This is a genomic window from Flavobacterium seoulense (assembly GCF_000695795.1).
Lineage (GTDB): Bacteria > Bacteroidota > Bacteroidia > Flavobacteriales > Flavobacteriaceae > Flavobacterium > Flavobacterium seoulense.
On the sequence record NZ_JNCA01000011.1, the window covers coordinates 57672 to 115342 of the forward strand.

The 57671-nt window shown below is 33.3% G+C and carries 35 protein-coding genes and 1 pseudogene (2 of these 36 cut by a window edge); 21 read left to right on the forward strand and 15 right to left on the reverse strand.

Annotated elements, in window-relative coordinates:
* The 5 genes from FEM21_RS05970 to FEM21_RS05990 form a co-directional block, all read right to left on the reverse strand.
* Positions 1–224, reverse strand: partial view of a DUF2490 domain-containing protein gene (locus FEM21_RS05970; RefSeq protein WP_035658867.1) — the 5' end (the start) only. Its footprint begins 550 nt before the window's first position; the window shows 224 of its 774 coding nt (coding positions 1–224); it begins with the start codon at positions 222–224; the stop codon falls past the left edge of the window.
* A gap of 12 nt (positions 225–236) precedes the next feature.
* Positions 237–680 carry a PepSY-like domain-containing protein gene (locus tag FEM21_RS05975; protein WP_035658869.1) on the reverse strand — a complete coding sequence of 148 codons (444 nt, stop codon included), beginning with the start codon at positions 678–680 and terminating at the stop codon, positions 237–239.
* A 71-nt stretch (positions 681–751) separates the two neighbouring features.
* Positions 752–2044 (reverse strand): sensor histidine kinase, encoded by a 1293-nt coding sequence (locus FEM21_RS05980; RefSeq protein WP_035658870.1) that lies wholly within the window; start codon positions 2042–2044, stop codon positions 752–754.
* Positions 2041–2718: a response regulator transcription factor gene (locus tag FEM21_RS05985; RefSeq protein WP_035658871.1), complete on the reverse strand. Its 678-nt coding sequence runs from the start codon at positions 2716–2718 to the stop codon at positions 2041–2043. Before FEM21_RS05985 ends, FEM21_RS05980 begins: the two co-directional genes overlap by 4 nt.
* 50 nt (positions 2719–2768) lie before the next feature.
* Positions 2769–3461, reverse strand: a complete 693-nt coding sequence (locus FEM21_RS05990; protein WP_035658872.1) for an SMUG2 DNA glycosylase family protein — start codon at positions 3459–3461, stop codon at positions 2769–2771.
* Positions 3462–3659: 198 nt separating this feature from the next.
* Here FEM21_RS05990 and hmpA point away from each other — a divergent pair, with 198 nt between their 5' ends.
* Both hmpA and FEM21_RS06000 read left to right on the forward strand, forming a co-directional pair.
* Positions 3660–4859, forward strand: a complete 1200-nt coding sequence (gene hmpA, locus FEM21_RS05995) for an NO-inducible flavohemoprotein (RefSeq protein ID WP_035658873.1) — start codon at positions 3660–3662, stop codon at positions 4857–4859.
* 140 nt (positions 4860–4999) lie between these two features.
* On the forward strand, positions 5000–7306 hold the full coding sequence (locus FEM21_RS06000; RefSeq protein ID WP_035658874.1) for a DNA topoisomerase 3: 2307 nt from the start codon (positions 5000–5002) through the stop codon (positions 7304–7306).
* 128 nt (positions 7307–7434) lie between these two features.
* Here FEM21_RS06000 and FEM21_RS06005 read toward each other — a convergent pair.
* A pseudogene (locus FEM21_RS06005) lies at positions 7435–8178 on the reverse strand (SDR family oxidoreductase).
* A 97-nt stretch (positions 8179–8275) separates the two neighbouring features.
* Between FEM21_RS06005 and FEM21_RS06010 the strand changes: the two are divergent.
* On the forward strand, positions 8276–8617 hold the full coding sequence (locus tag FEM21_RS06010; protein WP_035658987.1) for a winged helix-turn-helix transcriptional regulator: 342 nt from the start codon (positions 8276–8278) through the stop codon (positions 8615–8617).
* Between the two features lie 367 nt (positions 8618–8984).
* Here the strand turns inward: FEM21_RS06010 and FEM21_RS06015 are convergent, their stop codons facing one another.
* Positions 8985–10046, reverse strand: coding sequence for a phosphatidylinositol-specific phospholipase C1-like protein (locus FEM21_RS06015; protein ID WP_035658875.1), 1062 nt, complete (start codon positions 10044–10046; stop codon positions 8985–8987).
* Between the two features lie 265 nt (positions 10047–10311).
* Between FEM21_RS06015 and FEM21_RS06020 the strand changes: the two genes are divergently transcribed.
* The 12 genes from FEM21_RS06020 (at position 10312) to FEM21_RS06075 (ending at position 32945) form a co-directional block, all read left to right on the forward strand.
* On the forward strand, positions 10312–10851 hold the full coding sequence (locus FEM21_RS06020) for an RNA polymerase sigma-70 factor (protein WP_035658876.1): 540 nt from the start codon (positions 10312–10314) through the stop codon (positions 10849–10851).
* 68 nt (positions 10852–10919) lie between these two features.
* On the forward strand, positions 10920–11843 hold the full coding sequence (locus tag FEM21_RS06025) for a FecR family protein (RefSeq protein ID WP_035658878.1): 924 nt from the start codon (positions 10920–10922) through the stop codon (positions 11841–11843).
* Between the two features lie 73 nt (positions 11844–11916).
* The gene (locus FEM21_RS06030) at positions 11917–15198 is read left to right on the forward strand and encodes a SusC/RagA family TonB-linked outer membrane protein (RefSeq protein WP_035658879.1); all 3282 of its coding nucleotides are present in this window, start codon (positions 11917–11919) and stop codon (positions 15196–15198) included.
* 5 nt (positions 15199–15203) lie between these two features.
* Positions 15204–16973: a RagB/SusD family nutrient uptake outer membrane protein gene (locus FEM21_RS06035; RefSeq protein WP_035658881.1), complete on the forward strand. Its 1770-nt coding sequence runs from the start codon at positions 15204–15206 to the stop codon at positions 16971–16973.
* 228 nt (positions 16974–17201) lie between these two features.
* Entirely contained in the window at positions 17202–19865 is a 2664-nt protein-coding gene (locus FEM21_RS06040) for a PAS domain-containing sensor histidine kinase (RefSeq protein WP_035658882.1), read from the forward strand.
* A gap of 140 nt (positions 19866–20005) precedes the next feature.
* Positions 20006–20569: a hypothetical protein gene (locus FEM21_RS06045; RefSeq protein WP_035658884.1), complete on the forward strand. Its 564-nt coding sequence runs from the start codon at positions 20006–20008 to the stop codon at positions 20567–20569.
* A 3-nt stretch (positions 20570–20572) separates the two neighbouring features.
* Positions 20573–22693 carry a cation:proton antiporter gene (locus FEM21_RS06050; RefSeq protein ID WP_035658885.1) on the forward strand — a complete coding sequence of 707 codons (2121 nt, stop codon included), beginning with the start codon at positions 20573–20575 and terminating at the stop codon, positions 22691–22693.
* A gap of 262 nt (positions 22694–22955) precedes the next feature.
* Positions 22956–23279 carry a DUF6660 family protein gene (locus FEM21_RS16160; protein WP_051627501.1) on the forward strand — a complete coding sequence of 108 codons (324 nt, stop codon included), beginning with the start codon at positions 22956–22958 and terminating at the stop codon, positions 23277–23279.
* A 171-nt stretch (positions 23280–23450) separates the two neighbouring features.
* Entirely contained in the window at positions 23451–27767 is a 4317-nt protein-coding gene (locus tag FEM21_RS06060) for a CusA/CzcA family heavy metal efflux RND transporter (RefSeq protein ID WP_035658887.1), read from the forward strand.
* A gap of 55 nt (positions 27768–27822) precedes the next feature.
* Positions 27823–29064 carry an efflux RND transporter periplasmic adaptor subunit gene (locus FEM21_RS06065; RefSeq protein ID WP_035658889.1) on the forward strand — a complete coding sequence of 414 codons (1242 nt, stop codon included), beginning with the start codon at positions 27823–27825 and terminating at the stop codon, positions 29062–29064.
* A 188-nt stretch (positions 29065–29252) separates the two neighbouring features.
* Complete coding sequence (locus FEM21_RS06070) at positions 29253–31430, forward strand: HAD-IIB family hydrolase (protein WP_035658890.1); 2178 nt, start codon at positions 29253–29255, stop codon at positions 31428–31430.
* A 3-nt stretch (positions 31431–31433) separates the two neighbouring features.
* Positions 31434–32945 carry a glycoside hydrolase family protein gene (locus FEM21_RS06075; RefSeq protein WP_035658891.1) on the forward strand — a complete coding sequence of 504 codons (1512 nt, stop codon included), beginning with the start codon at positions 31434–31436 and terminating at the stop codon, positions 32943–32945.
* A gap of 24 nt (positions 32946–32969) precedes the next feature.
* Here the strand turns inward: FEM21_RS06075 and FEM21_RS06080 are convergent, their stop codons facing one another.
* Positions 32970–33410 (reverse strand): hypothetical protein, encoded by a 441-nt coding sequence (locus tag FEM21_RS06080; RefSeq protein WP_035658892.1) that lies wholly within the window; start codon positions 33408–33410, stop codon positions 32970–32972.
* A 521-nt stretch (positions 33411–33931) separates the two neighbouring features.
* On the opposite strand from FEM21_RS06080, the gene FEM21_RS06085 reads away from it, so the two are divergent.
* From FEM21_RS06085 to FEM21_RS06110, 6 genes are all read left to right on the forward strand, one after another.
* Positions 33932–37681 carry a hybrid sensor histidine kinase/response regulator transcription factor gene (locus FEM21_RS06085; RefSeq protein ID WP_081824649.1) on the forward strand — a complete coding sequence of 1250 codons (3750 nt, stop codon included), beginning with the start codon at positions 33932–33934 and terminating at the stop codon, positions 37679–37681.
* A 368-nt stretch (positions 37682–38049) separates the two neighbouring features.
* Positions 38050–40998: a glycoside hydrolase family 2 protein gene (locus FEM21_RS06090; protein ID WP_236353543.1), complete on the forward strand. Its 2949-nt coding sequence runs from the start codon at positions 38050–38052 to the stop codon at positions 40996–40998.
* Positions 40999–41157: 159 nt separating this feature from the next.
* Positions 41158–44157, forward strand: coding sequence for a SusC/RagA family TonB-linked outer membrane protein (locus tag FEM21_RS06095; RefSeq protein WP_035658894.1), 3000 nt, complete (start codon positions 41158–41160; stop codon positions 44155–44157).
* A gap of 12 nt (positions 44158–44169) precedes the next feature.
* Positions 44170–45840, forward strand: a complete 1671-nt coding sequence (locus tag FEM21_RS06100; protein WP_035658896.1) for a RagB/SusD family nutrient uptake outer membrane protein — start codon at positions 44170–44172, stop codon at positions 45838–45840.
* Between the two features lie 219 nt (positions 45841–46059).
* On the forward strand, positions 46060–46494 hold the full coding sequence (locus FEM21_RS06105; RefSeq protein ID WP_035658898.1) for a DUF6526 family protein: 435 nt from the start codon (positions 46060–46062) through the stop codon (positions 46492–46494).
* Positions 46495–46705: 211 nt separating this feature from the next.
* Positions 46706–47689 carry an aldo/keto reductase gene (locus FEM21_RS06110; RefSeq protein ID WP_051627503.1) on the forward strand — a complete coding sequence of 328 codons (984 nt, stop codon included), beginning with the start codon at positions 46706–46708 and terminating at the stop codon, positions 47687–47689.
* A 100-nt stretch (positions 47690–47789) separates the two neighbouring features.
* Here the strand turns inward: FEM21_RS06110 and FEM21_RS06115 are convergent, their stop codons facing one another.
* From FEM21_RS06115 to kdpA, 7 genes are all read right to left on the reverse strand, one after another.
* A complete protein-coding gene (locus tag FEM21_RS06115; RefSeq protein ID WP_035658900.1) occupies positions 47790–48776 on the reverse strand; it encodes an SDR family NAD(P)-dependent oxidoreductase in 987 nt (328 codons plus the stop codon).
* A gap of 571 nt (positions 48777–49347) precedes the next feature.
* On the reverse strand, positions 49348–51066 hold the full coding sequence (locus FEM21_RS06120) for an ATP-binding protein (protein WP_035658901.1): 1719 nt from the start codon (positions 51064–51066) through the stop codon (positions 49348–49350).
* A gap of 2 nt (positions 51067–51068) precedes the next feature.
* Complete coding sequence (locus FEM21_RS06125) at positions 51069–52190, reverse strand: histidine kinase (protein WP_035658902.1); 1122 nt, start codon at positions 52188–52190, stop codon at positions 51069–51071.
* 146 nt (positions 52191–52336) lie between these two features.
* On the reverse strand, positions 52337–53413 hold the full coding sequence (locus FEM21_RS06130; RefSeq protein ID WP_035658993.1) for a porin: 1077 nt from the start codon (positions 53411–53413) through the stop codon (positions 52337–52339).
* A gap of 77 nt (positions 53414–53490) precedes the next feature.
* A complete protein-coding gene (locus tag FEM21_RS06135; RefSeq protein ID WP_035658903.1) occupies positions 53491–54045 on the reverse strand; it encodes a K(+)-transporting ATPase subunit C in 555 nt (184 codons plus the stop codon).
* Positions 54046–54056: 11 nt separating this feature from the next.
* Entirely contained in the window at positions 54057–56090 is a 2034-nt protein-coding gene (kdpB, locus tag FEM21_RS06140; protein ID WP_035658905.1) for a potassium-transporting ATPase subunit KdpB, read from the reverse strand.
* 9 nt (positions 56091–56099) lie between these two features.
* Positions 56100–57671, reverse strand: the 3' portion of a protein-coding gene (gene kdpA / locus FEM21_RS06145; protein ID WP_035658906.1) for a potassium-transporting ATPase subunit KdpA. 150 nt of this gene lie beyond the right edge of the window; the window shows 1572 of its 1722 coding nt (coding positions 151–1722); its start codon lies beyond the right edge, outside the window; the stop codon is at positions 56100–56102.

Consider the following 57671-nt stretch of genomic DNA (forward strand, 5'->3'; position numbering starts at 1 on the left):
ATAGATGGTTTTTGAAATAAATTAGCATTGTCTGGATTACTGATTGTGCCTAATCCGGCAAAGCTTGTAGATTGTAGAGTTTCTTTTTTATTGAGTTTTTGTTTGATACCAAAAGCAAACCAGCCAGCAGTATTGGTCTCGCCCAGTCCCGGAGGTGCTATCTGGGCAAAACCATTACAATAAAATAAAATTCCCAAAAAAAGAAATAATGAAGTTCTTAGCATTTTTTCGAAATTTTAGTCGGCAATTTTACTTAAAATAGTTCCATTAGCGTCTATTATTACATCCCAATCCTGATTTAATAATGAATTAAGTTCCATTTTATAAACTACTTTTCCATTATCAGTAATACGTTTTAAATCGTCGATGGTATAGCCTTTAAAATTAGTTTTGATTTTATTGTGTACGGCTTTAGGTAATTCTTTTAGGCTAATGTCTTCTTTGTGTTTTGTCATTTTTCCTTCAGCATTGTACCAAACTTCGTGATCTACATTCCATCCTGTTTCAAAATCTACATTGTATAGATTACCTTTTATTTCCCATTCTACATCAGTAGCTTTTGGGAAATTTTTGTTGAATTGATTTAAAATTACTGATGGAACCTGGCTTGAAGGAATATCCTGAGCCATAGAAATACTAAACATACTTATTGCTGCTAAGGTTAAAATTTGCTTTTTCATGTGTATAAAATTTAAGTTTATACAGCAAAGCAACTACCTAAATTGGGAAAGAATAGGGAATTTTTAGAAGTTTAAAACTTTTTTGAAGAGAAATGGATTTCAAAACTATGTTTTCCATTGTTAAAATGATAATAAATAGGAAAATTGTACAAATCAGTAATGGCTTTTACAATAGCTAATCCAAGGCCTGTACCATTTGTTTTCGAATCAGATTTTTGAAAGCGATTGAATATTTTTTCTGACTGAAGCATTTCATCTTTTCCGGTATTGAAAATTTTGAATGTATTCTTAGTAATTTCTATTTCGATACTTCCATTTTTTATATTATGAAAAATTGCGTTTTTAAGTAAATTGGAAATAATAATATTGGCAAGAGTTGCGTCAATATTTACATTCAAAGTTTCTTTTTCAATAATGCTAATTTTAATTTCTTTAAAAGAACTAATGTCTTCCAGTTCATTAACCATTTGTAGAACTATCGGATTGATTTGCACGTTTTGGTTGTCAAAAAACTGTTTATTATCTATTTTAGAAAGTAACAATAACGATTTGTTAAGAAGCACTAAACGTTCTATAATTTGAAAAACTTCGGCAATTTTTTCTAGTTGTTCCTGTTCTAAATTGCTTTTTTCTAATAACAATTCGAGTTTACTAATAGCAATAGCGAGCGGAGTTTGTAATTCGTGCGAAGCATTGCCTATAAATTCTTTTTGCTGTTCGAATGCAAGATTGCTATGTTGTAATAAGGTATTTACTGCTTTTTGTAAATCCTGAAATTCTTTGGTGTCCGACTTTACTTCGGGTAGTTTTTGAGTAGCGCCCAAATGATAGCTTTTTAACTGATTTAGAAAATCATAAAAAGGTTTCCATAATTTTTTAAGAACCATATTATTAACTAAAATAATGCTTGCAATAAGAATGGCGTAGAGCCATACTACATCCCAAAATAATTCATCAATAAGGTCATCTTCTTCAACAATAGAATTAGCCACTTTCAATTGGTAATAATTTCCATTAATTTCAAAAGTGGTAGTTAGCATTCTTACCGGTTCGGGTTCAGGTTGCTTATCATCAGCATCCTGCATAAAAATTACGGTATCAGTATATTGATCTTTTGCCGAAAGGGCAATTTGCTTGTTTATTTTTCGAATGGTAAAAAAACTGGCATCAAAATTACTTTTGGTTAAAATAGAAGGATCTGTTTGTGCATTTCGAATAATTAAACGCTTGTAGTTTTCCAGATCTTCATCAGTGCTGCTCTTTATTTCATTAAACATATTTACATAAAATAAGGCTGCCCACACCGTAACAATAATCAATATGTAAATAGAAAGATGTTTTAAAGATTGATTGAGTAGCTTCATTTTTCAATAAGTTTATAGCCAATTCCATAGATGGATTCTATTTCAATTTCTGCCTGAGATTCCTGCAGTTTTTTACGCAAATTTTTGATTTGATAATATACAAAATCTAAATTGTCAGCTTGATCAGAATGGTCTCCCCATACGTGTTCTGCTAAACCTGTTTTAGTAATTAATCGGTTTTTATTGAATAGAAAATAATTAAGCATATCAAATTCTTTACGATTAAGCGGAATGTTTTTTTGATTAACAAAAAATTGCCTTTCGTTTAAATCTAAAATGATATTAGCACATTCAATAAGGTTTTTTCCGTTTAAATTCTTTCGGCGAAGTACGGCTTTAATACGTGCATTGAGTTCTGCCAGATGAAATGGTTTAGTAAGATAATCATCGGCGCCTAATTCCAGTCCTTTTAGTTTATCGTCTAATGAATCTTTAGCCGAAATAATGATAATATTTTCGCTTTTTCCTTCTTTTTTTAATTCCTTTAATATATCTAAACCACTTCCGTTAGGCAGCATGATATCTAATAAAATGCAGTCGTAATCATAGTCAAAAACCTTTTCTATGGCCGACTGATAATTAGATGCAGTTGTTACCAGAAAGTTTTCTTTTTCTAATGATTCTTTAATGCTGCTTTGTAGCAGTTTTTCGTCTTCAATTACTAATATTTTCACGCTGTAAAATTATTCTAAGATTCTGGAAAGAAATGGGAATTTATTCTTTTTTATTGTGAATTTAAGGCTAAGATATATTTGTCAATGTATAATTGTTTCTCTTTGGATTTGTATTGTTGAATATAACGCGGATGTTCAAGAACTGTTATCTTATCGAATAATTTTTCCTCTTTATTGAGTTTTTGGATAAAAGTTGCATTTTTCTTCCCAAGCACAAAAACTTCCGAAGTATCTAATCCTAAACTAATATGATTTTTTAAAGAAAGAATCATGAATTTTTTCACTGTTTCAAAAAGAGCAGAATCATCATAATAATTAGCATTCAGCCATTTTCCTTCTTTATTTTGTCGAATAATAGCCAGCGGGAACGGAGAATTAATATAAAAATCTTTGTAAAAATGTTGAGTTCCTCCATATTCAGCAATCATATCATACATAAAAACAGAAGAAATTTCATGAGTATGCGCCGATTCCATTTTGATACCGCAAACGCTTTCTAATCTTTTAGTATCTGTAAATGGAATACCAGTTACTCCGGCTCCGTGGCGACTGGGATTAATACCAATAATAAACTTTCTTGTCTGCGAATCATGATAATATTTATGGTAAAATTGCTCCATTACCAGCATGGTTTCAGGATTGTCTAAATAAGGATTTAGAACTTGAAAACCTTTAGGAAGTTGATATGAATACTGTAATTTTCGATTGAAATCAATCACTTTATCAGCAAAAGTACTTGACATATTATTCTATATTTTTATTAGAATCTATATAAAATTCAGAGTCTGTTGAATGTAAATATAGTTATTAAAACTACTTTTTTGTGCAATATCATAGCGTTCAAAATAATTTTATCAAGTTTTCTATGGTTTTATGATTCAAATCATAAAGTAGGATTGGCTCACATTTTAGCTTTGTGAGAAATTAAAAACTAAAATATTATGACTGATAATCAGAAAAAATTAATCAAAGCTACAATACCTATTTTGCAATCTTCAGGCGAAATCTTAACGGATTATTTTTATAAAAGAATGTTTCAGCACCATCCCGAATTAAAATCGGTTTTTAATATGGGAAATCAGGCAAATGGTAAACAAAAACATGCATTGGCCGGAGCAGTTTTGGCTTATGCAGAGCATATTGATAATCCGTCAGTGTTAATTAATGTGCTAAAGGGAATTGGAAATAAACACGTAAGTTTAAATATTCAGGCTCAGGATTATGATATAGTTGGAAGACATTTAATTGCGTCAATTCAGGAAGTTTTAGGCGATGTTGCTACCGCTGAATTAGTTGAAGCCTGGACAGCTGCTTACAATGAATTGGCAGAAATAATGATTAACATCGAAGCTGAATTCTACCTTAAAAATACAGAAAAAACAGGAGCCTGGAACGGTTGGAGAAATTTTACAATTAAAGAAATAGTAACCGAATCAGAAGAAATAAAATCATTTTATTTGTATCCAACAGACGGAAAAGAAATTGCTAATTACACTGCCGGACAATATTTAAGCATTCAGGTTTTTGTTGAACAGTTAGGATTATTACAGCCAAGACAGTACAGTCTTTCTAGTGCTTTTCATCCAAATTATTATCGAATATCGGTTAAAAAAGAAACGGCTTTAGCAACTCAGCCAGACGGATTGGTTTCGAATACTTTACACCAAATGAAAGAAGGAGATACCGTAAACGTATCAGCTCCTGCAGGGAATTTTTCATTACAGGATAATGATGCTCCAATAGTGTTGATAAGTGGCGGAGTGGGAGTGACTCCGTTGTTGAGTATGTTAGAAACTAATCAAAAAACAAATAAAAATAAGACTATTTGGATTCATGGTTTCCGTAATGCATCAGTTCATGCTTTTAAAGAAGTTGTAGCAACTATCGAAGAAGAATCAGACTGGCTGGAAAGCTATGTTTTCAATGAAGATTTAGAGGAAAATTCGAGTAATGGAATAATAAAAGGAAGAGTTGATTTAGAAAAATGTAAAGAAGCTATTTTGCTGGAAAATGCCCATTATTATTTATGTGGTCCAGCACCTTTTATCAAAGCTCATTATGAATCATTAGTTGGTTTTAATATCGATAAATCCAATATTTTCTATGAAGAATTTGGTCCTCAATCAGTTTCTTTGAATTAGAATATAATAAGTGAAGATTAGCAAAGCCGTTTCAATACTCCTTTTGAAACGGCTTTGTTTTTAGTTCATAACTCCTGATGATTTCTCTTTATTTCCAATTTTGAAATTCCTAATTTGCGGTCTTAAATAAAGAGGATAAAATGAAGGTTTGTATTGCCGAAAAGCCAAGTGTAGCACGTGAGATAGCAGCCGTTTTAGGTGCTAATACTAAGCATGATGGCTATTATGAAGGCAATGGTTATGCGGTAACTTATACCTTTGGACACTTATGTACTTTAAAAGAACCTAATGATTACCGCCCGTATTGGAAAAGCTGGGATTTGAATAATTTGCCCATGCTTCCTGAAAAATTCGAAACTAAAGTTGTCGAAAATTCAGGAATCCAAAAGCAGTTTAAAATTGTAAAAAGTTTGTTTGACAAAGCTGAATTGGTCATCAATTGCGGGGATGCCGGGCAGGAGGGAGAACTTATTCAGCGCTGGGTAATGAATGAGGCTAATTATAAAGGAGAAGTACAACGACTGTGGATTTCTTCTTTGACTACCGAAGCTATTAAAGAAGGTTTTGAAAACTTAAAACCAGCTACTAATTACGATAATTTATTTTATGCCGGTTTTTCAAGAGCCATTGGCGACTGGCTTTTGGGTATGAATGCTACTCGTTTGTACACCGTAAAACACGGTGGTTATAAACAGGTTTTGTCTATTGGACGTGTGCAAACGCCAACATTAGCCATGGTTGTGGATCGTTTTAAAGAAATTGAAAATTTCAAACCACAGCCATATTGGGAGTTGCAAACGATGTATAGAGAAACTCTTTTTAGTTATGAAGAAGGTCGTTTTCTGAAAAAAGAAGATGGAGAACTTGTAGCGAATAAAGTCAAAGAAAGTGATTTTGAAATTATTGCTGTCGAAAAAAAGAATGGAAATGAATACGCTCCAAAGCTTTTCGATTTAACAGGTTTACAGGTGTATTGCAATACCAAATTTGGATTCTCGGCAGATGAAACGCTTAAAATAGTTCAAACATTATACGAACAAAAAGTAGTAACCTATCCCAGAGTTGATACTACTTTTTTACCAAGCGATATTTATCCTAAAGTACCCGGAATTCTTCAAAAACTGACTAATTATAGTACGTTGACCGAACCGCTTTTAGGAAAGAAGATTAAAAAGTCGCCTAAGGTTTTTAATGATAAAAAAGTAACCGATCACCATGCAATAATTCCAACTGGAATTCAGAATAATCTGCCATACAATCAGCAACAGGTGTATGATATTATTGTAAAGCGTTTTATTGCTGTTTTTTATGATGATTGCTTGGTTGCTAATACAACAGTAATTGGTAAAGCTGCCGATGTGACTTTTAAAGCTACCGGAAAAGAAATTCTGAAGAAAGGTTTTCGGGTTGTTTTTGAAGATCCAAATGCAAAAGAAAAGGAACCTGATTTATTACCGAGTTTTACAGTAGGCGAAAAAGGACCACACGAACCTTCATTTTTAGAAAAAGAAACTAAAGCGCCTAATCAATTTACCGAAGCTTCTTTGCTGCGGGCGATGGAAACCGCAGGAAAACAAGTTGATGATGAGGATTTACGCGAATTGATGAAAGAAAACGGTATTGGACGACCATCTACACGGGCAAATATTATAGAAACGCTTTTTAAACGTCAATATATTGTTCGAAATAAAAAACAGGTTTTGCCTACGCCAACAGGAATTCAGTTGATTGATATTATTCAGAATGATTTATTAAAATCGGCGGAATTGACTGGTTCCTGGGAAAAACAATTGAAAGATATTGAGAAAGGAACTTTTACCGCTGCAGCATTTATCAATAATATGAAACGAATGGTTGATTCGCTGGTATATGAAGTTCGAAGTGAAACCACTCGTGCTAATATTTCGCATGTCGGAAGTGTTCAAAAAGAAGAAATGGCTGTTGAGAAAAAGAAATCAGCCGGAATTGCTGCTGAAACTTGTCCGAAATGTAAAAACGGCACATTGATAAAAGGAAAATCGGCTTATGGCTGTAGTGGATATAAATCAGGTTGTGATTTTGTTTTGCCTTTTACTTTTGCAGAGAAAAAAATATCCGAAAATCAATATTTGCGATTGCTTCAAAAAGGTTCTACGGTTAATTTAAAAGACTTTAAAGTTAATGATGAAACAGTGGAAGGTTTGCTTCGTTTTGATGAAAATTTCAAATTGGTATTGGAACCTAAAAAAACTACTCCGAAAGTAACAACAGCGCCAACATCAGATGAATTAGCTTGTCCAAAATGCCAACAAGGAACTATTATTAAGGGCAATACCGCTTATGGCTGTAGCCAATACAAATCAGGTTGTGATTTTAAAGTTACTTTTGAAATAGTTCGGGAAAAACTACAAAACCAAAAAGCGACGAAGGAATTGGTTTATGGAATTTTGAAAGATGCCGTTCTTTAAGATTTAAAATTTAACCACAAATTGCGCAAAGCTTTTTAGCAATTTTGTAAAAAACGCAAAAATTACGAAGCTTACTAACTTTGTGAACTTTGTAATCATTGCGTTTTTGTGATTGATTTTTGAAATATTTATGCTAAAACCATTCCACCATCCATAATAAAATCGGCACCTGTAATAAATCCAGCAGCATCACTACTTAAATACGAAACCATTTTGGCAACATCTTCTGCTTTCCCTATTTGTTTTAGCGGAACTTTATCGACGACTACATTCATGATACTTTTTACAGTGTCCTCGTCCAGACCAACTTTTTTCATTACTTCGGTTTCTGTTGGTCCCGGACTCACTGAATTGACTCTGATTTTTCTAGGTGCTAATTCTACCGCAGCCGATTTCATAACAGAATTTAAAGCTGTTTTACTCGAAGAATACACAGAAGACCCCGGACCTGGCATACTGGCTGTATTAGAGGAAAGAAATACCACCGAAGCACCGTCTTTTAAAATAGGAATAAATTTGCTTAAAGTGAAGTAAGCACCTTTAAAATTGACATTCATTATACTGTCGAATAATTATTCTGTAGTTTGTTCTATTGTTCCTAATCCGGCAATTCCGGCATTGATAAAAAGAATATCTACTGTACCGAAATCGGCTTTTACTTTAGTAACCAGCTTCTCAATATCAGTAACACTCGACTGATCTGCTATAATTGCTGTGACACCTAATTCCAATGCAGCTTTTTCAATAGCTTCTTTTCTTCTTCCGGTAATAATAACCCGAGCACCCTGTTCTTTTAATTGTTTGGCAGTAGCATAACCAATGCCGCTGTTTCCTCCTGTAATTACTGCAATCTTATTTTTTAAATTGTCCATTTTTTATATGTTTTTAAATTATGAGACAAATTTAAAACCAAAATGGTATAACTTTGTAACCAGTATAATAGAGTATACCAAACTAATTTTTAGCAAGATGGAAAGAAATCAGAAAGAAGAAGTGCAGGCTTTGCAGGACACCTTACATGTTTTGGGAGGTAAATGGCGATTACCCATTATTAATTCTATCTGCAATGGAAATCATCGTTTCAGAGAAATAGAACGTAGTATTCCGGGGATAACAACACGCATGCTTTCCAGAGAGCTTAAAGATATGGAAATGAATATGCTTATTAGAAGAACTGAAAATAGGGATGCCGAAATACCGGTAAAATATGAATCTACACCTTATTGTAAATCTTTTGGTCCTGTTATCGAAGAAATGATTAAGTGGGGAAAATTGCATCGAAAAGAAATTATCAGAAAATCTAAGCAATAGGGTTAGCCAGGTGTGTTTTTAGTTATAAAGAAACTTATTAAACAAAAATAGCAACTCATTATGAATGGGTATTTTTTATTGTTTTTCACTGCATTATATTCTTCGTCAGTTACAATTTCACTGGATTTGTAAGAGTGAATGTTTTATATTAGTAAAAAAATATTGCTTATGGCTGTAACCAATATAAATCAGGTTGTGATTTTAAAGTAAGTGTTTAAACAGTTCGGGGAAAACTGCAAAACCAAAAAGCGACTAAGAAATTGGTTTATGGAATTTTTGAAGTCCGAAGCTTAAAATACATTAATAAAAAAAGCTTCCCATTCTCAATAAGAATAGGAAGATTTTTTAGAATGAAACCAGTAGAATTCTATTTTTTAGCATTCACAGGATTTGGTCTTACATAAGTTCCGTCATCATATTTAACCTGATAGCTCGATTTAAATAATGTACTTGGTAAATAATAATCAGTAGTAATCACTTGTGCTCCCGATTTTTTTGCCGCTTCGAAATGTGAATAATCATTATTTCGGGCTTCTTTAGTATCAGCATCAGCTCTGGTTCTTATTATATAGCCTTTTTTTACTAAGTCAGTAATTGTGTTGTCTTCAGGATTATTTCTGAATAAAGTTGCAGCTTCGGGTTTTCCTGGCTCGGCATTAATGAAAGCTGCACGTCCTTTTAACGATGGATGATTTAAAGCATATAAATCTCTTTTAGCTCCATTATTATCCAAAATAAATAAGAATTTACCTTTCGCTTTTTCAACCGTAGGCCAATTGTTATTGAGAACTGCTTCTTCCAGTGTTTTGTATTTCCCACGAACCATATCGGGTGTGATTAGTTTATCGCCTAAACCTTTGCGAAGTTCATTGTCTAAAGCATCAAATAATTCGGCTGTGAATTTTTCTGATTTTGTTCCAAGGAAACTATCATCATCTTTTGGTTCTAAAGTAATAAAAACAGGTGTGTGATCGGGATTGGCATCAGACCAATTTTTTAATTCAGCCAGACAATTTTGAAGTGTGTAGCATGAAGTTCTAAAATCGATATCAATCATGTGAAAAACCTTAAAACCTGGTTTCTTCATTTCGCCGTTAGGATCATAAGTTGCTTTCGATTTTACAATATCTAATCCTTTTGGATGAGCAAATTTACCACCTTTAGCATCAGCCTGTACATCAATTTCAAGATTACGTAAACCTTTATTCAATTGTTCAGTGATACTAATGTGTGTGTATTGCAAACCTTTTAAAGAGCGCGAAGTGTCTTTTGCCTGAATAGCATTATACAAATCAGCTTCCATAGCCTGGCGGTAACTGTTGTGGGAACCAATAACTTGTAATTGATTTATTTTTAATTGCTCATTTTGTGCATTCGAAGTACAAATAAAAGCAGACGAAATTAGAAATGTAAACAGAATTTGTTTCATAATTTGAAAATATAGGAATTAATAAAGATAGGGAATAAGATAAATGATTTTTTATCTTTTTTTGAGTTTACTAAATTAAAGTTGGTATCAGATTTTTGTGTTAACTAAAGAAAAATAAATTACTAAAGGATTGTAATTTTTCCTTTTAAAAAGTAGTACAAATACAGCAAATACATTGATTTATTAATTTAAAGATAATCTTCAGGAAAAAATAAAAGCAGTGTGATTTAGTACTTTGCATCAGTAAATACCACTACATTAAACGATGAATAATCCTGAAATTTTCGAAAAAACGTATACCCAATATTGGAAAAAGTTAACTGCTTTTTCATATACGATGACTCAGGATAACGACTTGGCACAGAACATTGTTCAGGATGTTTTTGTTGATTTATGGGAACGAAAAAGCGATGTGAAAATCCTTTCGATAGAAGCCTATTTATTTAGAGCAGTAAAAAATCAGGTTTTTAAACATTATCAAAATAACAGGTTTGATAAAACCATTTTAGAAGATAAGTTTGAAGATTATGTAATGGATCATTTTACGACTATTGAACCTGAATTATTAGATTCGCTTTATTCCTTATTAGATAAACTTCCTGAAAAACGCAAAGAAGTTTTATTGATGTACAAAATGCAGGACATGAGCATTGACCAAATTGCCGATGAACTCGAAGTATCTAAACAAACGGTAAAAAACCAAATTTCTACCGGATTAAAACAATTGCGCGAAGGCTTAAAAGACTTGGCGTGGCTAGCTCTTTTATTGTTTTGCATCGAAATTTTTAAGATAACTTTTGCTTAACGGTTTCCTAACATTTTTGGATAGTACGATTTCTTGATTCCGGTACTTATAGGTAATTAAGAAGTAATATGATAAAAAGAATTAAACATAGTTTAGAACGTCTTATTGACAAAAGTGTTCAGAATAAAGCATCAGACGCTGAAGAGAAATTATTAGAAAATTTTTCGTTAAACGAATATCAAAAATCTAGTTGGAATACTGAATTGATGGGAAATGCTGACGAAGTTTCTAATACTATTTATAAAAATATTCAATTTAGGATAGGTTCAAAAAAGCAATCATTTCCTTATTTAAAATATATGGCCGCTGCCAGTATTCTTTTTCTTGTTGGTTTAGGATTTTTCTATAAACTGGCGATTGTTTCAGAAAAGCAATTAACATTTCAAACATTGGATGTTCCCAAATCTATCCAATTAAGTGATGGTTCGAAAATTTATCTGGCAGCCAACTCATTATTTCAATATCCGGAAAAATTTTTAGCCGAAGAACGAAAAGTAACCCTTTTAAAAGGAAATGCTTTTTTTGAAGTAGCTAAAGACAAAAAGCATCCATTTATTATCAAATCTGGAGAAATTAAAACGAAGGTTTTAGGAACTTCATTTCATATTCAGTTATCAAAATCAAAATGCGAGGTAATTGTGATAACCGGAAAAGTAAATGTCACTACAAAAGATCAAAGTGTTGATTTGGTTCCTAATCAGCAAGCTTTGTTTTCTGGCGGAAAATTAAGCCGTATGTCTGTTGATAAATCCTTATTAGTGAATTGGTACACTACTGATATTGCTTTAAACGAAGCCGCTTTACAACAAGTAATTACTGTTTTAGAATACAAATATGGTGTGCAATTTCAATTCGAAAATAAATCAGTTTTAAAAAATCCGGTGACGGTATTTATTGAGAAAAATGCTTCGCTTGAAAGTGTTTTAAAGCAAATTAATTATATCACAAACTTAAATTTTAATGAATATGACAAAATAGTAAAAGTGAACTAAAATCCAAAAAAAAGCAGTTGCTGAGAACAACTGCGATTAATAATTAAGTATCGAAAAACCAATAACTTAAATCATGTATTTAAAACGTAGTAATGTAAATTTTTTAAAGGGACTTTTCTTTTCAGCCCTGAGCTTACTATCTGTCCAAAACGGATATAGTACAGTTAATTACAAAGTGTCAAATGTAAATAATAAAATAGAAAAAGCAACACTTGTTTCTATTTTTTCAAAATTAAGTCAGCAAACAAATTATAAATTCAGTTATGGTCAGGCTATTATTGCTGATAATAATTCGTACACGGTAAATTATTCGAATGCATCAGTTACTGCAATTTTAAATAGCCTTTCTAAAGAAGCTCATTTTAATTATAATATTGATGGCAAATTAATTTTAATTCAAAAAACAGCTGTTCAAAAAAGCTCGCAATCAGCTGATAAAATTAAAGTAAAAGGAAAAATTGTTGATGAAAACAATTTACCAATTCCGGGAGCGACTGTTATGGAGCCAACAACTAAGAACACAGCCATAACTACTTTTGATGGTGAATTCGAATTGGCTGTAATGGAAGGAAAAACAATCGAAATTTCTTTTTTAGGATATAAAACAAAAACGGTTGGAGTTCAAAAAAGTTTTATGACTATCCAGTTAGAACCTAATACATCAGAATTAAATGAGGTGTTAGTAGTAGGTTATGGAAAACAATCTAAAAGAGACGTAACAGGAGCGGTAACCCAATTATCTGAAGCTAATTTTAAACAAGGAGTAAATATATCAGTAGATAATTTAATTCAGGGAAAAGTTGCTGGTGTTCGTGTGGTAAATTCAAGTGGAGAACCAGGTGCAGGGGTGAATGTAACTATTAGAGGAGTTGGCTCAATCAGAAGCGGAAGTACGCCATTATTTGTAGTGGATGGTTTACCATTGTCAAATGATGATGTGAGTCCTACGGGAACAAATGTTGGTTTCGGAGCTTCTGCAGCTAAAAATCCATTGAACTTTTTAAATACAAGCGATATCGAATCGATTACTGTTTTAAAAGATGCTTCGGCAGCGGCGATTTACGGAGCAAGAGGTTCTAATGGTGTGGTTTTGGTTACCACTAAAAAAGGAGCAAAAGGTGAGGGAACATTAACTTTTGATTCGTATTTAGGAGTAGCAAAAGTGGCTAAAAAACTAGATGTTTTAAGTGCTGATGAATATAGAAATGCTATTACAGATCAGGCTTTTGATCACGGTGGAAATACTGATTGGCAGGATGTGATTTACAGAACAGCAATTACAAAAAATAATGCACTTTCTTTTGGTAAACAAACAGAAACAGGAAATTATTATGCTTCTATTGCTCACATGGATCAGGAAGGGATTATTCAAAACAGTAATTTCAAGCGTTTATCAGGAAGAATTAACGCAGCTGAATCATTTTTAGATAACAAACGTTTAAAATTAAAAATGAATCTTACAGCTAGTGAAACTAAAGATAATGGCGTTCCTGTAAGTGATGATGGTGGTTCAAACGGTCAGTTAATTGTACATACCTTGATGGCAAACCCAACAAGATCTGTTTTTGATGCTAATGGGAACTACACTAATTTTAATATGAATGCACATTATAATCCGGCCTATTTATTGAGTATTTATGAGGATGAAACACGTACAACAAGAGTATTAGGAAACTTAGAAACTTCATTTAGAATTATTGATGGATTAGAGTATAAATTAAACATAGGTTTGGATCGCTCTACATCAGAAAGAAATACGACTATTTATCCAAATATTACTGATTTGAATCCGACAGGAAGATATGTTCAGAGCAATCTTGATTCTAAAAACTCATTGTTAGAGCATTATTTAACTTATAATTTGTTGTTAGACAAACACAAATTTGAAGTTTTAGGAGGTTTCTCTTATCAGAAATTTGAAAGATCAGGAACTAATTTTACTATCGAAAATATTACTGACAGAGGAGTAGGTGTAAAACCATCAATTAACCCAGGTTTTGAAGGCGAAAAACCAGTAGTAACAGGTTACGCTCAGGAAAATGAATTACAATCTTATTTTGGTAGAGTAAATTATACCTTTAATGAAAAATACCTTCTAACAGCTTCAATGAGAGCCGATGGTTCTACTCGTTTTGGAGAAAATAATAAATACGGCTACTTTCCTTCTTTTGCATTAGGATGGAATATTTTTAAAGAAAATTTCCTCGAAAATGCTACTGCTTTTGACAACTTAAAATTGAGAACCAGCTGGGGACAAACCGGAAATCAGGAAGTAGAAAATAAACTAACAAAGGCTAGTTATTCTTTATCTGGAGCAGATGGTTATTATTTGTATGATGATTTGAATTTGGTAAACGGGGTTTCGGTAGTAAGAACAGCCAATCCTAATTTAAAATGGGAAGTAGTTACTCAGTTCAACGTAGGAGTTGATTTTAATCTATGGAAAGATAAATTGTATGGTACAGTTGATTATTTTAATAAAACAACTACTGATGCCATTTTAAATGTTCCTGCACCGGTATTGAGTCCTACAACAACAATCTGGACGAATATTGAAGATGGAAAAATCATCAACACAGGACTTGAGTTCATGTTAGGTTCAAAAATAATTGATACTAAAGATTTTTCATGGAATGTAGATGTAAACGGAGCAACATTAAAAAATAAAATCCAGGATTTACCGGTTTCAGAAATTTTAACCGGAGGTGTTTCAGGACCTGGACAATCTGGGGTAAATGCTAATATTTATAAAAATGGTTACGCAGCCGGATCATTTTACATGAGAAAGCACATTGGGTTTGACGAAAATGGAGCTGATATTTTCGAAGATCAAAATGGAGACGGAAAAATTGACAACAGTGACAGAGTTATTTTTGAAGGAGCGTTGCCTACTTTTTACTACGGACTTAATAGCGATATGCGATATAAAAACTTCAGTTTTTCATTCTCTATCATTGGGCAAGCAGGAGGTTATTTATTGAATAATACAGGTTTGAATGCTTTAAATATTAACAACCTTGCTTCAGACAGAAATGTAGCTACAAGATATTATGAAACTGGAGCTAACTCTGCAAATGCTCCAATTTTATCATCGCTTTTCCTTGAAAAATCAGACTTTATCCGATTAAATACAGCTCGTGTAGGATACAATTTTAATCTAAAAAATGTAAGCTGGTTAAATGGATTAACAGTGTATGTTACCGGGCAAAACTTACTTACGATTACTAATTATTCAGGTTACGATCCTTTGGTTAATACACCAAAATCAAACGGAGGAAACCAATCTATAGGTATTGATTACGCTAGTTATCCAACTTCTAGAACGTTTAGTTTTGGAGCAACTTTAAAATTATAATTATCATGAAAACAAGAACAATTTTAAGTTTAAAAATTATAACATTATTCTCTTTTACTTTTCTTTTTACTAACTGTACTAATCTTGATGAGGTAGTACTAGACGAAGTTTTAGGAAATGAAGCTTCAAATCCTGCAGGAGCATTGGCTGCCGCTTATGACCGATTAGGAGACAGAACATTTGTCGATCACGGAGGTGTTTTTTCATTACAGGAATATACTACTGATGAAGCTATCTTACCAACACGCGGAAGCGACTGGGGAGACGGTGGAAAATGGAGAGATATGCACGAATTTACATGGACTTCTAATAATGCTATTGTGGTTGATAACTGGAATTTATTGACCAATGGAATTACACGTTCATTAACAGCAATTAAGGCTATAGAAGAAAGTACTATTCCTGAAAAAGCATTGTTTTTGGCAGAAGCCAAAGCGCTTTTAGCATTTTACACTTACCATACTTTGGATTTGTATGGGCAAGCGCCATACAAAGATCCAATGATTTTGAATCCACCCTTGCAAGTTCTTAAAGCAGATACACAAATTGATAAATTAATTACAGAAGTTGAAGCTTTACTTCCTGATTTGGCTGATATTAATACACAAAATACACACCATGGAAGATTTACAAAACAAGCTGCTTATGCTTTTTTAAGTAATATGTATCTGAATCGTGCTGTTTTCAAAGACCGTTATAATGCCACATCCAGTTTTAATTTTAATGAAACGGCTGTATCAGGTTCAGGAACCGATATGGATCGTGTTATTTATTATACTTCACTACTAATTGATTCAGGGAAGTTTTCTTTAGAAACAGATTATTTCAAAAACTTTGCAAGAGATAATGATAAAGGAAAAGAGCTAATTTTTGCCATTTCTCAAAAGATTGATTACATCCGTAATGGTTCAAACAGTTTTGCTTATGTATGTGTAGAACGTAATCAGAGAGCATCTGCACTAAACAGAGGAACTAACGCAGCTTGTACAACTCCTGAATTTTACGCAACCTGGGATGGAAATCATGATGATCCTAGATTTCACCAGCATTATCAATATGCCGATGGTACCTGGTTCATGAATGATGGAACGGATGTAAGTGTACCAGCGACCGATATGGTGCCTAATAGTAGTCCGGCGACACCTTGGTTCCATTTCAATAGAGGAATTCAGGTTGGCCCTCAATATGGTCCTAAATTATTAACGTCAGCCGCTTTTGAAATGGTAGGAAACCGTATTAAAGTGTCTCCTTTGTATATGGAAAAAAGTACCACTACAAGAATGGATTTTACTCCTTCATTAACGTTCTCAAAACCTTTGGAAGCTGTTTTTGCTCAAAATGAAATCAATCAGGGAGTTCGTATTTTTAAGTATGAGTTTGATCCCGAAGGAGGAAATGGAAATAGTAATGTAGATATTCCATTGTTTCGTTTAGGAGGAATGTATGCTATGAGAGCCGAGGCTTATTTTAGAAAAGGAAATACAGGTTTAGCAATGGCTGATTTGAATAAATTACGTACCAGCAGACAAAGAGAAGCGTTATTTGCAAATGCACCGGGAAAAGTACTTACTACTTTGAATGAGGCACAATTGTATAAAGAATTAGGTTTCGAATTGTACTGGGAATTACAAAGAAGACCGCAAAGTATGCGTTTTGGAAAATTTGATTTACCAGGAACCGCAAAACCGGCTACAGAGCCTTACAGAAGATTTTTTCCAATTCCTCAAACTGTTATAGATGCAAAAGATTTAGAACAAAACGAAGGATATAAATAGACTTAGTGTGTTAGATTATGTTTTTTAGCAAATGGCCTGTTTCGAAAGAGACAGGCTTTTGTTTTTCTGAAAAGTCTAACAAAAGAATCATTTAAAAAGATTTTTTTATTTGGAATAATACGTTTGTTAAAAAAATCTAAAATTTAATTAAAAAACGAATGTTTTGGTGTTTCATTCGAAATAAATTTGTTTTATATTAGCATATAGCTTGAGCATTATAAATTCAATATGGAGCAAATAAAAAACAACGACCTTTTTAAAACTATTTTTAATTCAGTCCCTAACGGTATTACCGTGATGAAATTTGTTTATAATGACAAAAATGAAATTGAAGATTTTTTAATAATGATGTTGAATGCTTACAACCGTGATTTACTAGGCGATATTGATTATAATGAACAGCTTTACAGCAAAGTTTTCCCTGCGGCAAAAAATAATGGAATTCTCCAAAAATTTATTGAAACAGCTCAAACTGGTATTGTTTCTAACTTTGATCAGTGGTATGAAGATGAAAACAGGAAACAATGGTTTCGGTTTATTGCTGTAAAACAAGCTGATTTATTAGTTGTTACTACTGAAGATATTACCGAAAAAAAACAAGCAGAAATAAGACTGACCAATGCCTTAGAAGCTGCCGAAAAACAAAGAAGACTCTACAGCTCTATTACTAATAACACACCTGATTTAGTGTATGTATTTGATCTTAACTACAATTTTACTTATGCTAATAAGGCTTTGTTGAAAATGTGGGGAAAATCAGCTAAGGATGCAATAGGCAAAGGTTTAAGAGACAACGGTTATGAAGAATGGCATGCTCTAATGCACGAAAGAGAAATTGATGAAATTGTTGCTACTAAAAAAATGATAAGAAGCACGGTGTCTTTTCCGCATGCCGAATTAGGAAAGCGAATTTATGATTACATTCTTACTCCTGTTGTTAATGAGAAGGGAATAGTAGAAGCAGTTGCCGGAATCACACGTGATATTACAGATATAAAATTGTCTGAACAAAAACGAGAACTTAGCGAACGTAGGTTAAAATCAATGATTGAGCAAACTCCTGCTCCCACCTTAGTCTTAAAGGGAGATGATTTAGTAATCGAACAGATTAATAAACACATGCTTCAAATGATTGGGCGTGGAAAAGAAATTATAGGAATGCCGTTAATTGACGTATTGCCAGAGTTGAAGGGACAATATGTTTGGGAACAGGTTAAAAATGTTTACAATAAAGGAATTTCTTTTGATCAGAGTGAAGTGCTTGTACCGCATAATCGTACAGGTAAAATTTGTGATTACTACTATAATCTGGCATATCGTCCTTTAATTGATGACGGACAAATAACGGGTATGATTCAGGTAGCAGTTGATGTTACTGAACAAGTTGTAGCAAGAAAAAAACTCGAAGAAAGTGAAAATCGTTTCCGGGCACTAATTAATGCTTCGTCAGATGTGGTGTATTATATAAATGCCGACTGGACTATTATGAGCAACCTTGATGGAGGTTTTCTGTCTGGTCACAGCAATTTGGTTTCAAATTGGTTAAATAAATACATCCACCCTTTAGATAAAGAAAAAGTAATTCATTTGATTTCTGAATCTATTTTAAACAAAAGCATTTTCGAACTGGAGCATCGTATTTTGAATGCTGACGATTCTATTGGATGGATTTTTTCAAGAGTAGTTCCAATTTTAGATCATGATAATGAAGTTATTGAATGGTTCGGTAATTCGAGTGATATTACTTCGCAAAAAGAAATACAAGAAGTTATTAAGGAAAGCGAAGAAAAGTTTAGATTACTAGCGGATATGGTTCCGCAAATTATTTGGACGAGTGAACCAGATGGATTTGTAGATTATTATAATAAGCGATGGTATGAGTATACTAATTCTAAAGAAACGGAATTGGGTGATGCCAGTTGGTACTTATTGTTGCATCCTGATGATGTAAAAGGTGTAGAAGAATTGTGGTATAAAAGTATAAAAGAAGGAGATTCTTATCAAGTAGAATTCCGTCTGAAAAATGCAAATACGGGGCAATATCGTTGGTTTTTAGGACAGGCACTTCCTGTAAAAGATAAAACAGGAGCAATTACTAAATGGTTTGGAACCTGTACAGATATTCATGAGCATAAAACGGTAACTGAAAAGTTAGAATTACTTGTAGCAGAACGTACGAAAGAATTACAACGTTCTAATGAAGATTTACAGCAGTTTGCCCATGTTGCCTCACATGATTTAAAAGAACCGGTAAGAAAAATAAAAACTTTTACCAGTCGTCTTGAGGAATATTATAAAGGTAATATAGATGAAACTGCAGCAAAATTTATTGACAGAATTCATGTTGCTGCCGATAGAATGTTCAATATGATTGACGGAGTATTAGCTTATTCTAAAATCAATGCTAATTTGAGACAATCAACGTTAGTAGATTTGAACGAAGTCATTAAAAATATAGAAACTGATTTAGAGGTTGCGTTGCAAAGATCAAACGGAATAATTAAATATGATCATCTTCCCACAATTGAAGGAGCAACCGTTTTATTGTACCAGCTTTTCTATAATTTGATTAATAATTCAATCAAATTTGCTAAAGATGATATTGCGCCGGAAATTAGTATAACTTCAGAAATTGATTCTGATACAAACACTGCTATAATTACTTTAAAAGATAACGGAATTGGTTTTAGATCAGATCAGGCTGATTTGATATTCGAAACTTTCTCTCGTTTGAATTCTAAAGATAAATATGAGGGTACAGGGTTAGGACTGTCTCTTTGTAAAAAGATAGCTGAACGTCATGGAGGAAAAATAACAGCATCAGGCAGTAATGCTAATGGAGCCGAATTTATTATAACGCTTCCTTTGAAACAAAATGAAAATAATATTTGATCAAAGCTTTGTGTCTAATTTTATTTTCTTCCTAAATAGAATTTATTCAGTATTTTATGTCTTCGTCATAAGTTTTTTAGATTTCTTTTTTGGTAAGCCGCAATATTTTAGCTAAATTGTAAATCCCAAAAGAAAAATCTATGAAAAAAATTCCTCTACTATTCGCTTTTATAATCCTTTTTATTTCCTGTGAAAATAAAAAAGAACTAGAACTGCAACAGAGAGAAAATGCTTTGAAAGCTAAAGAAGAACAATTTGCAGAAAAAGAAGCCGATTATAAATCATTATTATTACTTCGGGACAGTATTACTGCTACTAAAGATACTATAGAAGTAGTAAAAGAATGGCCTAAAAATCTACGAGGCATCTGGAATAGCAAAATGGTTTGTAGAGAATCTAATTGTAGTAATTACGTAATAGGTGATCAGCGGAATCAGGTTTGGCAATTCGTTTCCGATTCAACAGGAATTTATACCAACGTTCTCAATAATAAAAAACTGGTACAAACATTTAAAGCCAAGTATATAGAAGATAAAGTAATACTTGAATTTAATGGTGATACTATTTCGAAAAATCCAATAAAAATAAATGTAATTCTGGACGATATTAAAGAAAATATTGTCAAAGGAACCCAAACAATAACCGGGCATGATAACTGTAATGCCAAATTTTCAGTAGAACTTACTCTCCCTCAAAAAAAATAATTTATGGTATTAAGTATCCAACATCTCAGCTTTCCTCTTGAAGATCCGCTGCTAAAATACCTGATTGAGTTAATTATTATTTTATGTATTCCGCTTTTATTAAACAAAATAAAAGTACCGCATTTATTAGGACTTATCATTGCCGGAGCATTAATAGGACCTAATGGATTTAATGTACTTGCCCGCGACAGCAGTATTGTTGTTACCGGAACTACAGGTCTTTTATACATTATGTTTTTAGCAGGACTGGAAATCGATATGGGCGATTTTAAAAAGAATAAATGGAAGAGTATTACTTTTTCGATATACACTTTTATAGTTCCTTTTGTTTTAGGTCTTGTGGGTGGTTATTATATATTGAATTTTTCTCTTTTAACTTCGGTATTGTTTGCCAGTTTGTTTTCATCACACACACTTGTAGTGTATCCAATGGTTAGTAAATTAGGAATAGCTAAAAAACTAGTCGTTAATATTACCGTAGGTGGAACAATGATTACCGATGTGCTTTCACTTGTGGTTTTAGCCGTGGTGGTAGGAATGTCACAGGGTGAAGTAGGAACTTCATTTTGGGTAAAATTATCACTATCAATGCTGGCTTTTTCTCTAATAGTTTTATTAGGATTCCCTATCATAGCACGCTGGTTTTTTAAGAATGTAGAAGATAAAATTTCGCAATATATCTTTGTTGTGGTAATGATTTATTTGGCTTCTTTGTTGGCTGAATTAGCTGGAATCGAAGCGATTATTGGAGCTTTCTTTGCAGGTCTTGCCCTAAACAGACTGATACCACATACTTCATCATTAATGAATAGGGTAGAATTCGTAGGGAATGCCATTTTTATTCCTTTTTTCCTTATCAGTGTAGGGATGCTGATTGATTTTAATGCCTTTATCCAAAGTTGGGAAACTTTAGGCGTTGCTTCAATTATGCTGGTAGCTTCTATTGGCGGAAAATATGTAGCGGCTATTTTAACTCAAAAAACATTCCGATTTACTGATGATGAAGGGCGATTAATTTTCGGAATGAGTGCCGCATCAGCTGCTGCAACATTAGCATCAGTAATGGTGGGATATAATATAATCTTATCTGAAAATGAACTGGGAGAACCTGTCCGACTTTTAAATGAACATGTTCTTAACGGAAGTATTTTATTGATTCTAGTTTCTTGTACTGTTTCGTCCTTTGTATCTATGGCAAGTGCTCAAAAAATTGCCGATGCTGATAATGAAGAAACTGTAGCAGGTGAAGGTAATGAGGAAGAGAATATTTTACTGGCAGTAAATTATGATTATACTGTTGAAAAAATGGTCAATTTGGGACTTATTATCAAAAATAAATCGAATACAGACCGACTTTTTGCTTTGAATATAATCAACGAAGATAAAAGCGAATCGTCTGCAAAAAATGCTGAAAAATTACTAGGAGCTGCAGTCAATATGGCCGCAGCTGCCGATGTTAAACTGAATCCCATAACACGTCATGATAATGATGTTGTGACTGGTATTAACAATGTGGTTAAAGAACAAAATATTACTGATCTTGTCATTGCATTAGAAGAAAACAAAGGGTTTTCATCTTCTTTTAATTATAATTTATACAATGGTTATTTGCGTAACAAACAAATCAATGTAATGGCTTATCATGCGGTACAGCCTATTTCTACAATTAAAGAATATACTGTTCTAATTCCTGCAAATGCTGAACGTGAAGCAGGTTTTTTCCATTCTTTGTTAAGAGTCTGGAACATAGGAAAACATTCGGGAGCAAAAATGAATTTTTATGCTAATGAAAAAACAATTCAGATTTTAAAAAGTATCATTAAAAAAGCAAATATTGAAGCAGTTTTTAATCCGGTTAGTGATTGGGAACAAGCACAACAAGCCGCTTTTAATTTAGAGCAAGATGAAGGTTTAATAGTTTTAATGGCTCAAAGAGGTATGTATTCTTATTTTTCTAAAATGCAGGAAGTACCCGAAATTTTGAATAAAAATCTTAGAGATAATAATTATTTATTGATTTATCCATTCTCACAAGTGGATGATACAGTTACTGAAAGAAGAGCTGTAAGTAATCTGGATGATTTTGCTGATATTGGGAAAATTATAGGTAAAATTTTTAAATAGATTTTTAGGTTTATCCGTTTTGAGACTATCTTTTTACCACGAATTCACAAATTATTTTTTTGAATTCGAAGTTTTTAAATTTCACTAATTACAATTAACGCAATTGATTATTTGTGTAATAAAGAAAGAAATTATTCGTGAATTCGCGGCAAAATACAATTGGTAAAATTTTTAAATAGCTTTTGATAAGGTAGTTGTAATTATTTTGTAAAATTAACTTCACAATCTGATTACGGGAAATATTTTATACATTTGTAACTGTATGAAATCAATAACAACAATATTATTACTCTACATCATGGTGCTTCTGGCTGTGCCATGTGGTGATGTTTATAATAATTGTTCAGAATCTAAATTGAGCCTTCAGGAATCGAGTCATAGTCATAATCAGGATGAAGAGGATCATTGTACTCCTTTTTGTCAATGTGCCTGCTGCAGTGTTTCGGTAGTGAAATTTAATTTTAAATTACCGGAATTTAATGTTCCTCAGCCTGCAATTCATGTTAAAAATACAGTTATAAGAGACTGTCAAATTATTTCCAGCTACTCCGGAAATATATGGGAACCGCCCAAGTTTTTCGTTTAAATTTTATTTGAATGTGTTGTTTTAGCTAATGATTTTCCTTTGAATAATCATTAGTAATTTGCTGTATTTTATTCTTTATAATACAGTATTTAGCTGCGCACATTCTGATTTTTTTCCTATTATTTATTGGAGAAAACAACTATTCTTTAAACGTTAAATACAAATTAGATTGTGTTAGATACTATAATTAAATTCAGTATTAAGAACAAACTCATAATAGGTTTTATGACTTTGCTTCTTATAATTTGGGGTACCTGGAGTGCGACTAAATTGCCTATTGATGCTGTGCCTGACATCACAAATAATCAGGTGCAAATTTTTACCAGCTGTCCTACACTGGCAGGGCAGGAAGTAGAGCAACTGGTGACTTTCCCTATAGAACAAAGTATAGCCAATGTTCCAAAAATTCAGGAAGTCAGAAGTATTTCAAGATTTGGACTTTCGGTAATAACGGTAGTTTTTGATGAGGAAACTGATATTTATTTTGCCCGACAGTTGATTAATGAAAGGCTGAAAGAAGCTCAGGATAAAATTCCGCAAGGAGTAGGAACGCCCGAAATGGCGCCTGTAAGTACAGGTTTAGGCGAAGTGTACCAATATATTATTCATCCTAAAAAAGAAAGTAAGCATAAATATAATGCCAAAGATTTACGTACCATGCAGGACTGGATTGTTGCGAGACAATTGTATGGAACGCCCGGAATTGCTGAGGTAAACAGTTTTGGAGGGGAATTAAAACAATACGAAGTAGCCGTGAATCCTGACAGATTGAAAGCTATGGGAGTTAGTATTCCTGATATTTTTACTGCTTTGCAAAAAAACAATCAAAATACAGGAGGTGCTTATATTGATAAAAAACCGAATGCTTATTTTATCAGAGGAATTGGCTTGGTTACTTCTTTAGAGGATATCAAAAAAATAGTCGTTAAAAATACAGGAACAGTACCCATTTATGTTAGTGACGTGGCCGAAGTACGTTTTGGAAGCGCAGTCAGATATGGAGCTTTAACCTACAATGGTGAAGTAGATGCAGTAGGTGGCGTAGTAATGATGCTAAAAGGCGAAAACAGTAATGAAGTTGTAAAACGGATTAAAGAAAAACTGCCTACTATTCAAAAATCACTTCCTGATGACATTATTATCGAACCTTATTTAGATAGAACTGATTTAGTAGGAAGAGCAATTAGTACCGTTGAGAAAAATCTAGTGGAAGGAGCTTTGATTGTCATTTTTGTACTGGTTTTGTTCTTAGGAAATTTACGTGCTGGTTTAATTGTGGCTTCGGCTATTCCGCTGGCGATGTTATTTGCTTTAGGCATGATGAATGTTTTTGGCGTAAGCGCTAATTTAATGTCACTTGGAGCTATCGATTTCGGATTGATTGTAGATGGAGCTGTCATTGTTGTCGAAGCTACGCTGCATCATCTGGGAATGCGTAAAACTAAAAATGCTTTTACACAGGACGAAATGGATGAAGAAGTTTTTCAGTCAGCGTCTAAAATTCGTACCAGTGCTGCCTTTGGAGAAATCATTATTTTGATTGTTTATATTCCAATTTTAACGTTGGTGGGAGTGGAAGGAAAAATGTTCCGCCCGATGGCGCAAACAGTAGGTTTTGCGATTTTTGGAGCGTTGATTTTGTCCTTGACTTATATCCCGATGATGTGTGCTTTATTTTTATCCAAGAAGCCAAATCACAAAGAAAATTTCAGTGATAAAATAATGCGTAAACTGCAAAATTTGTATCAGCCTTTGCTTCAAAAAGTAATTAGGGTTAAGTATGCTATTGTTGGTTTTACAGGAATTTTATTTGTAATTGCTATCTTTTTCTTTAGCAAAATGGGAGGAGAATTTATACCGCAATTGCAGGAAGGCGATTATGCTTTTCATTGTATTTTGCCACAGGGAAGTTCGCTAAACCAAAGTATTGAAACTTCGATGCAGGCTTCCAGAATAATCAAAGAATTTGATGAGGTTAAAATGGTTGTTGGAAAAACAGGAGCCGCCGAAGTCCCTACAGATCCAATGCCACCCGAAGCAACCGATTTAATGGTGATTTTAAAACCTCAAAGAGAATGGAAATCAGGCAGAGATTTTAATGAATTGTCGGATGCCATTACTGAAAAACTTGAAGTGATTCCCGGAGTCTTTTTCGAGAAAAACCAGCCTATTCAAATGCGTTTTAACGAATTGATGACAGGAATCAGACAAGATGTTGCTGTAAAAATATTTGGTGAAAACATTGATACACTTTCTGTTTATGCTAAGGAAGTGAGTAAAGTTATTCAGAGTGTCGAAGGCGCTACTTCGCCTCAAGTAGAAAGAGTAAGCGGCTTACCTCAAATTAATATTGAATACGACAGAACCCGAATTGCTAATTACGGACTGACTATTGAAGACGTAAATGATGTGGTAAGTACGGCTTTTGCAGGAAAAAGTGCAGGACAGGTTTATGAAAATGAACGGCGTTTTGATTTGGTGGTGCGTCTCGACAGCGTTCACAGAAGCAGTATTTACGATGTTAGTAATTTGATGATTCCAACGAGTACTGGTAATCAAATTCCATTATCACAAGTGGCGAATGTCAATTATAAATTAGGTCCGGCACAGATAAGCAGGGAAGCAGGAAAACGCCGAATAGTGGTAGGATTTAATGTGCAGGGACGCGATGTGCAAAGTGTTGTAGAAGATATTCAGCAAAAATTATCTGAGAAAGTAAAATTACCATCAGGATATTATTTTACTTATGGAGGTCAGTTTGAAAATCTTCAGGAAGCAAGTGCCCGTTTGACGATTGCCGTTCCGGTTTCACTTTTATTAATTTTTGCATTGCTGTATTTTACATTCCGTTCTTTTAAACAGGCAATTTTAATTTTTACAGCGATTCCTATGAGTGCTATCGGAGGGATTTTTGCCCTGATGTTAAGAGGAATGCCGTTTAGTATCAGCGCCGGAATAGGTTTTATTGCTTTGTTTGGTGTGGCGGTTTTAAATGGTATTGTTTTGATAGGCACTTTTAACCAACTTGAAAAAGAAGGAATGACAAATATTTTCGAAAGAGTAAAAGAAGGAACTATCACCAGGCTTCGTCCTGTATTAATGACGGCTATGGTAGCGTCGTTAGGATTTTTACCAATGGCAATTAGCAGCAGTGCAGGAGCTGAAGTTCAAAAACCACTGGCAACTGTAGTTATTGGTGGATTGATAACCGCAACCTTTCTTACGCTTTTTGTATTGCCATTATTGTATATTATTTTTAATTCGAAGTTTAATTTTAATTCGAAATGGAAAATAGGAAATACAACTATAGTAATTCTTTTATGTCTTGTTGTTTTTAGTTCTGCCAATGCACAACAAAGAATTTCGATGGATGAAGCAGTAATGACAGCTTTGAAAAATAATCAGCAATTAGGTGTTAATGAAGCCGAAATTAAAAGTGCAGGATTGAATGTTAAAACAGCTTATGACATTCCTAAAACAGGAATTTTTGCTGAAAATGAAGATCTTCGCCCATCGGATAATGTGGGGATTTTAAAAATTGGTATTTCGCAAAGTGTTGCCTGGCCAGGTTTGTATGCTGCCCGAAAGGATTATTTTAAAGAACAATTGAAATATGCTGAACTGAATACCGATGTTTTAAACGCAACAATCAAAAGAGATGTGCGTATGGCTTATTACCAATTATGGTATTTGCAGGACAAGCAATTATTGTACAAACGTTTAGATAGTATTTATACTTTACTCTCAAAAACAACTGAAGTTCGTTTAAAAGCGGGTGATATTGCCAAACTGGATAAAATTGCAGCTGATGCAAAATTATTAGAACTAAAAGCTTTTTCTGACCAAAACAAAAAGGATATGAATGTGCAACAGCAGCAATTAATGATGCTTTTAAATCAAAACGAATGGCTGCTTCCTGTCGAAAATCCTTTAGGCAAAGCGGATGTTATTTTGGCAGAAAATAACGGTTTGCATCCTTTGTTAGTATTGCAGGAACAAAATGTAAAAGTTGCACAATCTAATGTTTCGGTACAAAAAAACAGTAACAGACCAGAGTTGTCAGGTAGAGTTTTTAGCCAAAGACTTTGGGGAGCTAGTGATCCATTTACAGGATTTTCGGCAACGGCATCTTTTCCTATTTTTGGAGCTGGTTCGGCACATAACAAAGTAAAAGCAGCGTCGGCAGAGAAAGAAGTGCAGGAAAGGAATTTGGAATACCAAAAACAGCAGTTGCAAACGCAAAAAGCTTCTGCAATTGCCGAAATTGAAAAACATCTTTCGTTATTAAATTTTTATGAAACGGCCGGATTAAAACAAGCAGAAGAAATTATAAAAGCAGCTACATTGAGTTATAAATCGGGCGAAATAAGTTTTGGAGAACTGGGACAATTTTTAAGTCAGGCTGTGGGAATTCGACAGAATTATTTGGATATTCTAAATCAGTATAATCAATCAGTTGTTCAGTTTAATTATTTCAATAATAAATAATCTATAGTTTTCTGTTTTTTGAAGAATGGAATAGAAAATTTTAAAAGTGTAAAAAATGAAAATCAATATTAAAATTTTAATTAGTGTAATTGCTTTCTTTTCACTGATTAGTTGCCAACAAAACAAAAAAGATGTTGATAATGAAAATTCGGAAATAACGAAAGAAGCTGAACACGAAGAAGAAATTCCGACAGTTGCTGCTTTAACTCAGGAACAAATCAAAGCTGTTGGAATTACTTTGGGAACTATTGAAAATAGAAACCTGACAGCTTCTATAAAAGCAAATGGTGCGTTGAGAGTTCCTAATAATAATAAAGCGAATGCAACTTCACTTTACGGTGGAGTGATAAAAACCTTAAAAGTTCAGTTAGGTGATTATGTTCGAAAAGGACAAGTGATTGCTACCATTGAAAATCCGCAGTTTATACAGTTGCAGGAAGAATATTTGACCATTGGAAGCAGAATGCTATTAGCCGATCAGGAATTACAGCGTCAGCGTGAACTTCAGGAAGGCAATGCTGGAGCTTTAAAGAATTTACAAAGCGCGACAGCCGAGATGAATTCGCTTCGTGCGCGTAAAGCTTCGCTTCAAAGACAAATTCAGTTGATGGGAATTAATCCGGCAAAGATTAGTGCTGCAAATTTAAAATCGGCATTGACGGTTATCAGTCCTGTAAGCGGAACGGTGAGTAATGAATTTGCTAAAATAGGTAGTTATGTAGATGTGTCTTCGCCTGTTGTCGAAATTGTAGATAACAGTCTGATACATTTAGATCTTCAAATTTTTGAAAAAGATTTACCAATGGTTAAAGAGGGACAGTTAGTTCATTTTACGCTGACGAATAATCCTGCGACTTCCTATACTGCTAAAGTTTTTAATATAGGCTCTTCTTTTGAAGACGAAAGCAAAACAGTTGCTGTTCACTGTAACGTTACAGGAAATAAACAGGGACTTATAGATGGTATGAATATTTCGGCAATGATTGGTATTGGTACTGCTAAAACAGCTGCAGTACCTAACGAAGCTATAGCAGAGGCTGATGGAAAATACTATATTTTTGCACAAACGAATAAAAAACCAGAAGAAAATCATAAACATGAAGCCGGTGAAAAACATAGTGAAGCCGAAGAAAATAGTATCAATTTCGAAAAAATTGAAGTAGCAAAAGGAGTTTCAGAAGTGGGATATACAGCAATAACTTCAGTTAAAGAAATTCCAACAGGAACAAAAATTGTTACCAAAGGAACTTTCTTTGTAAATGCTAAACTTAGTAATTCAGGAGGTCATGAACATTGATTGAAACGAATCTTTTTGTGTAGAAATGTCAGTTTTGTATAAAAAAGTACCTCATTGAGGTGCTTTTTCCATTAAAATAGTAATGTTATATAACATATAAGTAAAATTGTATAAGTATTGCTTCTTCTGTTTTTTATATTATTGTAAACTAACATTTATATGTTAGCCAAAACATCAAAAACATAAAAATGGAAAAGGGAAAATTACGAATTTCAATAATTAATATTCACGGGCTTTTAAAGAAGTCAGGACTCGAAATAGGAAGAGATGCAGATAATGGAGGACAAACAAAATATGTATTTGAACTTGCCGAATTTTTATCACAGCATGAGGATGTTGAACATGTAGATTTATTTACACGGCTTATTGATGATCCCGCACTTTCACCTGAATATGCTATACCTATTGAAACCGTAAATGATAAATTCAGTATTAGAAGAATTCCTTTCCTGGGGAAAAAATACAAATCAAAAGAACAGTTGTGGGAAGGACTCGATACTTTTGTAGATGGTATTGTACAGCATATTAAATTTCATGATATTTTTCCCGACTGGATTCATTCCCATTACGGAGATGCCGGTTATGTAGCCTCCGAATTATCTACCATTTTAAACATTCCGTTTGCTCATACTGGACATTCACTAGGATATTATAAAAAGAAAAAATTACTGGAATCAGGTAACAGCGAGGAAGAACTGGAGAAAAAGTTTAAGTTTAAACAAAGAATCAGTGCTGAAGAAAGAACATTAGAATTATCGGAATTTATAGTCACTTCTACTGAGCAGGAAATAGAAACTTACAGGCCTTATGAAAATTTCAATCTGGGAAAATATCATGTAATTTCGCCTGGAATTGATACCAGAAAATTTGTTCCTTATTATCATATAGAACAGGATTCTAATAAAAATTTGGAAGAAGAACAGCGTAAATATTGGGTAGCCGAATCGATTTCTAAATTCTTAATTAATCCGCATAAGCCAATTATTTTAGCGCTTTCCAGACCTGATCGTCATAAAAATTTGCATACTCTTATCAATGTTTATGGAAAAGATAAAGAACTGCAAAGCATAGCTAATTTGGTCATTTTTGCAGGTATTCGAAGAAATATTATAAAAATGCCGGAATCAGAAAAAGAGGTTTTAACAGATTTACTTTTGTTAATGGATAAGTACGACTTGTATGGAAAAATGGCTATTCCTAAAAAACATGATGTAGAAAACGAAGTTTCTCTTATTTATCGCTATGCAGCAGAAAAAAGAGGCGTGTTTGTTAATCTTGCGCTTCATGAAAATTTTGGACTTACTGTAATCGAATCGGCTAGTTCCGGACTTCCGGTAATCGTTACTGAAAACGGGGGACCTTCGGAAATTATTCCAACATGTCAGAATGGAGAATTGGTAAATCCTGAAGATGCAAGCCAAATTAGAAAATCATTACTGAATGTTTTAACTGATGAAAATAAGTGGCGTTACTATTCGAATAATGGCGCAATTAATATTCAAAAACACTACAGCTGGCTTAGTCACGTTAATCAATATATGGAGTTAATTAAAGAAAACTTATCTGTATCTTCCCGATTGGGAACTAAAAAACATTATGACGTAATAAATAGCGACCGTTTGAAAAGAAAGGTTGAAAATTTACTAGTCTCGGATATTGATGGAACTCTTATTGAACCTAAATTGAATAATCCCGGTCTCGAAGATTTAAAAACACATTTAGTTAATAGAACAGATACAATGGCTTTTGCGATGGCTTCGGGTCGTAATTTGGACTTAGTGAAACAAATTATTAAAGACGAAAAATTTCCATCGCCTGATTTTATAATTTGCTCTGTAGGAACTGAGATTTATTATATTAAAGGAAATGATTTTATTTTAGATAAAGGATGGGCTAAATTTTTAGCAGGCAGATGGAATAGAGAAGATATTGAGAATCGTCTTAAAGAAATTCCCTGGATACGATTGCAGGAAGAAGAAGCGCAGAATCCGTTTAAAATTTCGTATTATTATGATGAAGAAAAGTACGATAGAGAAGCACTAATTAAAGCATTGGGAACAGGATGGTATAAAGTGAATATTATTCCAAGTCACGGAAAATTTATTGATTTTATCCCAAAAAGAGCATCGAAAGGAAATGCCATAAAATTTTTATGCCGAAAATGGTCTATTCCTCTTGGAAATGTAGTTGCAGCCGGCGATTCAGGAAATGATATTGATATGTTCAGAGCTCCGGTAAAAGGAATTATTGTTGGAAATCGTAGCTCGGAATTGGCAGAATATGTAACAAACAAAAATATTTTTGTGGCTGAGAGTGCTGCTTCGGCGGGCATTTTAGAAGGATTAAAACATTATAAAATAATTTAATATATGTATGCAGGTTCAGGATTTAGTAACTGGGAAATAGGCGATGTTGATGTATTTATAGATGAAAGTGGTATTCATCATTTATTTCATTTAATTATCCCTAATCACGATTATATTGCACATGCTATATCTAAAGATGGTCTTTCGTGGAGAAGAATTAAAAATGCACTTTGGGTTGGTGATCCAGGGCAATGGGATGACGATATGCTTTGGACAATGCATGTGAGTAAAAAATCTGAAGGCGAAGGATATGAAATGTATTATACAGGTCTTAAACGACAGGATAAAGGAATTATTCAAAAAATAGGAAGAGCCGTTTCAGACGATTTAATCAATTGGACAAAAGATAAAGGATATGGAATGCCTTTTAAAAGTCGTGCACCGTATTATGAAAGTTCGGATAATAATCCGCGCGAATGGCTTAGTTTCAGAGATCCGTTTAAATATCAGTTTGAAGGAGAAGATTATTTGTTAATATGCGCCCGAAGTGCGGTGGGACCAACATATCGAAGAGGCTGTATCGGGGTAGCAAAGAGAGAAGATGATGGTTTTGTTCTTCAAAAACCCTTACACGTTCCTTATGTTTATGATGATGTAGAATGTCCTTGCGTGATAGAAATAAAAGGAACTCATTATCTGCTGGGATCGATTCGGGAGGATGTTAAAATTCGTTATTGGTTTTCTCCTGATTTTAAAGGAGAATACCATGCTTTTCATAATAATGTTTTAATGCCACAAGGAAATTATGCTGCCCGAATTGTAAAACAAGACGAGCATTATTTAGTATATAATTTTTATTTTATTGGAGGAAATGTAAATACCTACCGTGTTATTCCGCCGCCAAAAGAGTTAGATATTGATAGTAGCGGCCGACTTGTTCTTAAATCCTATCACCATTGGAAAACCCTTTATTTAAAAACAATTTTCCAGCAAGATTTGCCTATTCCTAAACCAATTTTAGGAAATCCGTCTGCGACTTTCACATTGAAAAGTGTTTCAAAATGGCGATTTGGATGCAGAAGCGGTTACGAAGTTTTTTGTTTCGAAAAGCCTTCAAAAGATTTTGTCTGGGAAGGAACGCTTACTGTTGAAGGAATGGGAAAAACAGGATTTGTTATGGAATGTGACGAGCAGGGAACAGCTTATTATATTTCGATTGATTTTGTTAATGGTTTTGTACAATTCAGAGCCTGGGGATTTAATGAAAAAGATGTCAAGAATAATTTTGTTTTTGAAAACATTCAAACCAATATGTTTGAAATAGTAGAAAGCAAAGAAATCTCTTTTAAAATCATTCGCTATGGAAATTATTTCGAACTATCAATTAATGATGTTGTTAAGCTAACATTACTGGATTTTAAATATAATGATGGTAAAATAGGCGTTTATGTTTGTTCTGCTGTGGTTTCTGTAAGTGATTCAAAAATACACGCACTTCCTGAACCAGAAAACGAATACGCAACCTCAGATCCAATTAAATCATTTGAAGAATACCTTAAAAAGACGCCTATGTAAATTTTATTTATTTTGATGGTAAAATTATTTTTGTTGGATTCTTTCCATTAGTCTAATGACTGCTGCAGTAGTAAGTGCGCCAGCTAAATAATAGCCTACTACTAATGCTTTGGTCGTAAATGTTTTGGTAACCGGTTCGTCATTTAATCCTATTTTTTCAGGTAAATTGACTGCACTTAGACCTCCCAAAATTCCTGAAGAAGCTGCTTTTAGCCACAAATCATTTTCTTCACCATCAATCATGCTATAGTAAGCAGTATTGCTGAGAATGTCACTGACAATTGCGGTACCAAATAATGATTCATTTTCGATATCTAAACCAAAATATTCGGCTGTTTTTTGAACAGCTTCTTTGCCAACCAAATCGATATGAGGCATATTTTCGTTTACATTTTTTAAAGATTCATTAAGTATAGTTAGGACTACTGCTCCGGCTAAACCTCCAATTATATTCTTACTTTCCATATTTAAGTTTATAAAAATTGTCCGATGCATGTTGTCTATTGTAGTGAAATTGATCCTGCTTAAGCAAGACGTAGGTTTTTTGCATATACGAACGGGTGGAAAGTATAAGCACCGTTACAACTCACATCTACAACCTGATTTTACCCGTGTTCATCGTTTTAAACATGCATCCGGACAATAAGATTAGGTAATGTTATTATATAAAACAATTGAACAAACTGTTCTTGTTTGTAATTTTATATAATCAAATGTACCCGAAATGCATATGTTTATTTTACAGAATTTAAAATGAAGATTATACAATTGCCACCAAAACTATTACTCTTTAAGAAGTGAAAGTCACTAGATTTTCATAGATTTATTTAATGTAGATGTAAATAAAATTCGATTTTAGTCTATTATTTAATTGTCAAGTTATGATTGATGATGGCAATTTATGATACTTTAAATAAATTATAGGATTTTACATTTGTAAAAGATTAATTAAATATCCATCTAAAGAATACTAAAACCCATCATTAATGCTTTATCTAAAATCAGAATTTTATAAACCATTTTTCTTGTATGCTACACGTTTGAAAATTGTGATAGGAGTTTTTATCTTGGCTAATAATGCTGTTATCTTATCTCAAACTTCAATTAAAAATTTTGCATATATCACTTCTAATAATGGATTATCTCAAAATACTGTTCTGGGTATTGTAAAAGATAAATATGGATTTATGTGGTTTGGAACCTGGAACGGGCTTTGTCGTTATGATGGTTATACTTTTAAAACATATCTTTATAATCCTACGGATAAAAAAAGTTTAAACAGTAATCGAATTCATAATTTAAAGTTAGATAAAAATAAAAATCTATGGATAAGGACTTTTAATGATGATGAATTATGCCGATATAATTACGAAAAAGACAATTTTGACAGAATAGCCCGAAAATCTCCGGATGATTCATTATTTACATGGACTGACAGACGTAAACATATTGCTATTACTAATGTGAAGCATAAAGATATTATATGGCATATTGATATTAGCAAAAATCGTTTGATTGAAACAAATAGTAAACAAGGAACGGTTAAGGCATATGAAAGCAGTTTAGACGGTTCCGGAGGATTGAATGATGCTTATGTAACTGATATTTATAAGGACAACCATAATATTTTATGGATAGGAACTTTTGGTAATGGGATTAATAAAGCCAATTTAAATGCCAAACCTTTTTCAAATTATTATGAAGATTCATCGGTTGATGGTTTTATTGTAGATCAAAATGTTACTGCTATTTGTGAAGATAAAAAAGGTGATATATGGATTGGTACCCGGGATGAAGGCATAACTATAATAGATGTTAAAAACCGAACTGCAAAAACGGGACCCGCTCAATTGAAAAAAGAGCAAATTAGATCTATTGTATGTGATTCTGGAGGGGTTATGTGGATAGGGACAAAAGAAGGCGTAGTGAGTTATAATCCTTACAGCGGTTTGTTTAAAGACTTCTCTAAATCTATTAATTCCTCTGTTTTTAGTATAATTGAAGATGATGAAAATAATTTGCTGCTTGCAACATGGCAGGGTATTTATAAATATGTTATTTCGTCAAATCGTTTTGTTTCGTATCCTTCTGCAAACTTTTTACTTCATCCACATACCAGAGTGATTATGAAAGACCGTAAAGGTAGGATATGGGTGGGATGCGAAGGAGCATATGGGAATGAAGGAGGAATAAGTGTATTGAAACCAATAAGTGGTAAAGATGGATTTAAATTAGAAAATCATTTTGTTCATAACGAAAACAAAAAATCCATTAGTGATAATCGTATCAATTGTATTTATGAAGATAAAGAAGGTGTCATTTGGATTGGAACCGGAAATGGTTTAGATAGATATGATTCTAAAAATAAAAGTTTTACGAATATTTCTTCTTCAATTATACAATTTCCTAAATCTTCAATATCAGCAATTTTAGAAGACAATAAAGGGAATTTATGGATAAGTCATAAAAAAGGAATATCGCAGTTAAACAAAAAAAATTATGATGTAAGAACATATACTTTACAAGATGGTTTACAAAGTAATGAGTTTTCCAGTGGCGCTGCTTTTAAAAGTTCATTGAAAGATAAACTATATTTTGGTGGAAATAATGGTTTAAGTGCTTTTGATCCAGATGAAATACTTGCTGAAAAAACACTTCCGCAAACAGTATTGACCGAGTTACAAATATTAAATAAATCAGTAGCCATAAATGAAGAAATAAACGGACGTGTACTACTTAAAAAGCCGCTTTATTTAACTAAGAGCATAGAATTAAGAAATCAGGATAAAAGTATTTCTATAGAATTTGCGGCTTTGCATTATTCAAATCCTCAGGCTAATAAATACGCATATAAACTAGAAGGATTTGATAAAGAATGGGTTTATACCGATGCAAAAAGAAGATTTGCAAGCTATTCAAATCTTGATGCAGGGAATTATGTATTTAAAGTTATCTCTTCAAATAGTGATGGTGTTTGGAATAAGATTCCGGCTAGCTTAGAAATAATTGTAAAACCACCATTTTGGGCGAGTATCTGGGCGTATATTTTTTACGTACTACTTGTTGTTGCTATTTTGTATGTATATCATATTTACTCAACAAAATTGGCTAACCTAAAATCAAAACTGGCTTATGAAGCTTTTTTACATGAGCAGGAACAAAATAAACTACAGTTTTTTACTAATATATCTCACGAAATAAAAACACCTTTAACATTGATTCTTGCACCTTTAGAGAGACTTTTAGATATATTAAAAGAAAATAAAACAGCTCATTCTCAGCTGCAAACTATAAAAATGAGTGGAGATCGTTTGTTAAAATTGGTTAACCAACTTTTGGATTTTAGAAAATTAGAAACAGGCAATTTCAATTTGGATTTTTGTAATAATGATATTATTGCATTGCTACAACGTACATTAAAAACTTTTGAGGATACTGCTAAATTGCAAGGAATTCATTTGAAATTAGAAGCTAATACTGATCATTTTGTTTTTGTATATGATGAAGATAAGATAGAAAAAGTACTTTATAATTTATTGAGTAATGCGTTGAAATTTACTCCGGATTCAGGGATTATTACCATACGTTTTTCAACTGTGAAAGATAATAATAATGGTTTTGCAGTTATCGAAGTTATAAATCAAGGTATATCAGTAATTGAGGAAGAAGATTTAGATGTTATTTTTCAGCCTTTTCATCAGGGGAAAAAGAATAATTCTGGAGGAACTGGCCTAGGACTTGCTTTTACTAAAGGCCTTGTAGAGCAGCATGGCGGTGTTATTAATGTTTCAAGTATAAAAAATAATGCTGAAAATTGTCTGACAACTTTTAAAGTCATGCTTCCGTTGCAACAAGAGAATATTGATTTTAAAACTAATTCGGAAATAAATGATGTTGAAAATGTAGTTTTAAACCAATATGATAATTTTGAAAATTTTATTACGGATGAAAATCCTAAAAAGACTTTGGTAAGAAAACATACTTTACTCATTGTCGAAGATAATAATGAGTTAAGAACTTATTTAAAAGAGTATTTTTCGGAATTTTATTTTGTCATTGAAGCCAGTAATGGAAAAGACGGTTTTGATGTTGCTTCCAGCCAGCTTCCTGATTTGATTCTTTCAGATGTTATGATGGATGTTATGGATGGATTTGAGTTTTGCAGTTTAATTAAAACCAATATTAAAACCTCTCATATTCCTGTAATATTGCTTACTGCTCAAACTCCTTTAGAGTCTGAAATTCAGGGAATAGAAACCGGAGCAGATGCCTACATGACTAAGCCTTTTAATTTAGCTCTTTTAGAAGCAAGAATAAAAAATCTTCTTATATCAAGAAGTAAACTAAAAGAACGATACCGAAAAGAAATTTCATTGAAGCCAACTGATGAACAACCTCAATCAGCAGATGAGAAATTATTACAAAAATTGTTAGCTTTTATTGAAGAGAATCTTTCAAATTCCGAATTAGGTGTAGAGGAAATTTGCATAGGAGTTGGAGTAAGTCGCAGTCAGCTTTATCGAAAAGTAAAAGATCTTACCGGTTTGAGTATTTCAGAAATTCTAAAAGAAATACGCTTAAAGAAAGCGCAGCAATTATTAACAGATTCTAAATTTACCATTGGTGAAATTGCTTATAGGGTAGGTTTTTCGGATGCTGATTATTTTAGAAAATGCTTTAAATCTGAACTTGGAATGTCTCCAACGGATTACATGAAAAAGGCTGCTTCGAAGTAGAAGGAACTCTTAATTTTACTTCATACTTGTAAAATCAATAAAATCTATTTTATAGAAAAATATTAATTAATTTATTTGACTGATAAAAAAAGCCTTAAAAAACCATTAATTATTTGGATAATATAGGCTTTGGTCATTTTTTACCTGTATTTAGGGACGATTTTACGTCCCTGTTTTTTTAGCTGCAATTTATATTTGTCTTATTAGCAATAAGGATTTTTTATTGTTAATGTAAGTGTTGTAGAATTTTAAATCTACTCTAATTGTTCACACACTTAATAATCATTAGACCTAATAATTCAAATAAAATGACTTACTATCTTAGAGTATTTGCTCTCTCAGTTTTAATAGGATTTATTAATCCAATTATGCTATTATCACAAACTAAAAATGGATTGCAAAATAAATTCAATTTTAATGCCCAATGGCTTCTAAAAATAGGAGATGTACCTAATGGTGCCGAAGTAGGATTAAATGATAATTCATGGAAAAAAATCACGCTTCCACGGGCATTTAATGAAGATGAAGCTTTTAGAGTTCCTATCGATAGTTTAAGTACTTCTATTGTTTGGTATCGAAAACATTTTAAGTTACCTAAAGGAGCATTAAAGAAAAAGGTATTTCTAGAATTCGAAGGAATACGTTTTGGAGGCGAATTTTATGTAAATGGGAAATCAGTAGGAATTCATGAAAATGGAGTAATGGCTGTAGGTCTTGATATTTCGGATTTTGTTAAAAACGGTGATAACGTAATTGCTGTTCGAATTGATAATTCATGGAATTATAAAGAACGTGCAACAGGGAGTAACTATCAATGGAATGATAAAAACTTTAATGCTAATTACGGAGGAATTCCTAAAAACGTTTATCTGTATATAAAAGACAAGGCGTATCAAACTTTACCATTGTACAGTAATTTAGGAACTACAGGAACTTATGTGTATGCTAAACAAATAAATATAACAAAGAAAAGTGCCATAATACATGCCGAATCACAAATTCGTAATGAGAATAAAAATGCTGTAAATGCACGTTATGAAATCAAAATTCAGGATGCAGATAATAAGGTTGTTAAAACATTCTCTGGTAAAAATACAACTATAAAACCAGGCGAAACAACGACACTTTCGGCTGAAGAAGAAGTTAATGATTTAAATTTCTGGAGTTGGGGTTATGGTTATTTGTATAAAGTTACTACAACACTTTATGCTAATAATAAAGCTGTAGATGTGGTAGAAACACGTACAGGTTTTCGAAAAACGCGTTTTGCAGACGGAATGGTTTGGTTAAATGATCGTGTTATCCAAATGAAAGGTTATGCGCAACGTACCAGTAATGAGTGGCCGGCTGTCGGTATGAGTGTGCCGTCATGGCTAAGTGATTATTCGAATAAATTAATGGTGGAGAGTAATGCTAATCTAGTGCGCTGGATGCATGTTACACCATGGAAACAAGATGTAGAAAGCTGTGATCGTGTGGGATTGATACAAGCGATGCCTGCAGGTGATTCAGAAAAAGATGTTGAAGGACGCAGATGGGAACTACGGGTTAATCTTATGCGGGATGCAATTATTTACAATCGTAACAATCCAAGTATTTTATTCTATGAAAGTGGGAATGAATCAATTTCTGAAGACCACATGAAAGAGATGAAAGCTATTAGGGATAAATATGATCCTTATGGAGGTCGTGCTATAGGTTCCCGCGAAATGCTGGACAGTAAAATAGCGGAGTATGGAGGTGAGATGCTTTATATTAATAAAAGTGCACACATTCCTATGTGGGCTACTGAATATTGCAGAGATGAAGCATTACGTAAATATTGGGATGATTACTCTTATCCATTTCATAAAAATGGCGAAGGATCAAAAGGATACCGTTCGACAGTTACTAATACTACCGAAAAGAAACCTGATGCTCAGGCTTATAATCAAAATCAGGATTCTTTTGCAAGAGAAGATGTAACCCGTTGGTTTGATTATTTCAGGGTACGTCCCGGTACAGGTGATCGGGTAAGTTCAGGTGGAGTAAATATCATTTTTTCAGATTCTAATACTCATTTTAGAGGTCAGGAAAATTACAGAAGAAGCGGAGAAGTAGATCCAATGCGTATTCCTAAAGATGCCTTTTTTGCGCATCAGGTTATTTGGGACGGTTGGGTAGATATCGAAAAATACCGTACGCATATAGTGGGGCATTGGAACTACACACCTGATGTTGTAAAAGATGTGACTGTAATAGCTAATGGTGAACAAACAGAATTATTCATTAATGGTAAATCACAAGGTTTTGGAACCCGTAGTAGTGGATTTATTTTCACTTTCCCTAATATTCGCTGGGAAAAAGGAGTAATTACCGCAGTAAGTTATGATGAGAATAAAAAAGAATTAAGCAGAGCCGAAATTAAAACTGCCGGAGAACCTGCTTCACTTCGTCTAACAGAAATGCATGCTCCTGACGGATTCAAAGCCGACGGTGCCGATCTTGCCCTTGTACAAATAGAAGTTGTTGATGCAAACGGTAATCGTTGTCCGTTAGCAAATGATGTAATCACTTTTGATTTAGAAGGTCCGGCTGAATGGCGCGGAGGTATCGCTCAGGGTAAAGATAATTTTATTCTATCTAAAGTGCTTCCGGTTGAATGTGGAGTTAACAGGGTTTTAATTCGTTCTACAGATAAAAACGGGATAGTCAAACTAACTGCTCAAGCCAAAGGATTGCCTACTACTGAGATAAAACTAACTACTGTTAAAGCAGATAATAAAGATATCTCCAATTACATTACGGGTAATCATCAACCTTTAAACCTTTCGAGAGGAGCAACCCCAGAGCGACCTTCGTATAAAGTAAGCCGTAATTCGATAAAAATTGTAGGCGCTGATGCCGAAAGTAATTCTAAAAAAGTAGGCCTTAGTTATGATGATAACGAATTAACGGAATGGACTAATAATGGTATTGCAAAAACAGGCTGGATAACATACGAATTAGAAAGAGATGCTGAGATTAGTGAAATTGAATTAAAGCTTTCAGGCTGGAGAATGCGCAGTTATCCAATACAAATATTTATTGATGGAAAACTAATCTATACAGGTGAAACTCAAAAAAGTTTAGGTTATATCTCAATACCGATAACACCTACAAAAGGACGTTTTGTTAAAATACAATTAAACGGACAGAGTGTCGATAAAGATGCCTTTGGAGAGATTGTAGAAATCACCGGACAAAAAGAACTAGACCTCTATAAAGACCCTAAAGCCGCTAATGTTGGAGGACAGCTACGCATAGTTGAAGTAGAATTTTATGAAAAAGCAAAATAAAAGCTTTAACTGATAATAATATCCTAATCACCAATCAAATAATAACCTTTAAAACAATTAACATGAACTAAGAAAAATTAAAATAACACAGGTAAAAAAAGGAGATTTACCTAATCAAAAAATCTCTCAAACAATTATTCTCTAACCAAATAATTTAAGATGATTAAAAAAACCATTTTTTTTCTATCGTTTCTAGTTTTACTATCCTGGGAAATAAAAGCCCAGAATAAAGAACTTAAAGGGATAGTTCGCGATGAGCAAAATTTGCCAATACCAGGAGTAAATGTTTTAATTAGCGGTACTTCTGCGGGTACAGTAACTGATATGGACGGAAGTTTTACAATCAGTCAACCGACGGGACAAGGAACTCAATTAGAGTTTTCTTTTATTGGATATACTAAAAAAAGTGTAGTAATAGGTACACAAACTACTTTCAATATACAGATGGAGCCTGATATGAATGCGCTCAAAGAAGTTGTCGTGGTGGGATATGGAACTCAAAAAAAGAAAGACCTTACAGGGGCTGTAGCCAGTGCAAATCTGGAAGCGTTTAGAAAAGCGCCCAATGTGAATATTGTACAAAGTTTACAGGGATCTGTAGCCGGATTGAATATTGGGCAAGTAAATTCGGCAGGATCTACTCCGTCAATTCAAATTAGGGGTCAAAATACATTTCAGGGAAATCGTAATGTTCTTATCGTTCTCGATGGTATTCAGTACAACGGTTCTTTAGCATCGATTAATCCAAATGATATTGAATCAATCGAGGTTTTAAAAGATGCTAGTTCTGCAACTGTTTATGGTGCTCAGGCTGGTAATGGAGTATTATTAATTACCAGTAAAAAAGGGAAAAAAGGAAAGCCTGTAATTACTTATAGTCAATCTTATGCTTCACAAACTCCTACTAATAAATTAAGAACTTTAAATCGTGAAGAATTTGTCGAGAAAGTTCGTGATTTGAATTATGATCAGGCATTTTTAGCACCAAATTATACCACACCTAATCCTAATTTTGATATCACATCAGTTATGGATTTTACAATGGTGGACCAAAATACCAATACGCTTAAAAATAATAATTTTAACTGGCTGGATGCAGGTACAAATCCAGGTCAGATACAAAAGCATGAGTTAAGTATTTCAGGTGCTAGTGATAACAGTAATTATTTAATTTCTGCAGGAATAACTAAACAAGAAGGTTTTATAATAAATGACAACTTTAAGCGTAAAAATATCAGGGTAAATCTAGAAACAAAACCTACAGAATGGCTTACTGTTGGAGTACAATCTTTTGGAGCATTTAATGATTACAGCGGTGCTGAGCCTACTTTGAGTTCGCTTACCAGACAATCTCCTTTCTTAACGCCTTATGATGAAAATGGAAACCTTGTATTGTCACCTACACAAACAAATGTTCTTAATCCGTTTTTAACGTATGATGTTGAAAATTACGATACTCAAAATGATTTTTACGGTAATTTTTACGGTATCATAAATTTTCTTTTTGTTAAAGGTTTGAGTTATCGTGTTAATTATGGAAATAATTATAGAATAGGAGAAAGTTTTGGAGCAAGTAAATATGAGGCAGGACAAACAGGAGCTGCTTACAAAAATCATACGCGCTACAGCGATTATACCCTTGATAATATTGTGAATTATAAACGAAAGTTTGGATTACATGATTTTGATGTTACACTTTTATATGGTGCTATAGAAAGAGAAAATAGTTCAACTGAAGCAAACAGTACTGATATATCTAATTTAATTATGGGATATAACAGTCTGGAGCAGGGAATCAACCAATTTGCATCTTCAGGAGCATGGAAAGAATCACTGAATTATCAAATGGGACGTGTAAATTATAAATTTAAAGACCGTTATCTTTTAACAGGAACTGTTCGTCGTGATGGTTATTCTGGTTTTGCACGAAATGAAAAATGGGGAATATTTCCAGCTGCTGCTGTGGGATGGATTGTTTCTGAAGAATCGTTTTTGAAGGATAATAAAGTAATTAGTTTCTTAAAATTAAGAGCAAATTATGGTACAACAGGAAATACTCCCGGAAGATATACTTCTTTAGCTACATTTTCAAGAGACAGAAGCTATGTTTTTGGAGATGGAGGAGCTCCCGTTTTTGGACAAAATGCAAATAATTTAGAGAATCCAAATTTAAGATGGGAAAAAAATACAGGTGTAAACTTCGGGCTAGATTTTGGATTATTTAGCAAACGCCTTTCAGGAGCTATTGAATATTACGAATCCACTACAAAAGATCTAATTTTTAATGTTCCTCTGCCATACATTATGGGAATTACAACTACCAGAACTAATATTGGAGAACTTAAAAATAAAGGATTCGAAATTCAGTTAACTTCTGAAAATATTAAAAATGATAATTTTTTATGGACTACAACTGCAACTTTGTCTTCAAACAGAAACAAAATCATAAAATTAGTGGGTCTTGATGAAAATGGTGATGGTATTGAAGATGATTTAGTGGCTAACGGACAATTTATTGGTAAATCTGCCGGAGCAATTTTCGGTTTTGCTTATGATGGTCTTTATCAAATAGGAGATCAAATTCCTGCCGGATATAGTCCAGGTACGCAACGTATAAGAGATACGAATGGTGATGGAATAATTAGTGCTGCTGATCGAATTATTTTAGGAAGGACGGAGCCTGCTTATACAGCAAGTCTTTTAAACACATTTAGTTATAAAGGTTTAACATTGAATGTGTTTTTTAATTCTGTTCAGGGTGGAAAAGATGGTTATTTGGGGGATGTTATACCTACTAGTGTAGGAGGAGTTCGTAATGATAATTCTATTAGATACAATTACTTTTCTGACATTGATTACTGGTCACCACGAAATCCTACAGGAGAATTTCCTAGATCATTAGTTACTGCTGCTCAGGGAGCTACTATTTATCGCGACCGTAGTTTTATAAGACTGCAAGATGTTTCTCTTTCGTATAGTTTTGATAAAAAAATTGCGAGTCATCTGGGACTTTCAGATTTGAATCTTTTTGTTAGTGGAAAAAACTTAGCTACATGGACAAAATGGAAAGGCTGGGATCCTGAAACCGGGCAAGGCTATAATGAGAATGGACGTCCTGTAATGAAAAGTTATTCCTTAGGTATTAACATTACTTTTTAATCTAATTACATTATGAAAAAATATATTATACTTCCGCTTATTAGTTTACTGTTTTTATCAGTATCCTGCGGAAAAGACTATCTTGAAGAAGAACCATTAGATTTTCTAGGTGCTTCTAATGCATTGGTAACATATGATGATTATAAATTGTCAATAAATAGTTTATATGACAGAGTTCGTTTTGAATTTTATTCGAGAGGAGATCGTAATAACATGGATTATATTTATGGTACTGATTTAGTTTATGACGGTCAGCCAGATGTACTTCGATTTACGAATTATATTGCTGCCTTAAATCCTGTAGGTGACGGAAATAGTGTTGCTCTCTTTCACTGGACTAACTTTTATAAAATTATTTCAGATGTAAATATTGTTTTGGATCGTTTGGGTGATTCTCAACTTACTCCGGAACAAAAAGTATTAATAGAAGCCGAAGCAAAATATTTTAGGGCTTTTAGTTATCGAACATTAGTATATTTATATGGAGGAGTTCCTCTTGTTACGGAAGCGGTTTATCAGCCAAAATATGATTTTGTAAGAGCTACCAAAGAACAAGTTTTGGCTCAGGTAATCCTTGATCTTGAATTTGCATCAGCTAATTTGTTAACAAAACAAGCAGCACGTCCTGGTGAAATACATCGACTTGTTGCAAGTCATTTATTATCCGAAGTATATTTAGCAGCCGGACGCTATCAGGATGCTGTTAATGCGGCAACAGTTGTTATTGATCATCCGTCTACCGATTTAATGAGGCAGCGATTTGGAACAAGAATGAATGTAACTCCTGGTGATCCTTATTGGGATTTGTTCCAAAGAAACAATCAAAATCATGCAAGTAATACAGAAACAATTTGGGCAATACAATTCGAAACTGATGTTCCTGGTGGTAGTGCACAGTCAGGTACCAGAACAGGATCTCCTGTTTATGAAAGACATCATGCGCCCTCTGTTCGTGATATAGTTTTAAATGGAAGCCGACCTTTTAGCTGGCCGATTGGTGATTATACTGGCGGACGTGGTATTGGCTGGGCTATATCAACTAAATACTTTAGTAATACTATCTGGCAAAGTGACTGGAGTAATGATATACGTAATGCGAATCATAATTTTGTGAGAGAGTTTAAATGTACAAATCCTGCTTCACCTTTATTTGGTCAGATTATTTCAACCGAAAATCCCCCTTTAGGAGTTACTGTACCTAGTCGTGCTTTTTATGCTTATCAAAGTAAAGTAACGACTCCTTTTGATCATCCTGCTAATTTATATGCTAATGCAGCTAATTATACTTTGAAAGAAGGAGCAGGGGGAACTTATACAGATCAATATATGTTTAGACTTGCAGAAACTTATTTATTGCGTGCAGAAGCTTATTTTAGATTAAATAATTTATCTGCTGCAGCAGATGATATTAATGTGGTACGTTCACGATCTAATGCTAAAGATGTTGAAGATTCTAATGTTTCGATTGATTATATTCTTGACGAAAGAATGAGAGAATTTGGTGTTGAAGAAAAAAGAAGATTAACATTAGCGAGATTAGGATTACTTTATGATAAAGTAAAAGCACATAACCCATATTATAAGGATATTTTACCGCATCATAATTTGTTTCCAATTCCTTTTGCAGAAATTGAACGAAACAGAGAAGCTGTATTAAAACAAAATGATGGATATCCTGAGTAAATAAACAGGTTTTGATCAATTTAAAAATCTATGAGCTAGTACAATATACTGGCCCATAGATTTTTTATAAATTAGTTACGATGATTCTTAGAGACTGTATTTATCAGGAATAATTGAAATAGTTAATCCTTTAAGATTTTTTGTTTTATTTTAGTATTAGTTTGAAGTCTTTGAGATTGTTTTAAAGATTTATTAATTCTGATAATATTAAAAAAAATTATGGAAACTCAATCGTACAAAAATCATATTCGATTTTACCCTCCGCATCATTTTGTTTATTATCCAATTGTGATGGGATTTATTATAGTCAGCATTTATTTTGCTGCAACAACTTCTGATACTTTAATTTGGTCTTTTGTTGCGGCTATTTTTGTAGTGCTGTTTTGTTTAGCTTTTATGATTCGACAACATTATGCATTGACTTTGCAAAATAGAATCGTTCGTTTAGAAATGCGTTATCGCTATTTTACTTTGACTAATAAGCGATATGAAATTATAGAAAATGAAATTAGTGACGAACAGTTATTTGCTTTGCGATTTGCATCTGACGAAGAACTTATACCATTGATTGATAAAACTTTGTCTCAACATCTTTCCGGAAGTGAAATTAAAAAAGCAATTGTAAATTGGAAAGGAGATTATTCTCGGGTTTAAATATTTCGATAATTATACTTTTTCTTAATATGTATTTAATATAAACCTACTCTGAATAAATGTTTCGTTATAATTATATAATTTATGCTGTTTAAAATGTAACGGTAAAAGCTATGATGTTTTGAAATTTGTAAATAAAGAAATATGAAGATAGCTAAATTAATAATTTCCTATCTTCTATAGCGTGATTATAAATTTATATATTTTAAGGATGGAAATATTAAAAGATCAACATAAATTAGGTTTAGGAGGAGTTGCTATAGGAACAGCATTCGAAAATATTTCAGATGAGGAATCGAATGAAATATTACAAAGTGCATGGGATTATGGAATTAGATATTATGATACTTCTCCGTGGTACGGTTTAACCAAAAGCGAGAGAAGATTTGGAAATTTTTTAAAAGAAAAACAAAGAGAAGATTTTATATTTTCGACCAAGATAGGGAGATTATTCCATGAAGTTTCGAAATCAGATGTTCCTCCAACAATGTGGAAAGCACCACTAAACTATGATTTTCAACACTTATACACTGCAGATGCAGTAAAAAAATCTATTGAAGACAGTTTGCAAAGAACAGGCTTAGATTATATAGATATTGTATATGTTCATGATCTTTCAGAAGATCAGGTAGGTGACAGATATCCTTATTTTTTTAAACAGGCAGCCAAAGGAGCTTTTAAGGCACTTTCACAACTACGGGATGATGGAGTTATAAAGGCCTGGGGTATGGGAGTTAATAAAATTGAACCTATCTTAGATTGTATAGAATTTGCAGATCCTGATATTTGTCTTTCAGCAACTCAATATTCTATTCTGGATCATGAAGATGCTGTAGACAGATTGCTTCCTGCGGTAAAGAAAGCAGGAGTAAAGTTGGTTTCAGGAGCAGGTTTTAATTCTGGTTTTCTTGGTGGTCGTGAACGTTTTAATTATAAAGAAGTAATTCCAAAAGGAATGCATGAAAAAAGAAATCGTATTTCTGAAATAGCTAAAAAATATAATATTACAATTCTGGATGCTGCCATACACTTTGTATTGGCTGCAGACGAATTTACTTCAATAATTCCCGGAGCAAGTAAACCCGAACAAATAGAGCAAAATGTAAATTCTATGAAAAAAATAATCCCTAGCGACTTTTGGAGAGAACTAAAATATGAGGGCTTAATTTATGATAAAGCTCAAACACCAGATTAAAGATTAAGATGTAAAGTGAATTACTATTTTATTTGTTAATAATCAAAAAAGGCTTCAGAGGAATCTGAAGCCTTTTAATTTATAAATTCGATAGTAAAGGCTATTGCGATCTTTTACTCATTAATAATAAACCAATTCCAAATCCTAATCCTGCAAATAATGCTAAACTTAGATTATTTGTTTTTTTGGATGGCAATTTTCCATACACTCGTAATGGTTCTTTAGAGTTTGTAAGCACATTTCCAGAGTTGTTCTCTTTGTTTTTATTAATTTTCATTTTCATTCGAAGAGCAGCAGATGCTGAATTAATTATCATTTTTGGAAATAATCGATAAGTATTAGTTAATACAGAAGCTCGTAAATCCGGAAATGTATCTTTTTTAGGATGCTGAGCCAGTTCGACCATTTTTGCTGCTGTATCACGTGGGTCAGAAGCAATAAAAGGAATTGTCATATCAAAACCCGAATACTTGGCCGAATGTAAATTACCTGTAGAATTTTGTAATTGTGGATATAAATTGCAGATGTGAATATGTTTCCGATTGGATATTTCGCCTTGCAGGCAATCCATCATTCCTTTAATTCCGTATTTTGATGCAGAATATACAGCGCTGTAGGGGGCAGGCATAAATCCTCCAATTGATATATTATTTATTAAAATACCATAGCTTTGTTTTTTAAAAATATTGATAGCATTATAAGCGCCGTGCATATATCCAAATAAGTTCGTTTTAATTACCTGATGGTGAATTTCTAATGGAATTTCTTCAAATTTTCCACTTGCCATCACCCCGGCATTATTTACCCAAATATCAATTTTTCCATTAATAGCTAATGCCTGAGCAGCAACTTTTTCAACATCTTCAGCAATTGACATATCTGCACTTATGCCAACAGCCACTACATTTAGTGAACGACAATATTCAACCACTTCATCGAGACCTTTTTGACCTCTCGCAGCAATTACAATATTACATCCTTCATGAGCGAAAGCTTCTGCTGCTGCCCGTCCAACGCCACTGCTTGCACCAGTTATAACTACAGTTTTCCCTTCGAGGTTGTTTCTATATTTTTTATTAGTATCCATCTTATTGTTTTTTATAATTATTTACATAAGTTACTAAAAAATAAGTTATTATATATTGTATTCTAAGAGAATTTTAATATTCTAATCTCAGTACATTTAAAAGTTACAACGATGATAAAGAATTAGTCATAATGTGCAGGACTTGTATTTATTTAAAAAAAAAATAGGATAATAATTGGGGGAATAATAAGTATCAAATACTGAAGGTCTTTTATATAAGATAGTTTTTTTAATTTAAAAGTACCAAGATTAGAAAATAGTATTTTGATGAATTTCTGATTTAGTGATCCTATTTCTGCCAAAAAATTAGGGTCACTGTCCGTTGATATTATATGTGTTTTTTGATACAGTATAAAAAGTAAAAAAGCCTTTAAATACTAGTATTTAAAGGCTTTTGACTTTTAAAGTTTCTTTTAAAACTTCATCTGGCGGAGAAAGAGGCTCCAGAACCTTTATGATAATCCCAGTAATTACGGGGTTTTGTATATAGTTTTTATTTGTAACTCTGTAAATACAGTCAAAAAATATCGACACAGTAAACAACAGAATTAAATATTGTTTACATTTATTGTTAGACAATATTCAAATTAATACTAAAAGTACTGCCTATTCCCAGTTCGCTCTCTACATTAATGCTTCCATTTTGAGCTTCGATAAATTCTTTACTGATAGCTAATCCTAATCCAGTTCCGGATTTATTGCTTCCGGGAATTTGAAAATATTTATCAAAAACTTTGGTTTTGTAACGACTATCAATACCTTTTCCCGTATCAATAACCTGAAAAGTAATTTGTTTCTCGGTTAGTTTTAATCGAACAATGATTTTACTGTTTTCCGAAGAATAGGTAATAGCATTGGTTAAAAAATTAATTAACACCCAGCTTGTTTTTTCAGGATCTGCTTTTACATTCGGTAAATTGTTTTCAGCTTCGAGGCTAATTTCAATTTGCTTCTGTTCTGCTTTTGTTTTTATAGCTTCGGTAGCATAGCGAACAATTTCGTATGGGCTACTTTTTTCAATATTAAGCTGAATATTTCCTGTTTCTAGCTGTGAAAGCTCTAGTAATTCTCCTGTAATTTTCAACAAGCGCTGGCTGTCTTCTTTGATACTTCCAATTAGTTGTTTTTGATCTTCATTTATGGTTCCTGTAGAATCACTTTCTAATAATTGCAGACTCATTTTGATGGAAGCAATTGGCGTTTTTAATTCGTGTGAAACAGTGGCAATAAAATTAGTTTTGGCAAAATCCAATTCTTTAAAAACAGTAATATTTCTTAAAATGATTACATTACCAATGTCAATTGATTGCTCTTCTCCAGTGGGTTTTATCGTAATATTTACAATTTCTTTTTCGAAATAGCTTTCTTTTCCATCCGCATAAATCTTCATGGGATGTGCTTTCGGACTTTCCAGTTCATTGATGATTAAGGATTTCATTAAATCATTAGTCACAGCCAATGTTGTTGCCAGTTTTCCAATAACATCTTCTTGTTTCATACCAACAATTTTCAACGCCTGATCGTTGATAAATAAAATTACGCCTTGATTGTCCAAACCTATAATTGGGTCGTGCATATTGTTGATTAAGGTCTCTAAACGTTTCTTTTCAAAAGATAATTTATACAAATTGCTATTGTGGTATTCCTGCAATTTTTGAGCCATTGTATTGAATGACTTAGCTAAGTCTCCAAATTCATTATGATGCCAAAAATGAACTCTTTCTGAATAGTTTTTATTAGCAATTTCTTTAATACTTGCTGTTAATTCTTTGATAGGATTAGCAATATTATTAGGTAAGTTTATTAATAAATTAAAAGCAATTAGGAAACATAAAGTTCCCACAAAGGCAATCCATAAATTAGCCGTTTCGGCGGTTTGTTTAGCGATGTCACTTTTGATTTTTATGGCATTCATATTGAGTTTCATAATCTCAAAAATGTTCTGACGAATTTCAGCTTTTATTTTTTCGTCATTTCTGTTTTGTTTTAATACATTAAAATTAGATGCTAGTTTTTTCGTAACAATATCTTCGTCAACTTCTGTAATATTGGTAGTTTGTTTTTTGAGATTCAGTTCAAAAATAGCAATTGATTTATTTTCATTAATTGATATTTCATCCAATGAAAGTAACATATTTCGAGAATATTCTAAAGTATTGTAATTGGCTTTTAGTATATTACCAGTATCTTTTTTTATCAAAAAAATATAAAAAGCACTAACCAGTGTTAGTATTATTATCAGTAAAAATAATAATCCAACTCCCAGATTCAATTTGGTTTTAATTCTCATTGTTACGATAGTATTACAAGATCAACATTCGATGAAGAAAGATTATTTAATAATCGTCTAAAGATAGATGTTGACAAAATTACTTTAAATAAATTCAAATGTGGTTTCCCTATACAAACTGTTGTAATTTGTTGCTGTTTAACTATTTTTAAAATAGCATCAGTAATTTTTTTATCTTCTGTTTTGATTACTTCGGCACCAAGTTCCGTTGCTAATTTAAAATTATTAATCAAATACCTTTGTTTGTCGAGCGCAATTTTATCAGGACTTTCTTTAGGCGTTTCAACATATAAAACGTACCAATCACTATTATAATAACTAGCCAATCGAGCAGTTTTTCTAATTATAATTTTAGCTGTTTTATCATTACTACTAATGCAGGCCAACAATTTTTCATGTCGTAAAGCATGAAGGTTAGGAACTTCATTTTCTACTTTTCGAACTACCTGACTCGCTACTTCTTTTAATGCCAATTCCCGCAATTGAAGAATTTGGTCCGACTTGAAAAAATTATTCAAAGCCGTTTGAATTTTATCCTCAGTATAAATTTTTCCTTCTTTTAAACGGGCAATCAAATCCTCAGAAGTTAAATCGATATTCACTACTTCATCCGCCAGTCGCAAAACATTATCAGGAACACGTTCCTTAACTTCAACATTCGTAATTTGTTTTACATCCTGATTTAAACTCTCAATATGCTGAATATTCACAGCCGATATTACATTAATTCCCGCTTCAACAATTTCTAAAACATCCTGCCAGCGCTTTTCGTTTTTACTGCCTTCCATATTGGTATGCGCCAGTTCATCAACAATAACCACTTCCGGACGAAGATTGATAATGGCTTGAACATCCATTTCTTCCAGTTGTTTTCCTTTGTAGAAAATAGTTCTTCGTGGAATTATTGGTAAACCTTCTAATAGTTCGTGAGTTTCCTTGCGATTATGGGTTTCTACGTAACCAATTTTTATATCAATTCCTTTTTTTAACAGCATGTGCGCTTCCTGAAGCATACGAAAAGTTTTGCCCACACCAGCACTCATCCCAATGTAGATTTTAAACTTTCCTTTCCGTGATTTCTGAATCAAATCCAGAAAACGCTGTGCGTTGTTTTCGTTTTCCATGGTTTTGGTTTAACCTTTAAGAGATTAAGGAAGTTAAGCTTTTCTTTCTCTAGAGAAAGAAAAGCTTAATGTTCTCTATTCTAGATTAAAACTGCGCGCTAAAACTTAATTTTCTTAATCTCTTAATGGTAAAAATAATTTTAATGTTAAAAACTAATCGCCAGTGAAGTTGTCACAAAAGTATTTGTATCCGTTGGGACGTTATCTTTTGTAAAAATTTCATCTTTACTAGAGAGATTTCTAGCTTCAATTCTAAATAGTACATTATCAGCAACTGAGTAATCAAAGTTAGCTGAAAATCCGTAAGTTTTAAAACCGTTTGGTGTTTCTGTTGCGATGATTACACCTTTTTCGTCGCTGTAATATTCGCCTCGCGCTGCAAGCTGAATTTTATCAGTTGGTTTGTACTGAAAAATTAAAATTGGAGAAAACCAGGTATCATATTTGTCACTTTTTTTAGCCGATTGGTGTAATCCAATATCAAAACCAGTTATTAAATTCGTTTTTTCAGTTACTTTAAATTGTCCGTAAAAGTTATTAAAATAACGCCATTTTTTGTCAATATCAGGCTGTTCGTTTCCAATATAGGTGCTCCAGTTTAAAACCAATTTATCCGATGGTTTATAAGTTACCTGAGTTCCAAAAGCAGGCGTTTGATTACCATCTATTTTTTGAATTCTCTGCCAGCCGTTTAAGTACATTCCGGCTAAATACCATTTTTCAGATTTTGAGGTGTAGCCAATCTTAACTCCCGCTTCATAATATGGTGAGTTTTCGGCTAGAATACTTCTTGTCAAAGTCATACAATCTTTTCCAATGGCACTTTCAAAGCCAATATGCGATGGCATAATTCCGGCATCAATCCAGAGGTTATGGTCTTTAGAAATTTTTACGCCGGCATTAGCTTCATAAACATTTTTCAATAAATCCTGTTCAGCTGCCATATTGTATTCGACATAAGTTCCCGCCATCAGAGCAAAATTGGCACGAATGTTCTCTTTCGAATAATTCACTTTAGCCATTCCCAAATTCAGATTTACTTCATTAGACCGATTGTAATTATACATAAAACCGGGTTTGGTATGATTCTCAGGGTTTCCAAAATCATAACTATAATAAACATCTACGTAACCAGAAAACGTAAGTGGACTCTTTGATTCTTCTTGTGCATTCATTATACTTGAGCCGAAAGCTATTAAAGCTGTATATATTATTTTTTTCATTATTTTGAGTTTAATCATTTCATTAATTCTTTCCGATTTATTGTATCAGATGAAAATCGGAAAGGGTTCTTTTTTTACTATTTTAATTCATCTAAAGCAATATTCAACTCCAAAACATTTACGGTGGAAGTACCCATAATTGTTGGGGTATTGATTTTACTTTCTACCAAAGTCTTTACTTTATCTTCAGATAATTTTCTTTCTTTGGCAACACGTTTTACCTGAATCAAGGCTCCTTCGGGCGAAATATTTGGATCCAATCCACTTCCGGAAGCCATCACCATATCCGATGGAATCTCTGATTTTTCCAAATATGGATGCACAATTAAAAAAGTATCAATTCTTTTTTGAACCAAAGCCAGATAATCTGCATTGCTTGGCCCTTTATTACTTCCTGCGCTACCCGAAGCATTATAATCTACAGCCGAAGGTCTTCCCCAGAAGTAATTTGACTTATCGAATTTTTGCCCGATTTTTTGATAACCAACCACTTTTCCATTTACAGAAATGGTTTCTCCTTTTCCTTGATTTGGAGCAAATTGTGCGATTGCATATATTGCTAAAGGATAAATGACTGCGAATAAAATCACTGTAAGCAAAGTGAACTTTATAATTGAAAATATATTTTTCATTTTATATGTTTTTAGATAAATATAGCAACAACTAAATCGATTAATTTGATTCCGATAAAAGGAACAATCAAACCACCCAATCCGTAAATCAAAAGGTTCCTTTTTAGAATAGCCTCTGCACCAATGGGCTTATAATCAACACCTCTCAATGCTAGCGGAATCAATATTGGAATAATAATCGCATTAAAAATCACTGCAGATAAAATAGCACTTTCAGGGCTGTGCAAATTCATAATATTCAAACCTTGCAAAGCAGGAATTGCAGCGATAAAAAGTGCAGGAACAATAGCAAAATACTTCGCAACATCATTCGCAATAGAGAATGTAGTTAGCGTTCCTCTGGTCATTAACAACTGTTTCCCAATTTCGATAATCTCAATTAATTTAGTTGGATCATTATCCAAATCAACCATATTTCCTGCTTCTTTCGCCGCCTGTGTTCCGCTGTTCATGGCTACACCAACATCGGCTTGAGCAAGAGCTGGTGCATCATTTGTTCCGTCACCCATCATTGCTACAAGTTTGCCATTTTGCTGCTCGTTTTTGATGTAGTTCATTTTATCTTCCGGTTTGGCTTCGGCAATAAAATCATCGACACCTGCTTTTTCTGCAATGAATTTGGCAGTCAAAGGATTATCTCCTGTAACCATAACGGTTTTCACACCCATTTTTCGCAAACGTTCAAAACGTTCTTTCATTCCTGTTTTGATAATATCCTGCAATTCGATAACACCTTGTATTTGATCGTTTTTAATCACAACCAAAGGCGTTCCTCCATTCGAAGAAATCTCAATTACTTTTTGAGCCGTATCTTCCGGAAAAACATTTCCTGCTTGGAGTGCGATATTTTTAGCAGCATCCTGAGCACCTTTTCTAATGTTGGTTCCGTCTTTTAAAACCACACCTGAAGTTCTTGTTTCGGCAGTAAACTTGATTAAAGTAGCACCTTCAATAGATAATTTTTGGGCTACTTCCAATCCAGCCAATTCGACAATGCTTTTGCCTTCTGGCGTATCATCAGCAAGAGAACTCAACACAGCCGACTGAATAAAATCTTCTTGAGAAATTCCTTTAGTAGCATACAAGCTAGTTGCTTTTCGGTTTCCAATAGTTATTGTTCCTGTTTTATCCAAAAGTAAAACATCAATATCTCCAGCAGTTTCAACGGCTTTTCCTGATTTTGTAATTACGTTGGCACGCAAAGCTCTGTCCATTCCCGCAATTCCAATTGCAGAAAGCAAACCACCAATTGTTGTTGGAATCAAACACACAAAAAGTGAAATGAAAGCAGCGATTGTAATTGGCGCATTAGCATAATCGGCAAAAGGTTTTAAGGTAACACAGACAATCACGAAGATTAAGGTAAAAGCAGCTAATAAAATTGTCAATGCTATTTCGTTTGGTGTCTTCTGACGGCTCGCCCCTTCGACCAAAGCAATCATTTTGTCCAGAAAACTTTCGCCCGGCTCATTGGTCACGATTACTTTAATTTTATCCGATAATACTTTTGTTCCTCCAGTAACAGACGATTTATCTCCTCCAGCTTCCCGAATTACAGGAGCACTTTCTCCAGTAATAGCACTTTCGTCAATGGTAGCTAATCCTTCAATAATTTCACCATCAGTGGCAATTAAATCACCTGCTTCACAAACGAAAACATCTCCTTTTTTTAATGCTGATGAACTGATATTTTTGATGTCACCATTTGGCAAAAGTTGTCTGGCAGGTGTTTCTTCTCTAGTTTTTCTTAAACTATCGGCTTGTGCTTTTCCTCGGGCTTCGGCAATGGCTTCGGCAAAATTGGCAAACAAAAGCGTTGCTAATAAAATTAAAAACACAATGAAATTATAAACAAAACTACCTTGTTCCTGTGCGCCAAATAAAATGGCAATACAGACAGCAAACATAATTGCAGTTCCTATTTCTACGGTAAACATTACCGGATTTTTGAACATTACTTTCGGGTTAAGCTTTACAAAAGACTGCACTAGAGCATCTTTTACCTGCTTACTTTCAAATAATGAATTTGATTTATTGTTAGTCATTTTGATTAATTATTTTAGTGTAAAGTATTCTGCCAATGGGCCTAACGCTAGGGCAGGGAAGAAGGATAAGGCAGCAATTATTGCAATCACTGCAAAAACCATAACTCCAAAGATGGGCGTGTCGGTTTTTAAAGTTCCTGCACTTTCCGGGATGTATTTTTTATTAGCGAGTAATCCTGCAATAGCAAGCGGACCAATTATTGGAAGAAATCTGCCTAGTAATAAAACTATTCCTGTGGTAATATTCCAAAACGGATTGTTGTCGCCTAAGCCTTCAAATCCTGAACCATTATTGGCAGCACTTGACGTAAATTCATATAGCATTTCTGAAAAACCGTGATTGCCAGGATTGTTGAGCCAGTCTGTTGCGTTGCCGTTAAACCAATAGCCCATTGCTGTATCATTGGCGGCAAAATAGGAAGCCAAAGCAGTTCCTGATAATATCAATAAGGGATGAAGTATTGCAATAAAAGCAGCAATTTTAACTTCACGGGCTTCAATTTTTTTTCCTACAAATTCGGGTGTTCGACCGACCATTAACCCTGAAATGAACACCGCAAGGATAATGAAAATGTAAAAATTTAACCATCCAACACCACAACCGCCATAAAAAGCATTGACCATCATAGCCAATAATTGCATTGCTCCTGACATTGGCATCGAACTATCGTGCATACTATTTACCGATCCTGTAGAAATTACTGTTGTAGCAATACTCCAAAATCCTGAAATGGCTGGTCCAAAACGAACTTCTTTGCCTTCCATTGCGCCAGTTGTTTGGGCAATTCCCATTTTTTCGATAGCAGGATTTCCGTTGAGTTCAGTGATAACTGTTGGAATTACCAAGAGTAAAAAACCTATTGTCATTACACCAAATATGATGTAGGATAATTTTCTTTTTTTTAGATAGAATCCTAAAGCAAAAATCATCGCAAACGGAATAATCAGCTGTGCCCAAAGTTCAACGGCATTGGTGAAATAAGTCGGATTTTCTAATGGATGAGCTGAATTTGCTCCAAAAAAACCACCACCATTTGTACCAATATGTTTAATAGCAATAAACACTGCTGCTGGTCCGCGAGAAACTTGAACAGAATCACCTTGAAGAGTAGTAATGGTATCTTTTTCTTCAAAAGTCATTGGTGTACCGCTAAACAATAAAGCAACGGCAACAATAGCAGATAATGGTAATAAGATTCGTGTACAACTTTTGATAAAATAGTTGTAAAAATTACCTAATTTATCGGTTGTTCTTTCTTTCATTGCATTAAAAACAATAGCTGCTGCTGCCATTCCAACAGCTGCGGAAACAAACTGCAGGAACATCAAGACCATTTGTGACAGATAAGAAAGTCCTGTCTCGCCTGAAAAATGCTGTAAATTACAATTTACTACAAATGAAATGGCGGTATTAAATGCCAAATCAGGAGTCATATTGGGATTATTATCAGGATTCAGAAATAAAGAACCCTGAAACAATAAAACAAAAAAGCAAAGAAAGAACCAAGCCATATTTACACTCAAAAGTGCTTTCAAGTGTTGTTTCCAGTTCATCTCCTCGGTCGAATTGATACCACTAAT

Coding starts and splice junctions, on each gene's coding strand:
- FEM21_RS05975 (WP_035658869.1), bottom strand. CDS start 680: ATGAAAAAGCAAATTTTAACCTTAGCAGCAATAAGTATGTTTAGTATT.
- FEM21_RS05980 (WP_035658870.1), bottom strand. CDS start 2,044: ATGAAGCTACTCAATCAATCTTTAAAACATCTTTCTATTTACATATTG.
- FEM21_RS05990 (WP_035658872.1), bottom strand. CDS start 3,461: ATGTCAAGTACTTTTGCTGATAAAGTGATTGATTTCAATCGAAAATTA.
- hmpA (WP_035658873.1), top strand. CDS start 3,660: ATGACTGATAATCAGAAAAAATTAATCAAAGCTACAATACCTATTTTG.
- FEM21_RS06000 (WP_035658874.1), top strand. CDS start 5,000: ATGAAGGTTTGTATTGCCGAAAAGCCAAGTGTAGCACGTGAGATAGCA.
- FEM21_RS06010 (WP_035658987.1), top strand. CDS start 8,276: ATGGAAAGAAATCAGAAAGAAGAAGTGCAGGCTTTGCAGGACACCTTA.
- FEM21_RS06015 (WP_035658875.1), bottom strand. CDS start 10,046: ATGAAACAAATTCTGTTTACATTTCTAATTTCGTCTGCTTTTATTTGT.
- FEM21_RS06020 (WP_035658876.1), top strand. CDS start 10,312: ATGAATAATCCTGAAATTTTCGAAAAAACGTATACCCAATATTGGAAA.
- FEM21_RS06025 (WP_035658878.1), top strand. CDS start 10,920: ATGATAAAAAGAATTAAACATAGTTTAGAACGTCTTATTGACAAAAGT.
- FEM21_RS06030 (WP_035658879.1), top strand. CDS start 11,917: ATGTATTTAAAACGTAGTAATGTAAATTTTTTAAAGGGACTTTTCTTT.
- FEM21_RS06035 (WP_035658881.1), top strand. CDS start 15,204: ATGAAAACAAGAACAATTTTAAGTTTAAAAATTATAACATTATTCTCT.
- FEM21_RS06040 (WP_035658882.1), top strand. CDS start 17,202: ATGGAGCAAATAAAAAACAACGACCTTTTTAAAACTATTTTTAATTCA.
- FEM21_RS06045 (WP_035658884.1), top strand. CDS start 20,006: ATGAAAAAAATTCCTCTACTATTCGCTTTTATAATCCTTTTTATTTCC.
- FEM21_RS06050 (WP_035658885.1), top strand. CDS start 20,573: ATGGTATTAAGTATCCAACATCTCAGCTTTCCTCTTGAAGATCCGCTG.
- FEM21_RS16160 (WP_051627501.1), top strand. CDS start 22,956: ATGAAATCAATAACAACAATATTATTACTCTACATCATGGTGCTTCTG.
- FEM21_RS06065 (WP_035658889.1), top strand. CDS start 27,823: ATGAAAATCAATATTAAAATTTTAATTAGTGTAATTGCTTTCTTTTCA.
- FEM21_RS06070 (WP_035658890.1), top strand. CDS start 29,253: ATGGAAAAGGGAAAATTACGAATTTCAATAATTAATATTCACGGGCTT.
- FEM21_RS06075 (WP_035658891.1), top strand. CDS start 31,434: ATGTATGCAGGTTCAGGATTTAGTAACTGGGAAATAGGCGATGTTGAT.
- FEM21_RS06080 (WP_035658892.1), bottom strand. CDS start 33,410: ATGGAAAGTAAGAATATAATTGGAGGTTTAGCCGGAGCAGTAGTCCTA.
- FEM21_RS06085 (WP_081824649.1), top strand. CDS start 33,932: ATGCTTTATCTAAAATCAGAATTTTATAAACCATTTTTCTTGTATGCT.
- FEM21_RS06090 (WP_236353543.1), top strand. CDS start 38,050: ATGCTATTATCACAAACTAAAAATGGATTGCAAAATAAATTCAATTTT.
- FEM21_RS06095 (WP_035658894.1), top strand. CDS start 41,158: ATGATTAAAAAAACCATTTTTTTTCTATCGTTTCTAGTTTTACTATCC.
- FEM21_RS06100 (WP_035658896.1), top strand. CDS start 44,170: ATGAAAAAATATATTATACTTCCGCTTATTAGTTTACTGTTTTTATCA.
- FEM21_RS06105 (WP_035658898.1), top strand. CDS start 46,060: ATGGAAACTCAATCGTACAAAAATCATATTCGATTTTACCCTCCGCAT.
- FEM21_RS06110 (WP_051627503.1), top strand. CDS start 46,706: ATGGAAATATTAAAAGATCAACATAAATTAGGTTTAGGAGGAGTTGCT.
- FEM21_RS06115 (WP_035658900.1), bottom strand. CDS start 48,776: ATGGATACTAATAAAAAATATAGAAACAACCTCGAAGGGAAAACTGTA.
- FEM21_RS06120 (WP_035658901.1), bottom strand. CDS start 51,066: ATGAGAATTAAAACCAAATTGAATCTGGGAGTTGGATTATTATTTTTA.
- FEM21_RS06125 (WP_035658902.1), bottom strand. CDS start 52,190: ATGGAAAACGAAAACAACGCACAGCGTTTTCTGGATTTGATTCAGAAA.
- FEM21_RS06130 (WP_035658993.1), bottom strand. CDS start 53,413: ATGAAAAAAATAATATATACAGCTTTAATAGCTTTCGGCTCAAGTATA.
- FEM21_RS06135 (WP_035658903.1), bottom strand. CDS start 54,045: ATGAAAAATATATTTTCAATTATAAAGTTCACTTTGCTTACAGTGATT.
- kdpB (WP_035658905.1), bottom strand. CDS start 56,090: ATGACTAACAATAAATCAAATTCATTATTTGAAAGTAAGCAGGTAAAA.